Origin of the sequence: Pseudomonas sp. 57B-090624 (assembly GCF_003234055.1) — a bacterium.
In the GTDB taxonomy this organism is placed as follows: Bacteria; Pseudomonadota; Gammaproteobacteria; order Pseudomonadales; family Pseudomonadaceae; genus Metapseudomonas; species Metapseudomonas tohonis.
Window position 1 is genome coordinate 1 of record NZ_QKRU01000051.1, and the last position, 51,681, is coordinate 51,681.

At 67.5% G+C, this 51,681-nt stretch carries 39 protein-coding genes, 1 pseudogene and 1 riboswitch; of the genes and pseudogenes, 22 read left to right on the top strand and 18 right to left on the bottom strand.

Features of this window, described 5'->3' with window-relative positions:
• Both DMX10_RS22090 and DMX10_RS22095 read right to left on the bottom strand, forming a co-directional pair.
• The coding region (locus tag DMX10_RS22090; protein ID WP_158545619.1) for an alcohol dehydrogenase catalytic domain-containing protein at positions 1–362 on the bottom strand (362 nt) is incomplete at its 3' end.
• Positions 363–365: 3 nt separating this feature from the next.
• Positions 366–809 (bottom strand): PaaI family thioesterase, encoded by a 444-nt coding sequence (locus tag DMX10_RS22095; protein ID WP_111263092.1) that lies wholly within the window; start codon positions 807–809, stop codon positions 366–368.
• Between the two features lie 237 nt (positions 810–1,046).
• A riboswitch (cobalamin riboswitch) is annotated at positions 1,047–1,251 on the top strand.
• Positions 1,252–1,358: 107 nt separating this feature from the next.
• Here DMX10_RS22095 and DMX10_RS22100 point away from each other — a divergent pair.
• The 10 genes from DMX10_RS22100 to DMX10_RS22145 all read left to right on the top strand — a co-directional run bounded on the left by DMX10_RS22100 (position 1,359) and on the right by DMX10_RS22145 (position 14,486).
• Complete coding sequence (locus DMX10_RS22100) at positions 1,359–3,497, top strand: TonB-dependent siderophore receptor (protein WP_111263093.1); 2,139 nt, start codon at positions 1,359–1,361, stop codon at positions 3,495–3,497.
• A gap of 22 nt (positions 3,498–3,519) precedes the next feature.
• Complete coding sequence (locus DMX10_RS22105; RefSeq protein WP_111263094.1) at positions 3,520–4,293, top strand: ABC transporter ATP-binding protein; 774 nt, start codon at positions 3,520–3,522, stop codon at positions 4,291–4,293.
• Positions 4,290–5,255, top strand: coding sequence for an ABC transporter substrate-binding protein (locus tag DMX10_RS22110; RefSeq protein ID WP_111263095.1), 966 nt, complete (start codon positions 4,290–4,292; stop codon positions 5,253–5,255). Before DMX10_RS22105 ends, DMX10_RS22110 begins: the two co-directional genes overlap by 4 nt.
• Complete coding sequence (locus DMX10_RS22115; protein ID WP_111263096.1) at positions 5,252–6,274, top strand: iron ABC transporter permease; 1,023 nt, start codon at positions 5,252–5,254, stop codon at positions 6,272–6,274. The genes DMX10_RS22110 and DMX10_RS22115 overlap by 4 nt, the downstream gene beginning before the upstream one ends.
• 442 nt (positions 6,275–6,716) lie before the next feature.
• A complete protein-coding gene (locus DMX10_RS22120; RefSeq protein WP_111263097.1) occupies positions 6,717–7,148 on the top strand; it encodes a carboxymuconolactone decarboxylase family protein in 432 nt (143 codons plus the stop codon).
• Positions 7,148–8,026, top strand: coding sequence for an RNA polymerase sigma factor SigJ (sigJ, locus tag DMX10_RS22125; protein ID WP_111263098.1), 879 nt, complete (start codon positions 7,148–7,150; stop codon positions 8,024–8,026). The genes DMX10_RS22120 and sigJ overlap by 1 nt, the downstream gene beginning before the upstream one ends.
• A 189-nt stretch (positions 8,027–8,215) precedes the next feature.
• Positions 8,216–9,871, top strand: a complete 1,656-nt coding sequence (locus tag DMX10_RS22130; RefSeq protein WP_111263099.1) for a VRR-NUC domain-containing protein — start codon at positions 8,216–8,218, stop codon at positions 9,869–9,871.
• Complete coding sequence (locus DMX10_RS22135) at positions 9,841–12,129, top strand: ATP-dependent DNA helicase (RefSeq protein WP_111263100.1); 2,289 nt, start codon at positions 9,841–9,843, stop codon at positions 12,127–12,129. Before DMX10_RS22130 ends, DMX10_RS22135 begins: the two co-directional genes overlap by 31 nt.
• A 188-nt stretch (positions 12,130–12,317) precedes the next feature.
• Entirely contained in the window at positions 12,318–13,739 is a 1,422-nt protein-coding gene (locus DMX10_RS22140) for a bifunctional diguanylate cyclase/phosphodiesterase (protein WP_111263101.1), read from the top strand.
• A 108-nt stretch (positions 13,740–13,847) separates the two neighbouring features.
• Positions 13,848–14,486: a cell wall hydrolase gene (locus tag DMX10_RS22145; RefSeq protein ID WP_111263102.1), complete on the top strand. Its 639-nt coding sequence runs from the start codon at positions 13,848–13,850 to the stop codon at positions 14,484–14,486.
• A gap of 7 nt (positions 14,487–14,493) precedes the next feature.
• On the opposite strand, the gene DMX10_RS22150 is transcribed toward DMX10_RS22145, so the two are convergent.
• Together DMX10_RS22150 and DMX10_RS22155 are read right to left on the bottom strand one after the other, a co-directional pair.
• Positions 14,494–14,988, bottom strand: coding sequence for a DinB family protein (locus DMX10_RS22150; protein ID WP_111263103.1), 495 nt, complete (start codon positions 14,986–14,988; stop codon positions 14,494–14,496).
• Positions 14,989–15,032: 44 nt separating this feature from the next.
• Entirely contained in the window at positions 15,033–15,587 is a 555-nt protein-coding gene (locus DMX10_RS22155; RefSeq protein ID WP_111263104.1) for a TetR/AcrR family transcriptional regulator, read from the bottom strand.
• Between the two features lie 373 nt (positions 15,588–15,960).
• Between DMX10_RS22155 and DMX10_RS22160 the strand changes: the two genes are divergently transcribed.
• The 3 genes from DMX10_RS22160 to DMX10_RS22170 all read left to right on the top strand — a co-directional run bounded on the left by DMX10_RS22160 (position 15,961) and on the right by DMX10_RS22170 (position 19,247).
• Positions 15,961–16,860 carry an MASE2 domain-containing protein gene (locus tag DMX10_RS22160; RefSeq protein WP_111263105.1) on the top strand — a complete coding sequence of 300 codons (900 nt, stop codon included), beginning with the start codon at positions 15,961–15,963 and terminating at the stop codon, positions 16,858–16,860.
• Positions 16,861–16,994: 134 nt separating this feature from the next.
• Positions 16,995–18,620 (top strand): methyl-accepting chemotaxis protein, encoded by a 1,626-nt coding sequence (locus DMX10_RS22165; protein WP_111263106.1) that lies wholly within the window; start codon positions 16,995–16,997, stop codon positions 18,618–18,620.
• A gap of 126 nt (positions 18,621–18,746) precedes the next feature.
• Positions 18,747–19,247, top strand: coding sequence for a DUF3916 domain-containing protein (locus tag DMX10_RS22170; protein WP_111263107.1), 501 nt, complete (start codon positions 18,747–18,749; stop codon positions 19,245–19,247).
• Between the two features lie 19 nt (positions 19,248–19,266).
• Here DMX10_RS22170 and DMX10_RS22175 read toward each other — a convergent pair whose 3' ends face one another.
• Positions 19,267–20,307: an AraC family transcriptional regulator gene (locus tag DMX10_RS22175; protein WP_111263108.1), complete on the bottom strand. Its 1,041-nt coding sequence runs from the start codon at positions 20,305–20,307 to the stop codon at positions 19,267–19,269.
• 248 nt (positions 20,308–20,555) lie between these two features.
• Here DMX10_RS22175 and DMX10_RS22180 point away from each other — a divergent pair, with 248 nt between their 5' ends.
• A complete protein-coding gene (locus tag DMX10_RS22180) occupies positions 20,556–21,506 on the top strand; it encodes a transporter (protein ID WP_111263109.1) in 951 nt (316 codons plus the stop codon).
• Positions 21,507–21,692: 186 nt separating this feature from the next.
• Here DMX10_RS22180 and DMX10_RS22185 read toward each other — a convergent pair whose 3' ends face one another.
• From DMX10_RS22185 to DMX10_RS22210, 6 genes are all read right to left on the bottom strand, one after another.
• Positions 21,693–22,901 (bottom strand): DSD1 family PLP-dependent enzyme, encoded by a 1,209-nt coding sequence (locus DMX10_RS22185; RefSeq protein ID WP_178082995.1) that lies wholly within the window; start codon positions 22,899–22,901, stop codon positions 21,693–21,695.
• A gap of 81 nt (positions 22,902–22,982) precedes the next feature.
• Entirely contained in the window at positions 22,983–24,314 is a 1,332-nt protein-coding gene (locus DMX10_RS22190) for a D-arabinono-1,4-lactone oxidase (RefSeq protein WP_178082996.1), read from the bottom strand.
• Positions 24,315–24,390: 76 nt separating this feature from the next.
• Entirely contained in the window at positions 24,391–24,759 is a 369-nt protein-coding gene (locus tag DMX10_RS22195; RefSeq protein WP_111263112.1) for a cytochrome c5 family protein, read from the bottom strand.
• 157 nt (positions 24,760–24,916) lie between these two features.
• The gene (locus DMX10_RS22200) at positions 24,917–25,408 is read right to left on the bottom strand and encodes a GNAT family N-acetyltransferase (protein WP_111263113.1); all 492 of its coding nucleotides are present in this window, start codon (positions 25,406–25,408) and stop codon (positions 24,917–24,919) included.
• A 315-nt stretch (positions 25,409–25,723) separates the two neighbouring features.
• Positions 25,724–26,245, bottom strand: a complete 522-nt coding sequence (locus DMX10_RS22205; RefSeq protein WP_111263114.1) for a BRO family protein — start codon at positions 26,243–26,245, stop codon at positions 25,724–25,726.
• Between the two features lie 488 nt (positions 26,246–26,733).
• The gene (locus DMX10_RS22210; protein ID WP_111263115.1) at positions 26,734–27,420 is read right to left on the bottom strand and encodes an endonuclease; all 687 of its coding nucleotides are present in this window, start codon (positions 27,418–27,420) and stop codon (positions 26,734–26,736) included.
• A 316-nt stretch (positions 27,421–27,736) separates the two neighbouring features.
• Between DMX10_RS22210 and DMX10_RS22215 the strand changes: the two genes are divergently transcribed.
• A complete protein-coding gene (locus DMX10_RS22215) occupies positions 27,737–28,093 on the top strand; it encodes a transcriptional regulator (protein ID WP_111263116.1) in 357 nt (118 codons plus the stop codon).
• Here the strand turns inward: DMX10_RS22215 and DMX10_RS22220 are convergent.
• Positions 28,068–28,946 (bottom strand): DMT family transporter, encoded by an 879-nt coding sequence (locus DMX10_RS22220; RefSeq protein WP_111263117.1) that lies wholly within the window; start codon positions 28,944–28,946, stop codon positions 28,068–28,070. The genes DMX10_RS22215 and DMX10_RS22220 overlap by 26 nt on opposite strands.
• A 150-nt stretch (positions 28,947–29,096) precedes the next feature.
• Between DMX10_RS22220 and DMX10_RS22225 the strand changes: the two genes are divergently transcribed.
• A complete protein-coding gene (locus DMX10_RS22225) occupies positions 29,097–29,333 on the top strand; it encodes a DUF3820 family protein (protein WP_111263118.1) in 237 nt (78 codons plus the stop codon).
• 253 nt (positions 29,334–29,586) lie between these two features.
• Positions 29,587–33,561: a trifunctional transcriptional regulator/proline dehydrogenase/L-glutamate gamma-semialdehyde dehydrogenase gene (putA, locus tag DMX10_RS22230; protein ID WP_111263119.1), complete on the top strand. Its 3,975-nt coding sequence runs from the start codon at positions 29,587–29,589 to the stop codon at positions 33,559–33,561.
• Between the two features lie 506 nt (positions 33,562–34,067).
• On the opposite strand, the gene DMX10_RS22235 is transcribed toward putA, so the two are convergent.
• The 3 genes from DMX10_RS22235 to DMX10_RS22245 form a co-directional block, all read right to left on the bottom strand.
• Positions 34,068–34,586 (bottom strand): ankyrin repeat domain-containing protein, encoded by a 519-nt coding sequence (locus DMX10_RS22235; protein ID WP_111263120.1) that lies wholly within the window; start codon positions 34,584–34,586, stop codon positions 34,068–34,070.
• Between the two features lie 156 nt (positions 34,587–34,742).
• Positions 34,743–35,039 carry an antibiotic biosynthesis monooxygenase family protein gene (locus tag DMX10_RS22240; RefSeq protein ID WP_111263121.1) on the bottom strand — a complete coding sequence of 99 codons (297 nt, stop codon included), beginning with the start codon at positions 35,037–35,039 and terminating at the stop codon, positions 34,743–34,745.
• A gap of 267 nt (positions 35,040–35,306) precedes the next feature.
• Positions 35,307–36,194, bottom strand: coding sequence for a LysR family transcriptional regulator (locus DMX10_RS22245; RefSeq protein ID WP_111263122.1), 888 nt, complete (start codon positions 36,192–36,194; stop codon positions 35,307–35,309).
• A gap of 182 nt (positions 36,195–36,376) precedes the next feature.
• Here DMX10_RS22245 and DMX10_RS22250 point away from each other — a divergent pair, with 182 nt between their 5' ends.
• Positions 36,377–37,612: an MFS transporter gene (locus tag DMX10_RS22250; RefSeq protein WP_236204961.1), complete on the top strand. Its 1,236-nt coding sequence runs from the start codon at positions 36,377–36,379 to the stop codon at positions 37,610–37,612.
• A 60-nt stretch (positions 37,613–37,672) separates the two neighbouring features.
• On the opposite strand, the gene DMX10_RS22255 is transcribed toward DMX10_RS22250, so the two are convergent.
• On the bottom strand, positions 37,673–38,314 hold the full coding sequence (locus tag DMX10_RS22255; RefSeq protein WP_111263124.1) for a hypothetical protein: 642 nt from the start codon (positions 38,312–38,314) through the stop codon (positions 37,673–37,675).
• A gap of 351 nt (positions 38,315–38,665) precedes the next feature.
• Between DMX10_RS22255 and DMX10_RS22260 the strand changes: the two genes are divergently transcribed.
• Positions 38,666–41,341: a patatin-like phospholipase family protein gene (locus DMX10_RS22260; protein WP_111263125.1), complete on the top strand. Its 2,676-nt coding sequence runs from the start codon at positions 38,666–38,668 to the stop codon at positions 41,339–41,341.
• Positions 41,342–41,356: 15 nt separating this feature from the next.
• Here the strand turns inward: DMX10_RS22260 and DMX10_RS22265 are convergent, their stop codons facing one another.
• Entirely contained in the window at positions 41,357–41,974 is a 618-nt protein-coding gene (locus tag DMX10_RS22265) for a hypothetical protein (protein ID WP_111263126.1), read from the bottom strand.
• Positions 41,975–42,025: 51 nt separating this feature from the next.
• On the bottom strand, positions 42,026–45,493 hold the full coding sequence (locus tag DMX10_RS22270; RefSeq protein WP_111263127.1) for a response regulator: 3,468 nt from the start codon (positions 45,491–45,493) through the stop codon (positions 42,026–42,028).
• A gap of 310 nt (positions 45,494–45,803) precedes the next feature.
• Between DMX10_RS22270 and DMX10_RS22275 the strand changes: the two genes are divergently transcribed.
• The 3 genes and pseudogenes from DMX10_RS22275 to DMX10_RS22285 all read left to right on the top strand — a co-directional run.
• Positions 45,804–47,945 (top strand): type I secretion system permease/ATPase, encoded by a 2,142-nt coding sequence (locus DMX10_RS22275; protein ID WP_111263129.1) that lies wholly within the window; start codon positions 45,804–45,806, stop codon positions 47,943–47,945.
• A 3-nt stretch (positions 47,946–47,948) separates the two neighbouring features.
• A complete protein-coding gene (locus tag DMX10_RS22280) occupies positions 47,949–49,364 on the top strand; it encodes an HlyD family type I secretion periplasmic adaptor subunit (RefSeq protein ID WP_111263128.1) in 1,416 nt (471 codons plus the stop codon).
• 52 nt (positions 49,365–49,416) lie between these two features.
• A pseudogene (locus DMX10_RS22285) lies at positions 49,417–51,681 on the top strand (hypothetical protein); the annotation flags it as partial.

Consider the following 51,681-nt stretch of genomic DNA (forward strand, 5'->3'; position numbering starts at 1 on the left):
CCCCAGTGCCCGCCCGCCGGCACGCCATAGGCCGCATGCCGGGCGACGCCCGTGCAGGCCGTACTGCGCCCGGCCAGGCATTGGCGGCAGGTGCCGCAGGCGATCTTCCAGGGCACCGAGACCAGGTCGCCGCGCTTGACCGTGCCCACCTGCGCGCCCACGTCCAGCACCTCGGCCACGCATTCGTGGCCCAGGGCGAAGGGCGGCTTGAACGGTGTCAGCCCGGCGATCAGGCGCCGGTCGAGGTCGCAGGAGGCCGAGGCGATGGGCCGCACCAGCGCCGCCAGCGGCGAATCCAGCACCGGTGACGGCGCCTCCTCCCAGGCCAGGCGCCCCGCGCCCTTGACGATGAGTTCGCGCATGGCTCAGTCCCTCACGCTGAAGGTGGTGGTGGCGCGGGCACAGAGCGTGCCGGCGGCATCGCGGATATGGGCATCGCAGAACGCCAGGCTGCGGGTGCGCTCCACCACCCAGCCCTCCACGCTGTACACCTCGCCGGCCTTGAGCGGGCGCAGGTACTTCACGCCCAGGTCCACCGTCGAATACCGCGTATCGCCGGGCAGCGTGGTGAACAGCGCCAGGCCCGCGGCACCGTCCAGGCAGGTGGCGGCGAAACCGCCGTGTACGGTGTTCGCCGGGTTGAGGTGACGTACATCCGGCCGCGCCTCGATGAAGATACGCCCGGGCTCGACGCCCACCGCCTTCATCGCCATGGTCTCGCCGATGGAGGGCGCGGGCAGCTTGCCGTCGATCACCGCCTGGAGGATCTGCAGGCCGGAAGGGATGGATCTGTTCGGGGTATCGGTCATCTCGAGGCTCCTGGCTCTGCCGGGGTCGGCGAGCGGTTTCGGGGGGATGGCGGGCGGCCCTGCGAGGGAATCGCCCTGCAGCCCGTGGACGGACGATACGTGAGCGCAGAATCTCAAATCAACATTGTTGACATGACAAGAAGGAAGGCATTCCGGCAACGTCGCTACGGCTCTGGGAAGGGGGATTGCGCCATCCCGCGCACGATTTCAACGTTGACGCCCGAGCGCGCGGATGGTCATATGCGCGCCGTTCCAGGTGTCCCACGCCGTCGTGCGTGGGGTTAAACGGGAAGCCGGTGCGTCCATCAGGACCAGTCCGGCGCTGCCCCCGCAACGGTAAGCGAGCGCTGCATCCGATACGCCACTGTGCCCATGGCATGGGAAGGCGGATGCGACGTGATCCTCGCAAGCCCGGAGACCGGCCTGGAGCATCGATAGGCAAACCCGCGGTGGGCGGGCACGGGCCGGTTTCTCGCACGGGTGCACGCGCCCGCGCGCGCCTTTGCATTCCCTCCGGGCTCCATTCATTCCTGACGTGATAGGAACGACATGACCCGTACCTTCAGCTCCAACGCTCCGGCGAGCGCCGCCCTCGGCCTGCTCGCGCTGTCCATTTCCCTCGCCCTGCACGCCGAAGACGGCACCCTGGCGCTACCGGCCACCGCCGTCACCGACCAGGCGGACGACACGACCATCCGCCTCGACACGCCCGTGCCCGCCGGCTCGCGCCTGGGCCTCTCCGCCCTGGAAACCCCGGCCAGCACCAGCGCCATCAGCGGCGACGAAGTGCGCGCACGCAACAACGCCACCGTGCAGGACGCCGTGACCCGCAGCCCCGGCATCACCCACATCGGCACCCCCGGCAACGGCGGCACCGCCCTCTCGGCCCGGGGCTTCACCGGCCACGCCTCGGTGATGCAGCTGTACGACGGCACGCGCTTCTACACCGGCATGGGCACCACCACCTTCCCCACCGACCCGTGGATGGTCGAACGCATCGACGTGATCCGTGGCCCGGCCTCGGTGCTCTACGGCGAAGGCGCCACGGGCGCGGTGATCAACGTGGTGCCGAAGAAGCCCTTCGACGGCGAGATCCGCAACCGCCTGCGCCTGGGCTACGGCTCCGACGACCGCCAGCAGATGGCCCTGGACAGCGGCGGCTCGCTCACCGACACCCTCAGCTACCGCCTCAACCTCAACCGCGAAACCAGCCACGGCTGGATCGACCGGGGCGACTCGAAGAACCTCGGCCTCAGCGCCGCCCTGCGCTGGCAGGCCAGCGACGACCTGGCCTTCACCCTGGCCCATGACCAGGGCGACCTCACGCCGATGAACTACTTCGGCACGCCGCTGATCGACGGCCACCTACGCGACAGCCTGAAGGAGAAGAACTACAACCTGCACAACGCCGAGCAGCACTACAACGACCAGTGGACCCGGCTCGTCACCGACTGGACGCCCGGCGAAGGCTTCAGCGCCAGCAACCAGCTCTACCACATCAAGAGCCGCCGCTACTGGCGCAACGCCGAGGCCTACACCTGGGACGCCGGCCGGGGCCAGCTGGAGCGCGCCGAGAACCTGCGCATCAAGCACGAGCAGGAGCAGATCGGCGACCGCCAGACCTTCACCTTCGACCACTCGTTGTTCGGCCTCGACAGCCGCACCCTGGTCGGCGGCGAGTTCAACCGCATCCGCTTCGACCTGCTGAACAACTCGCCCTACACCGACATCGGCGGCGACTACGTCGACCCCTGGAACCCCGCGCCCGGCTACTACCAGAGCGCCTCGGCCTACCGCCCGCACTCGCGCAGCGAAACCCGCACCGCCGCGCTGTTCGCCGAGAACCGCACCCAGCTCGGCGAGCGCTGGTCCGTGGTCACCGGCCTGCGCCGCGACCAGAACCACGTCGACCGCACCGACCTGCGTGCCAACAGCCGCAGCGACCGCAGCATCCAGGGCGGCAACTGGCGCGCCGGCCTGGTGTTCGCCGCCACCCCGCAGCTGTCCTTCTATGGCCAGTACTCCACCAGCGAGGACGGCGTCAGCAACCTCATCACCCTCAGCCCCACCCAGCAACAGATGGACCTGACCGAGTCGAAGCAGACCGAGTTCGGCCTCAAGCAACAGTTCTGGGACGGGCGCGGCGAATGGACCCTGGCCGCCTACCACATCGTCAAGAAGAAGCTGCTCTCTCGTGAATCGGTGACCCGCCCCACCCAGCAGATCGGCCAGCAGTCTTCCGACGGCCTGGAGGCGACCCTGGAACTGGCCCTGGAGCAGGGCTGGCACGTCTCGGCCAACGCCTCGCTGCTGCGCGCCGAATACGACGACTTCAACGAATCCGTCGGCGGCCAGCTCGTCTCCCGGTCCGGCAACCGCCCCACCGACGTGCCACGGCGCACCGCCAACCTCTGGGTCAGCAAGGCACTCGGCCATGACCTGGACGCCGGCATCGGCGCGCGCTACGTCGATGCCCGCTATGCCGACGCCGCCAACACCGTGAAGGTGCCCGGCTACACCGTGCTCGACGCCAACCTCGGCTGGCAGGTGCTGCCGGACACGCGCCTGGGGCTGGAGCTGAACAACCTGCTCGACCGCCGCTACGCCGTCACCCAGCAGAACGGCGGCCAGCAATGGCTGCTGGGCCAGCCCCGTTCCTTCTTCGTCACCGCCGACTACAGCTTCTGATCCGGCGAAAGGAGTGCCCGGCATGCCCTCACTGAACATCAGCGACCTCGCCTGGGCACCCGACGCTCGCCCCCGTTGGCTTCTGCAGGGCATCGACCTGCAGGTGCGCGAGGGCGAGTTCGTCGGCCTCATCGGCCCCAACGGCAGCGGCAAGACCAGCCTGCTGCGCTGCGCCTACCGCGCCGAGCGCCCGGCCGCCGGCTGGGTGGCGCTGGATGGCGAGGACCTCTGGCGACGCACCCCGCGCTGGAGCGCGCAACGCATCGCCGTGGTGCTGCAGGAATTCCCCCAGGACTTCGGCCTCGCCGTGGCCGAGGTGGTCGCCATGGGCCGTTCGCCGCACAAGGGCCTGTTCGATGGCGACGATGCCGAAGACGCCGCGTTGGTCGCCGAGGCGCTGGCCACCGTGGGCATGGGCGGCTTCCACGCGCACCCCTTCGCCCGCCTCTCCGGCGGCGAGAAGCAGCGCGTGCTGCTGGCCCGCGCCCTGGTCCAGCGCCCCGGCCTGCTGCTGCTCGACGAGCCCACCAACCACCTCGACCCGCGCTACCAGCTGGAGCTGCTGCACCAGCTGCGGCGCCTGCGCCTGAGCACCCTGGCCAGCTTCCACGACCTCAACCTGGCGGCGGCCTTCTGCGACCGCCTCTACGTCCTCGACCAAGGCCGCGTGGTGGCCAGCGGGACGCCCACCGACGTGCTCACCGCCGAGCTGCTGCAACAGGTGTTCGGCGTGCACGCGCTGGTGGACCGCCACCCCCTCGCCGACCACCCGCGCATCACCTGGATCAGCCCATGAAGCCTTCATCGATCGCCCTGCTCGCCCTGCTCCTGGCCCCCCTCGCCCAGGCCACCGACTACCCGCTGCGCGTCACCAGCTGCGACCGCCAGGTGGTGTTCGAGCGCGCGCCGCAGCGGGCGGTGAGCCAGGACATCAACCTCACCGGCATGATGGTCGCCCTCGGCCTGCAATCGCGCATGGTCGGCTACAGCGGCATCAGCGGCTGGAAGACCCCGGACGCCCGGCTGATGGCCGCCCTGGGCGACCTGCCGGAGCTGGCGCGCAAATACCCCTCCATCGAAACGCTGCTCAACGTCGATGCCGACTTCTTCTTCGCCGGCTGGAACTACGGCATGCGCGTGGGCGGCGAGGTCACCCCGGCCACCCTCGCGCCCCTGGGCATCCCGGTGTACGAGCTGAGCGAATCCTGTGCCCACGTGATGCCGCGCGAGGCGGCGAGCCTGGAAGACCTCTACCGCGACCTCGACAACCTCGGCCGCATCTTCGACGTCGAGGCCCGCGCCAACGCCCTGGTCGCCGCCCTGCGCACGCGCCAGGCCGAGGTGGCCAGGCGCCTGGCCAACGGTGGCGAGGCGCCCCGGGTGTTCCTCTACGACAGCGGCGAGGACCGCCCCTTCACCTCTGGCCGCCTGGGCATGCCCCAAGCGATCATCACCGCCGCCGGCGGCCACAACCTGATGGACGACCTCGCCGCCAGCTGGACCCAGGTCAACTGGGAAACCGTGGTCGAGCGCGACCCGCAGGTGATCCTGATCGTCGACTACGGCGAACGCAGCTGGCAGCAGAAGCGCGACTTCCTCCTCGCCCACCCGGCCCTGCAATCGGTCGAGGCGATCCGCGAGCAGCGCTTCCTGGTCCTGCCCTACCTCGCCGTCACCCCCTCGGTGGAGAACATCGAGGCCATCGAGACCCTGGCCGCCGGCCTGCACCCCGAACGCTTCGCCGGGAAGGCGCCATGAGCCCGGTGCGCACGCCCGGCGCCTACCGCCTGCTGCTGCTCGGCCTCGTCGTGGCGCTGGTGCTCTCCTGCATCGCCGCCCTGGGCTTCGGCCCGGCCGCGGTGCCCCAGGCACATGTCTGGGGCATCCTCGCCGAGCGCCTGGGCATGAGCGCTGCGGGCGACTGGAGCCGGGGCCAGGAACACATCGTCTGGCTGATCCGCGCACCCCGGGTGCTGCTCGGGGCGCTGGTCGGTGCCGGCCTGGCCCTGGTGGGTGGCGCACTGCAGGCGGCCACGCGCAATCCGCTGGCCGACCCGCACCTGCTCGGGGTCAGCTCCGGCGCGGCCCTGGGCGCGGTGCTGGTGCTGCTCTACCTGGGCGAATTCATCGGTGTGCTCAGCCTGCCCCTGGCCGCCTTCGTCGGCGCACTGGGCAGCATGCTACTGGTGCTGGCCATCGCCAGCCGCCACGGCCGCCTGGAAAGCGATCGCCTGCTGCTGGCGGGTGTCGCCGTGTCCTTCCTGTGCATGGCGCTGGTCAACCTGCTGCTGTTCCTCGGCGACCACCATGCCGCCAGCTCGGTGGTGTTCTGGATGCTCGGCGGGCTCGGTGCCGCACGCTGGGAGCTGCTCTGGCCGCCGGCACTGTGCCTGGTGCTGGGCCTGGTCGCCCTGCTCGCCCAGGCCCGGGGGCTGAACGCCCTGATGGCCGGCGAGCAGACCGCCATCAGCCTGGGCTTCAGCGCCCGCCGGGTACGCCTGCAGGTGTTCCTCTGCGCCTCGCTGCTCACCGGCGTGCTGGTGGCCCTGAGCGGCGCCATCGGCTTCGTCGGCCTGATGCTGCCGCACCTGGCGCGCCGCCTGGTGGGCGCCGAACACCGTCGCCTGCTGCCGGTGGCCGCCCTGCTCGGCGCGCTGTTCCTGGTCTGGGTCGACGTCGCCGCCCGCACCCTGGTCGCCCCCGAGGACCTGCCCATCGGCATCGCCACCGCCGCCATCGGCGGGCTGTTCTTCGTGGGCCTGCTGCGCCGGCGTTGAAGGGACGTCATCAGCCCCGCCGATGACTCCGCCCGATGGGTTTCGCTCCGCTCTACCCATCCTACGAGGTGCCGCCTGGCGTACCGAAAAGCTGAGGCGCACCTCGTCCCTGTAGGGGCGTTGTCGGCTGCTCCAGCGTTCTTCGCCCAGCACCTCACCACGTGGTGCGCACGGACCTTCCTAGGATGGGTCGGGCGGCGTTCCGCGAGCGAAGCGAAACCCATGCGGTAGAGGTGGCAGAAGTCCATAGATGCCCGGAAACCACCGTACTTGAGGATTTGCTTTAAACCCCAATAACCAACGCAGACAGAACCCATCCATTCGCCCGCAGGGCTGTCCCCCCTCCCCCGCAAAAATTATTTTCCCCACCACGTCACAACCCCACAGGCTGATCCGTCGAGTCATCAAAGGGGCCACTCCGGCCCCCTGACGGAGACGAAGAATGAGCGATACCCGCGCCGTGCGTTACGAACAGGAAATCCCCCAGGTGCTGGCCGTGCTGGGCAGCGTCCATGCCGAGCTGGACAAGCTCGGCCTGCCCCGCGCCCTGGTGCATCTGGTCCACCTGCGTGCCTCGCAACTCAACGGCTGCGCCTTCTGCGTGCGCATGCACACCCGCGAGGCCCGCGAAGGCGGCGAGACCAGCGAGCGCCTGGACCGCCTGGTGGTGTGGCGCCATTCGGGGGATTTCAGCGCCGCCGAGAAGGCCGCCCTGGCCTGGACCGAGGCGCTGACCCGCATCGACGACGAGCGCGACTACGCCGCCCTGCGCCAGGCATTGCGCGAACGCTTCGACGAAACGCAGATCAGCGCATTGACCACCCAGGTGGCGATGATCAACCTGTGGAACCGTATCCAGGTGTCGAAGCATTGATGCAGACCCGAGCCCACCTCGAACTCTTCCAGCAGCACCGCCCGCGCCTGCTCGGCCTCGCCTATCGCATCCTCGGCTCGCGCGCCGACGCCGAGGATGCGTTGCAGGACTGCTGGCTGAAGTGGCAGGAGGCCGATCTTGCCGGCCTCGACAACCCGGCCGCCTGGCTGACCACCCTGTGCACACGCCGCTGCATCGACCTGCTGCGCTCGGCCCGGCGCACGCGGGTGGACTACGTCGGTTCCTGGCTGCCGGAGCCCATCCACGGCCTGGCGGAAGACGGCCCCGACGAGGGCATGGTCCTGGCCGCCTCGCTGCAGACCGCCTTCCTGCTGGTGCTGGAGCGCCTGTCGCCGAAGGAACGTGCCGCCTACCTGCTGCACGACATCTTCGAGCGTCCCTATGCCGAGGTGGCCGGCATCCTCGCCGTGCAGGAGTCCGCCTGCCGCAAGCTGGTGTCACGGGCGCGCACCAATGTCGAGGACGCGCGGGTGCGCCACGTCACCCCGGTGGAACGCCAGGAACAGTTGCTGGCGGCCTTTCGCGATGCCATCGAGGGCGGCAACAGCAGCGCCCTGGCCGGCCTGCTGGGCGCCGAGGTGGAGCTGCGCGCCGATGGCGGCGGCAAGGTGCCCACCCTCCGCGAGACCCTGCATGGACGCGAGGCGGTGCTGGGCTTCATCGAGCAGTCCCTGCGCCTGTACTGGGGCGAGTACCGATGGCAGGAGACGGAGATCAACGGCAGCCGTGGCGTCATCCTCCGCCACGGCGACGCCATCGCCGCCAGCGTCTCCTTCGGCTACGACGAGAGCGGCGCGTTGCAGCAGATCTTCATCATGCGCAACCCGGACAAGCTGGCGGGGCTGCCTGTGCGCTGAGGCTAAGCCCGGTGGCCTCTGCAGGGGCGACTTCAGTCGCCCAGCGGTGCGCAGCACCGCCCTGCCGGAGGAGGGGCGCGAGCAGAGCTCGCTCCTACAGAGGATGCCCTTCCACTGATCGAAATCCCCTTGGGCGGCAGGGGTCGATAGCTGTATAAATAGCCAGCCATTCGCCCAAGCCGTTCCGCCATGCCCAGCGCCCTCGACGACCCCTTCTACTACCTGAACAACTTCCAGGCCGTGCTCGACTGGATCGGCGCCCGCTATGACGACCTGCTGGACGACGAGGAGCGCGGCTTCATCGCGGCCTTCGCCGGCCTGCCCAAGGCCTCCCGCGCGCTGCTGGTGCGCATGGTGATGCGCAAGGGCACGCTGTTTCGCGAAAGCAAGCTGGATTACGCCGAGATCGGCCCCACCCGCGAAGCCATTGAGCCGCTGGTGGCGCTGGGCTGGGTGGACCCGGCACCGCAGCTGACGCTTGCGCAACTCTTCGCCCTGCTGCGCAAGCCGGAGATCGCCGCCTGCTTTGCCACGCACCTGGGCCGCGCGGCCCTGCGCAAGGCCGACCAGCTCGCCCTGCTGCAACCCCTATACCCCGAGGCGCAGCCCCTGGACGCCTGGTGCCCGGAGCTGGAGGAGCGCGTCCATGCCTTGCAGCTCATGGCCCTGTGCGACCGGCTGCGGCTGATGTTCTTCGGCAACCTGGCCCAGGACTGGTCCGAGTTCGTCCTCGCCGACCTGGGCATCTACCAGTACGAGAAGGTGGAGCTGGACGCCGCCTCGCGTGGCTTCCGCCACCGCGCCGACATCGAGCTGTACCTGCATCTCTACCAGTGCCGCGAGCGCTTCGAAGCCGGCGAGGAGCCCGCCGAGGTGCTGGCGAGCATTCCGCCGGCCAACGACAACCCCTGGCTGCAGGGACGCCGCGCGCGCCTGCTGTTCCAGCTCGGCCAGCATTGCGAGCGCCAGGGTGAACTGGACCTGGCGCTGGAGATCTATGCCGGGTGCAGCGACCCCGGCGCGCGTATCCGCCGCATCCGCGTGCTGGAGAAGCTCGCCGCCTTCGACGACGCCCATCGCCTCGCCCTGGAGCTGGCGGCCGGCGTGCACAGTGACGAGGAGCAGCAGCACCTCACACGCATCCTGCCGCGCCTGCGACGCAGGCTGGGCCTGCCGAAGCAGCCACCGCGCGCGCCCACGCCGGTGACGCGCCTGGACCTGCGGCTGCCCCGGGGCGAAGACTTCGTCTCGGTGGAGCACAGCGTCGCCCGGCACCTGGCGGACGAGCCGGGGCCGGTGCACTACGTCGAGAACACCCTGGTCAACTCGCTGTTCGGCCTGCTCTGCTGGGAGGCGATCTTCCTGCCGGTGCCGGGCGCCTTCTTCCACCCCTTCCACGCCGCCCCGGCGGACCTGCTCGCCGCCGACTTCCAGGCGCGCCGCAGCGAGGCCTTCGCCGCCTGCCTGGCGCAGCTGGACAGCGATGCCTGGCAGGCCACCATCCGCCGCAACCACGCCGCCAAGTACGGCCTGCAGTCGCCCTTCGTCTACTGGGGCGTGCTCGACGAGGCGCTGCTGGAGCAGGCGCTGGCGTGCCTGCCCGCCGCGCACCTGAAGCTGTGGTTCCAGCGCCTGCTGGCCGACATCAAGACCAACCGCGCCGGGCTGCCGGACCTGATCCGCTTCTGGCCCCGGGAACGCCGCTACCAGATGATCGAGGTGAAGGGCCCCGGCGACCGCCTGCAGGACAACCAGCTGCGCTGGCTGGACTTCTGCGCCGAGCACCAGATGCCGGTCACCGTCTGCTACGTGCAATGGGCCGAAACCGAGGCCGCCATCGCGTGAGCTACCAGGTGGCGGTGCGTGCGCTCTGCGAATTCACCGCCAAGTGCGGCGACCTGGACCTGCGCTTCACCCCCGCCCCAACAGCCCTGGAAGGCATGGCCGGCCACGCCCTGGTGGCGGCGCGCCGGGGCGAGGGCTACCAGAGCGAGGTGGCGCTGGCGGGCGAGTTCCGCACCCTCAAGGTGCGCGGCCGCGCCGACGGCTACGACCCCGCGCGCAACCGCCTGGAAGAGGTGAAGACCCATCGCGGCGACCTGGCCCGCCAGCCGGCCAACCACCGCCAGCTGCACTGGGCCCAGGTGCGCGTCTACGGCTGGCTGCTGTGCCAGGAGCGGGGCCTGGACGAGGTGGAACTGGCCCTGGTGTATTTCGATGTCGCCAGCCAGAAGGAAACCCTGTTCACCGAGCGCGCCAGCGCCGCCGAGCTGCGCGCCTTCTTCGAGGCGCAGTGCCTGGCCTTCATCGCCTGGGCCGAGGCGGAGCTGGCCCACCAGGGCGTGCGCAACCTGGCGCTCCAGGCGTTGCGCTTCCCCCACGCGGCGTTCCGCAGCGGCCAGCGGGAACTGGCCGAGGCGGTGTACAAGGCCGCCAGCACCGGCTGCTGCCTGCTGGCCCAGGCCCCCACCGGCATCGGCAAGACCCTGGCCACCCTGTTCCCCCAGCTCAAGGCCCTGGGCGGCGAGCGCCTGGAGCGCATCTTCTTCCTCGCCGCCAAGACACCGGGGCGCCAGTTGGCCCTGCACAGCCTGGCGACCCTGCGCGACAGCGTCGACGAGCTGCCCCTGCGGGTGCTCGAGCTCACCGCCCGCGACAAGGCCTGCGAGCACCCCGGCAGCGCCTGCCACGGCGAGGCCTGCCCCCTGGCGCGGGGCTTCTACGACCGCCTGCCGGCCGCGCGCGCGGCCGCCGCCGAACGCCGCTGGCTGGACCGCGTGGCCCTGCGCGAGGTGGCCCTGGCCCATGACGTCTGCCCCTACTACCTGGGCCAGGAGATGGCGCGCTGGAGCGACCTGGTGGTGGGCGACTACAACTACTACTTCGACCTCGGTGCCCTGCTCTTCGGCCTCACCCAGGCCAACCAGTGGCGCGTCGGCGTGCTGGTGGACGAAGCCCACAACCTGGTGGAGCGGGCCCGCGCCATGTACTCCGCCGAGCTGCGCCAAGGCGCGCTGAAGGCCCTGTGCAAGAGCGTGCCGGCACCGCTGAAGAAGCCCCTGGAGCGGGTGCAGCGCAGCTGGAACGAGCTGAACAAGGCCCAGGTGGTGGATTACCAGGCCTACGACGAGCCGCCGCAGAAGCTGCTCGGCGCCCTGCAGAGCGCAGTCACCGCCATCACCGACCACCTCGCCGAACAGCCCGGCGCACCGCTGGACCCCGAGCTGATGGCGTTCTATTTCGACGCCATGCATTTCGGCCGCATGGCCGAGCTGTTCGACCGCCATTCGCTGTTCGACCTGAGCAAATACCAGGCGGGCAAGAGCAGCCGCTCCACCCTGTGCCTGCGCAACCTGGTGCCGGCGCCCTTCCTCGGCCCGCGCCTGGCCGGCAGCCGCTCCACAGTGCTGTTCTCCGCCACCCTCAACCCGCGCCGCTACTACGCCGACCTGCTGGGGGTGCCGGCCAGCACGCCCTGGCTGGAGGTGCAGTCGCCCTTCGCCGCCGAGCAGTTGCAGGTGCGCGTGGCGCGGCGCCTGTCCACCCGCTACCAGCACCGCATGCAATCCCTGGAACCCATCGTCGAGCGCATGGCCGACCAGTTCCATCAGCGCCCGGGCAACTACCTGGCCTTCTTCAGCAGCTACCAGTACCTGGAGCAGGTGGCGGCGCTGTTCGCCGAACGCCACCCCTTCATCCCCGCCTGGAGCCAGTCGCGGAGCATGGACGAGGGCGCGCGCACGGCCTTTCTCGAACGCTTCGCCGAGGGCGGCCGCGGCATCGGCTTCGCGGTGCTCGGCGGGGCCTTCGGCGAAGGCATCGACCTGCCGGGCGAGCGCCTGATCGGTGCGTTCATCGCCACCCTCGGCCTGCCCCAGGTGAACCCGGTGAACGAGCAGTTGAAGCAGCGCATGGCCGCGATCTTCCAGGCCGGCTACGACTACACCTACCTCTACCCCGGGCTGCAGAAGGTGGTGCAGGCCGCCGGGCGGGTGATCCGCACCCAGGGCGACCGCGGCGTGGTGCACCTGATGGACGACCGCTTCGCCCAACCGGAGATCCGCCGCCTGCTGCCGGCCTGGTGGCAGGTGGAAATGGACTGAACAGGGCTGCCCCCTGCCCCGGCTCGGCCTCGCGCCGCAGCGGGCACAGGCAAAAACGACCTGAATCCCATGGGCCTCCGCCCTGCCGCTGCGCCTGGGAAAACCGCCTTCTATAATCCTTCCCAGCCTGCAGGGATCGCCGCGTGGAACGGACGGCCCGGCTGAACACGGGCGCACGGGAACCCCGAATGAACGCGACAACTCGCTTGTGGAAGCGCCTAAGGCAGCTGTGGCATGCCGCCGACCTGGTGTCGGTGGCCCAGCGCCGCGAGCGCCGCATGCGCCTGCTGGCGAGCAGCGTGATGCTGGTGCTGGGCCTGATCTGGGCGGTGGTCTTCAGCCTGCGCGGGCTCTGGGCCATCGTCGCGATGGATGCGGTGCTGATCACCTCGGGCCTGGCGGTCTTCCACCTCACGGTGTGCAACAAGGCGCGCAGCGCCAACCTCCTGCTCTTCAGCGTGCTGATCGTCACCATCGCCGGCACCGCCATCGTGCTCGACGCGCCCAACGCCGCGGCCCCCCGCGCCACCCACCTCTACCTGCTGCCGCTCACCCTCGCCGCGCTGATGGCCTTCCGCGACGAAGGCCTGTGGCTGCGCTATGGCGTCGCGCTGCTGTGCCTGGTGACCTTCACCTGCCTGGCCTCCAGCAACTGGACACCGCTCCCCGGCCACAACCTGCCGGACGAGGTGCGCACCCCCGGCTCCTGGGCCCAGGCCGGCGCGGCGATGGCGATGTTCTTCGCCCTGCTGCATGTCCTGCAGACCGACGCCGCCGAGCGCTCGGTGCTGGAGCGCGAGCTGCAGGCGGCCCTGCGCGAGCGGCAGTTCGAGCTGCACTACCAGCCGCAGCTCGACGTCGCCGGGCGGGTGATCGGTGCCGAGGTGCTGATCCGCTGGCGCCACCCGCAGCGCGGCCTGCTGCCACCCGGTGAGTTCATCGACCACGCCGAGCGCAGCGGGCTGATCATCCCCATCGGCAAGTGGGTGCTGGAGCAGGCCTGCGCCCAACTGCGCAGCTGGGCGGACGACCCCGTCCACAAGGACCTGTGCCTGGCGGTCAACATCAGCCAGAAGCAGTTCCGCCAGGCCAGCTTCGTGCCCGAGGTGCTGGAGATGCTCAGGCGCCACGGCATGGACGCCAGCCGCCTGGAGCTGGAGCTGACCGAGACCATGCTGGTCCAGGACCTGGAAGACCTGACGCGCAAGATGTCGCAGCTGGTGGAGCACGGCGTGTCCTTCTCGCTCGACGACTTCGGCACCGGCTTCTCGTCCCTCAGTCACCTCAAGCGCCTGCCGCTGGGCAAGCTGAAGATCGACCGCTCCTTCATCTGCGACCTGCTCACCGACGCCAACAGCGAGGCCATCGTCTGCAGCGTCATCGCCCTGGGCCAGAGCATGGGCCTGACGGTGATCGCCGAGGGCGTCGAGACCGAGGCGCAGATGCAGTGCCTGCTGGAGCGAGGCTGCCAGCAGTTCCAGGGCTACCTGCTGAGCAAGCCGCTGCCGCTTGCCGCATTCATGGCCTTCACCCAGCAGAACGTCGAACGCCAGGAACGGGTGATCGGCAACGCCTTCGACGGGGTGGGAGTCGCCGCCACCAGGGAATGATCCAGCGCAGCCGCAGTCTATGCCTCGTGCGGGGCGAGCCAGGTGCATCCCGCTGGCAGCCGCCCGGCCCGGGGCGGTCCCGGAAGCTCGGCGTAGGCGAGGTCGATCATGCGCTGGATATCAGGAATGCTCTGCGTGGCCGCGCTGCTCGTCGGCGGCCCCGCCCACGCCGGGGAAACCCGGGAGAAGGCCCAGGCGGCGGAAGGCAAGGCCCAGGTGCTGGAAGAGAAGGCCGCCGGCCAGGCGCCGGTGCCAGCCGACACCCCGCCGATCACCCGCAGCGAAGCCCGCGCCGTGGACCCGGACGGCGAGGCGCCGCTGGACGACCCCATCACCTGCCTCGCCCGCTCCATCTACTGGGAGGCCAAGGGCGCCCCGGCGCAGGACATGGAGTCGGTGGCCAACGTGGTGATGAACCGTCTCGGCAACGAGCAGTTCCCCAAGACCGTCTGCGCGGTGGTCAAGCAAGGCTCGGAAAGCCGCAGCTGCCAGTTCTCCTGGTGGTGCGATGGTCGCCCCGACGAAGCCGTGGAGGACGACCGCTTCACCCTCGCCCGGGAGATCGCCCGCAAGGCGCTGAACGGCCAGCTGCGGGACCGCACCGACGGCGCGCTGTACTTCCACGACCGCAACGTCTCGCCCTCCTGGGCGAAGACCTTCACCCGCACGGCACAGACCCAGCGCCTGCTGTTCTACAAGCCGCGCCCCGAAGAGCCGTTGGCCGGCGCCCAGGACAGCGCGCCCTAGCACAGCGTCAGGGCGTCTCCCGGCGCGCGGGCTCGGTGGCATGCACGAACACCGTGTAGGTGTCCGCCGGGTGCGCCACGCCGGCCAGGTCCAGGGCGTGGGCGATGTTGCCACGGTGGTAGGTGCCGTGGTTCAGCACGTGGAAGAACATCTCCTCGCGGCTCAGCCGGCCCATGCGCCCATCGGTGAAGCGGAAGCCGATCTCCTGCGCGGCATCGGCAGCGGCCAGCCGGGCGACCGCCTCGGCGTACCACTGGCCGGACGCGAGCAGGCGGCGCCTGAGCGTCGGGTAGTCGGGCACCGCATCGCTGTTGGTGGCCGCGTGGGGCTCGGCCGCCCCGGTCAGGCGCGCGCGGAACAGGTCCTCGACAATCACCATGTGGTTGAGCTGCTGCAGGGTGAAGGCCAGCGACTCGGGAAACCGCGCGGCGTCGATCAGGCCGATGGCCTCCAGGGCGCGGCGGTCCGCCCAGCACTTGTATTGAAAGGCCCTGGCCAGCATGGCGGTTCCTCGTGTTCGGAAAGGGGGTGCAGACGAGGCCGCTGCTAGCGCTCGGGCTCCTCGCCCGGCAGCAGTTGGGCGATGTCCTCGTGGAAGGTCCGCCACTCGCCTTCGGAGATGTCCATGATGCTGAACGAGCGCAGGAAGAACGCGCCCGTCGCAGCCAGGAAGGCCAGGCGCACGCGCTTGCCGCGTTCGGTCTCGAAGGCCTCGCCCAGCAGCAGGGAACGGTACCAGTCGTTGGCCTGTGTCTTCAGGCTTTCGTGGCTGAACATCGCCGTGAGGATCGCTGCGGCGCGCCGGCTCAACTCCTCGTCGGGTATGGCGATGATGCCGATCTGCGCGATCAGGTGGTCGAGCATGCCGGCATCGGGCGCCAGGCGCGAACGCACCGAAAGCTCGTAGTCGGTCTTCCAGCGATTGACCATCGCCTCGATCAGCCCGTCCTTGGTGCCGAAGCAGGACTGCACGCCGCCTTTGCTGATCCCGGCGGCCTTGGCCACTTCGCCGATGCTCAACGCAGAAATGCCCTGTTCCATGACAACCGAGATGGCGGCGTCCAACACCAGGTTCCTGTCGATCACGGGACGTTTACTCATCACGGTTCTCTGAATTAGAATACGATCGTATTTTTATTTGCACCCCCTCACCGGGGCTCGCACCGAGGTTCACCCAGCGCATCCTGGGTGCTGTCCAGGCAGGCGCGGAAACGCTGCCCGACCCGGACGCACCCCTGCCTACCAACCGAAATCGCTGCGCGGTCTCCTGGGACTGCGCAGGCCAATTCCTTCGGGGCATACATCACAATTTTACTGCCAATCCGCGGGGCGGCTTATGGCTATCGATCGTAATTCGGCGGCAGGGATCAGTTTTGCCAACCGCATTTACAAACCGCGAGCCATCGGTTGCGCACTGAGCTTCATCTATGTCGCGACCACCACCTACCCGGGCACCTGACCGCTCTGGGGGTTGATGGGGCTGAACGGTTTCATCTGGCCCTACCTCGCCTACCGCATCGCCATCGCCTCGCCCGCGCCCTACCAGGCCGAACTGCGCAACCTCCAGCTCGATTGCGCCTTCGCCGGGGGGTGGGTCGTGGCCATGCATTTCAGCGCGCTGCCATCGCTGCTGTTGCTGTCGATGGTCGCGATGAACTGCGTCACGGCCAAGGGCATCCACCTCCTCTGCAAGGGTCTCGCGGCTGCGGCTGCGGGCATTTTCCTGGCCGGGGCGTGCATGGGTTTCGAGGTCACCTGGGAAACGCCGGCCCGGGTCATCTGGGCATGCCTACCCATGCTGGTCATCTATCCCTTCGTGGTCGGTTGGGCGAGCTACAGCCTGGCGAAGCAACTGCTGAGGCAGCAGAAGGCGTTGTCCATCGTCGCCGGCTTCGACGAGCGCATGCTCACGCCCCATGACCGCTGGCTCTACCAGCTGGCGCAGGTCTTCCTGCGCTGCCGGTGCGGCTCCGGCCAGGCCACCGTCGCGCACATCCGCATCGACGACTTCGAGGCACTCGGGCAGCGGCACGGCGCGCTGGTGACCCACGCCCTGAGCGTCCGCCTGGGACACCTGATCGTCGCCGGACTGCGCAGCACCGACCTCGTCTGCATGCGGCGCCCCGGCGAATTCCTGGTGCTCCTGCAGCAGGCGCGGACCCTCGGCGCGCAGGCATTGACCAGCCGCATCGAAGAGGCCTTCGTGCATTGCTTCACCAGCGGCAAGGGATTGCCCGAGGCACGCATCCGCGTCGGGCTCGCCGAATTCAGCCACGACCTGCGCAGCGAGAACGAATGGTTGCGCCAGGCCCAGCGGCACTCGACCCCGCTCGAGACCGATCAGCCACACCCCGCCGGCCACTCCGGCGCCTAGCAGGCCGGCCCGTTGCCGGCGCCAGCCCATGGACCGCCGGCAAGGCGCGGCGGCAACGAACACCCACCGTGCACGGCCGACGTCCGCACGGGGCCCCTGGCTTTTCACAACCACCAACTGTCATTTGAAGGAGTATTCAGTTGAGGAACCTCAAGATCGGAAAACGGGCCGGACTCATCTTCGCGCTGCTGGCCCTGATGGTGCTGGCGATGGGCGGCATCAACCTCTACGAGACCGGCAGGATGGATGCGGCCTCGACCGAGGTCCGCGGCACCTGGCTGCCGGGCGTCGTCGCCCTGAGCGAGCTGGGGGCGGCGATCGGCGACACCCGCGCCCTGACCCTGCGCAGCATCATCGTCGACGAGCCGGCCGTACGGCAGCACACGATGGCCAGGATCAAGGCGAACCTGCAGGCATTGCCCAAGCAGTTCGAAGCCTACGAAGGCGCCATCGCCCAGGCGGAGAATCGCAAGCTCTACGATCACTTCGTCAGCACCTACGAAACCTACCGCGGCCTGCAGCAACAGATACTCGATGCGGTGGACGCCGGCCGGATCGACGACGCCGACAGGCTCGCCAACGGTCCGCTGGCCGAATACGCCGGCACCATGACCAGGGCGCTGGACGAACTGATCCGCTTCAACTCCGAAAATGCCTTCGCCGCGGCACAGCTCAGCGACGAAGCGGCGGATGAAGCCCGGGTCGTGGCCGTCGTCGCCTTGAGCGCCATCCTCCTCATCACCGTCGGCGCCGCCACCTTGCTGACCCGCAGCATCATCCTGCCCCTGGGCGAGGCCGTGGCCATCGCCGAGCGGGTCGCCAGCGGCGACCTCAGCCGGGACATCAGCGTGGTCGGCAAGGACGAGCCGGCATTGCTGCTGGCCGCCCTCAAGGGCATGCAGGCCAACCTGAGGGCGACCATCCAGCAGATCGGCAGCTCCTCCGACCAGTTGGCCTCGGCTTCCGAGGAGCTGCATGCCGTGACGGAGGATTCCAACCGTGGGCTGCACCAGCAGAACGCCGAGATCGAGCAGGCCGCCACCGCCGTGAACGAAATGACCGCCGCCGTGGAAGAGGTCGCGCGTAACGCCGCGAGCACCGCAGCCGCCTCGAAGGAAAGCGACGACGAGGGGCGCCGTGGCTTCGCCCAGGTCAACGAGGCCATCGCCTCCATCCGCACCCTGGCCGGCCAGGTGACCCAGGCCTCGGTCCAGGCTTCCGAACTGGCGAACCAGACCCGCGACATCAGCACGGTACTCGACGTGATCCGGGGCATCGCCGCCCAGACCAACCTGCTGGCGCTCAATGCCGCCATCGAGGCGGCACGCGCCGGCGAGGCCGGGCGCGGCTTCGCCGTCGTCGCCGACGAGGTGCGCTCGCTGGCCCAACGCACCCAGAGCTCCACGGAGGAGATCGAGGTGATGATCGACAACATCCAGACCGGCACCCAGGGAACCGTCGGCGCCCTGCTGGCCGGCGCGGAGCAGGCCGAGCAGACGCTCAGGTCGGCCGCCAGCGCCGGTGCCGCACTGGAGCGGATCACCGCATCGATCTCGCAGATCAACGAACGCAACCTGATCATCGCCAGTGCGTCCGAAGAACAGGCCCAGGTCGCCCGCGAGGTGGATCGCAACCTGATGAACATCCGCGACCTGTCCATGCAGACCGCCGCCGGCGCCAACCAGACCAGCGCCTCCAGCCAGGAGCTGTCGCGCCTGGCCATCGAGCTGAGCACGATGGTGACCCGCTTCCGCGTGTGACAGCCGCGCCAGGGCCCGCCGCCTTGGCGGGCCCTTTTCCCACCCGGGCGCCTCCCCTATCATCCGCCGGCTCCCGCTCTCGCAGGGCGCCCCTTCCCGCCACGCCACCTGCCGCCGAGGCCCTCCTTGCGACATTTCACCCTGAGCGACAAGAAACTCCGTGGCGTCCACCGCCGCCTTCGGGCCCTGGAGCGGTGGGCGGCGGGCTTCCACGGCCAGTTCCATCCACGCGGCCCGGACATGACGCGCTACCAGAACTGGAAGATCCCGGTGCCAAACACCCTGGTCCAGGGGCCGCAGGCGCGCATCGAACACCAGGCCTTTTGCGCCCAGCAGATGCTGGAGGCCGCCGCCCATCTGTCCCGCGCAGCGGATCGCAGCCAGGGCTATTACCGGGTCGCCTGCATCCTGGTCTGGCCCTGGTTGCACCAGAGCGAGGTGGCGGTGTTCCACGACCGCGACTATTACCTCGGCTTTCTCGGGCAGGGGAACGGGCTCGCACCCGAGCGCCTGAGCGACAGGCTCGCGCTGAGGGTGCCCGCCCATTTCATCGAGCACGGACATGACGTGACCCAGGCCGACGACGAGCTGCCCGTCCAGTGGTGGTGCATCGGCGAGCCCGCGTAGACGCCGCTCGCCCGGCCCATCACTGCGCGGCCATCACCTCGTCGCGGCAGGCGGAGGGGCTCTGCCCGGTCCAGCGCTTGAAGGCCCGGCGGAAGCCGCGCACATCGCTGTAGCCGAGCGCTTCGGCGATGCGCTCGATGGGCAGGTCCGGGTTGCCCAGCAGGCTCATCGCGCGCGCCCGGCGCACCTGCTCCTGCAAGGCGTCGAAGGTGATGCCGTGCTCGGTGAGGCGACGGCGCAGGGTGCGGCTGCTCATGTTGAGATCGCGGGCGACCTTGTCGATCTGGCTGCCATGGGCCAGGTCACGGCTGATGGCGCGCTCCACCGTCTGCAGCAGGTCCATCTTCTGCTGCACCTGCGCGCATTCGAGCTCCAGCAGGTTGAGCGCCTGGCGCAGGGCGACGGGCTGGTGGCTGGGCAGCTGCATGTCCAGCCAGTGGCTGGCGATCACCATGCGGTTGTGCAGGCAGCCGAAATGCAGGTTGGGGCCCAGCAGGCGCTGGTATTCGACGAGGTAGCTGGGCGCGGCATGGGTGAACTCGAAGCGCAGGGGCTGGAATTCGGCGTCGACCAAGGCGCGGTTGTAGACCATCAGGCTGGCGAAGAACTCCTCCACCGCGAACACCTGGACGTCGGCATGGGGCAGCCGGCATTCCACCTCGACGACGCTCTCCTTCGCCCCCTCGTGCAGGGTGTAGACGGCCATGCCGCCGGTGGTGTGCTGGAAGCGTCGCCCGACATCGAAGGCATCGCGCAGGGTCTTGCACAACGACAGCACGTGGCCCAGCAGGCCGAGGGTGCCGAGCACGTTGCGGTGCCCGACCCACAGCCCCAGGCCTCCGTCCGGGAAAGCCGCGAGGGCGCGCTGGATCAGGGTCACCGCCTGGCGGTAGGAGATGCGCTGGGCGGGGTCCTGCAACTCCTCCGGGGTGAAGCCGAGCCCACGGCACAGGCGCTCGCTGCTGACGCCCTTGTCGTTCGCCACCTCCGTGAGGGTCTGCAGGAGGAAGGGCGAAACCAGGGCGAGGTCGAGCTGGGGATCGAGGGTGGCGGTAGTCATGGCAGGCAGTTCCCGAACCGAGGCGCCTGAGGTTCTTGTTCTGCGGCCAGGACGCGCGGCGGCGCCATCATAACGCGTTAGCGGGTGCACCAAGAGCGGGTGTAACAGAATATTGCTAGCTGTCCCCGAAAAGCCCCCTGCCTGTCCGGCAATGCCCTGCATCGCGCGGCCTTGAGCGCTTATTTCTATGGGCCGGCGCGGAACCCCGGTTCCGCACCGTCCGCCAACAATAAGAAATGAGCTCAATCATGAACCCGATCCGCGTTCCCCAGCTGCCCTCGCTGGCAGCCTCACTCGTCGTCGCGACGTCCCTCACCCTGCCCGCCCAGGCCACCGAGAACGGTGTCGACAACATCGGCCCCGGCACCGATGGCTTCTTCGTCCTGCCGCTGGAGGTGAACAGCCTTCCGGACCACATGTTCGCCTTCAACCTCTACTACAACCACTACGAGTCGAAGAAGCTGGACATCAGCTCCCTGGGCGGCAAGGTGCCGGAGGTGAAGATCACCTCCGACGCGATCATCCCGCGCCTGGACTACCTCAGCCCGCTGCGCCTGCTGGGCGGCCGGGTCGGTGGCTACGTGGCGCAGCCCTACATGCGCCAGCAGGTGGCGCTGTTCGGCCAGCAGAGCCGCCGCGAAGCCCAGGGCGACACCACCATCGCACCGCTGATCCTCTGGGACATGGGCAAGGACCTGACCCTGGGCGCCGCCCTGGAGATCACCCTGCCCACCGGCAGCTACGACGCCGCGCGGCCGGCCAACACCGGCAACAACTTCGTCACCTACAAGCCGCTGCTCTCGGCCACCTGGCAGCCCAGCGAGCGCACCGAGCTGTCGGTCAAGGCCACCTACAGCTTCAACAAGGAAAACCCGGACACCGACTACCAGTCCGGCCGGCTGTTCCACTTCGACTACTCCACCAGCTACCGGGTGACCGACAGCCTGCGCCTGGGCCTGAACGGCTACTACGTGAAGCAGACCACCGACGACAGGCAGTTCGGCCGCACGGTGACCTTCATGGGCGAGGACGTGGACGACGGCGTGCGCGGGCAGGTCTTCGCCATCGGCCCGGCGGTGCACCTGACCTTCCTCCAGTACGCCAGCGTGGAGATGCGCTGGGCCAAGGAATTCGCCGTGGAGAACCGCCCGGAAGGCGAGATGTTCTGGGCCAAGCTGAATCTGCCGTTCAGCCTCTGACAGGCAGACACGAAAACCCCGGGCCAATGCCCGGGGTTTTCCGTTTGCAGTGCCGGGCGATCCAGCCCATTGCGGCACCGCCCCGTAGGTTGGGCTGAGGTACGACGCCCAGCACAGCGCAGCCGGGTCATCGCACCGTTGGGCCTCGCTGCGCTCGGCGCCAACCTACCGCGATGTGCCATCCACTCAGCTGTACACCGGCCAGGTGTCGACGATGCGCCCGTCACGCACGGCCAGCAGGTCACCGAACTGCAGGAGGATGGATTCGGACTGGGTCGGCCGCAGGAACACCTGGTCATCCACGGACAGGCCGACGGCGTGGGAGCCGTTGATCATTTCCTGGTTGGAGCTGCGTCCGTAGAGGCCGTTGAACTGCAGGCCCGTGGGCGATTCCGGTTCGGCCATCCAGTTGCCGCCGTAGATGAAGAAGGTCTCGCGCTGGTTCGGGTCCCACCAGGAGAACAACGCCGACTTGCCGTCCAGCGCCGGGATGCGCACCGCACCGGTGCTCTTGAGCACCGGCGTGGCGATATAGGCCGCCGGCTGGTGCTCCTCCAGGGACGGCAGGTCGTAGTGGGTGGGCTTGAGCAGCGCGGAACCCACCGAGACCTCGCTGCTGGTGCGCTCGCGCTCATGCATACGGTAGCTGGGGCTGCCGGCGGTGTTCAGGGTCAGGTCCGGGCGCCACAGCGTGGGGTGTTGGGTGCGGGTGTAGTCGACAAAGCCGTCGTACAGCGTCATCACCTTGGCGAACAGCGCCTCGGGCGAGCCGAGGATGCCGGGCACGCCCATGCCGACGAAGGGGTCGTAGCCCATGAAGCCGGCGAACTCCAGGTGCTGCGGGTTGGCGCCGATCAGGTCGAGCATCCGCCCGAGGCCGGCCGTGTCCTGCACGCCGCCCCGGTGCAGCCCGACATCCAGCTCGATGTTGATGCGCATACGCGTGTTCAGCCCCTTGGCCAGTGCCAGGTACTGCGCCAGCCGCTCGGGGGTGTCGAGCAGCCATTGCAGCTGGGTCGTCGGGTCGAAGGCGCCGCGATGGCTTTCGTAGAACAGTTGCGCCGAGCGCACCGGCATCGGCTTGCCGAGCAGCAGGTCGGAATCGGGGAAGCGCTCGGCGTCGTGATTGAGGAAGGGCTGGTGGAACGACATCATCCGCCGGGTGCCCGCGCGCCTGGCGATGTAATCGAGCAGTTGCGGCGATGGCAGCGACTTCTCCACCAGGCGCAAGGCCTTGCCGGCACGGCGCACCGACTGCATCACCACGTCGATGTTGTGGTCCAGCCGGTCGAGGTCGATCAGCATCACCGGGTGCATCGGCCCCCGCTCCTTGAGCTCGCGGTTCAGCCGCGCGAAGTAATCGCTGTAGGGAGCGCCCTTGTCGGCCGGGCGCATCCAGGCACCGACACCGGCGAGCAGCACGCCGGCACCGGCGGTACCGACGAGGAATTTGCGACGGTTCATGGTTTCTCCTTGTTATCCGGCCACGCCGAGGATCGAGGACAGGTGCGCATTGAGGAACTTGCCGCTCGGGTCCAGCGCCTGGCGCACCTCGGTGAACTCCTTCCAGCGCGGGTAGAGCGGCTGCAGGGTGCGCGCATTCAGCGTGTGCAGCTTGCCCCAGTGCGGCCGGCCGGCGTACTTCCAGAAGATCGGTTCGACGGCGGCGAAGAAGTTGTGGTGGTCCATGCTGTAGTGCTGGTGCACGGAGATGGAGCAGCTGTCGCGGCCCTCGAACATGCTCAGGGGGATGTCGTCGGCCTTCACGTAGCGGTACTCGATGGGGAACCAGGTGCGCAGGTCCTTGTCGCGGATCAGCGCGAGGATCTCCCGCAGGCAGGCCGGGCCATGCTCGGCGGGCACCGAGTACTCCATCTCGTTGAAGCGCACGTTGCGCACGTTGGCGTAGATCTCGTAGGAGTCGCCGACCCGGTCATCGAAGCTGGCGATATGGCGCAGGCTGTTGAGCAGCGCGCGGCGCGCGGCGGGGAAGTCGCTGCCGTACTTGTCGAGGTTCTCGATGATCTTCACGAACTCGTTGCCCCCCTCCTCCGCCGGGTCCAGCGGCGGCGTGGCCGGGTCGGTGGTCTCGTTGAGGGCGATGGACAGCGCGTAGTCGGAATGGGTGATCACCAGCATTTCCCAGTGCTGGTTGTCGCGGGTGAGGTTGCCCACGTCCTCCAATAGCTCCTCATAGCTGGCAATCCATTGCGTCTCGCGCAGGCGATAGGCCTCGCGGTTCTGCAGGCGCACCCGCGTCGCCACGCCCAGGGCGCCCAGGGACACCCGCGCGGCATTGAACACCTCGGGGTGGCGCTGGGCATCGCAGTCCAGCACTTCGCCGCTGGCGGTCACCAGTTGCAGGCCGGCGACCTGTGAGGAATAGGAGCCGAATCCGGTGCCGGTGCCGTGGGTCGAGGTGGCGATGGCCCCGGCCAGGGTCTGGTAGTCGATGTCGGCCATGTTCGGCAGCGCCTGGCCGACCGCCTGCAGCGCCGGCCCCATGAGGGACATCGGCGTGCCGGCGGCGAACTCCGCCTGCAGGGTGGCCGGGTCGTGGCTCAGCAGACCATTGAAATAGGCGAGCGACACCAGGGTGCCGTCGGTGGGTACCAGGGCGCTGAAGGAGTGGGCCGAGCCCACCGGGCGGACCTTGCCTTCGGCCTGGCGGATGACCTGGACCAGCTCGTCCAGGCTCTGCGGGGCGAGGCGTGCCTGGGGCAGGCAACTCTGCCCGCCGGACCAGTTGCGCCAGGGGATCAGGCGGGGCGCGCGGGCCAGCTCCGCCAGCGCGGGGGTGCAGGCCAGTGCGGTGAAGGCGCCGGCGACGCCGGCCCTTTGCAGCAGCTGGCGTCGGGTGAGGTTCATAGCCATGGAGGACGCCTTATTCGAGGTGCTGACCGGACATGAAGGAAATCAGCGCCAGGAACTGGTCTTCCGAGCACTGCATGCACATGCCCATCGGCGGCATGCCCTTGAAGCCGTTGATGCTGTGGTCCAGCAGGCTGTCGGTGCCCTGGGCGACACGCGGCGCCCAGGCGGCGGCGTCACCGCTCTGCGGCGCCCCGGAGGCGGGGTTGGCGTGGCACAGCTTGCAACTGGTGTCGTAGACCTTGGCCAGGGCCGGGTCGGCCGGTACCAGGGTGGCGGCGTTCTGCGGCGCGGCCGGCTTGGCCTCCTCGCCACAGCCGCCGAGCAGCCCGGCCAGGGCCAGCAGGGCGGCGGGAATCAGCAGGTTCGCGGGTTTTGGCATCGCACTCCCCTCTTCTACCGTGCCAGGCGGCACGGCTGCTTGTCGTGGTGGGTAGAGGGCAACGTTAAGCCAGGCGCCCCCGGCCGCTGAGGGCAATGGCGGACAGCCAGGGGGCTTTAACGGGACATCACGCGATGTGAAAACAGACAACCCCGGCTCAGCCGATGGCCTTGGCCATCTCGCTGGTGGCGGCCCAGCCCAGCGCCTCGTACACCGGCCTGCCGACCTGGGTCGCATGCAGCACGGCGAAGCCCAGGCCACGACGGTTGAACTCGGCCTCCGCCAGCTTCATCAGCGCCGAGGCCAGGCCCCGGCGCCGGTAGTCAGGCTCGACGAACACGTTGAGCACGTAGCCACGCTGGCCCACCTCCGGATGGGAAGGATGCGGCGGCCATTCGATGCTCATCAGGCCGATGGCCGCCGCGACGCGCGCCTCGTCCATCAGCGCGAAACCGTAGTAGCGCCCATCGGCCAGGCGCTCGCGCAGCCAGGGGCGGAAGTGCTCGGTCATCACCCTAAGCCGCGCCGGGTCGCCTCCCGCCTCGAGGAACATCGCCTCGCGGTGCACGCAAACCCGCTCCAGGTCGTCCGGTACCAGCCGCCGCACCTGCAGGCCAGGAAATTCGATACCGCCGGGAATCCCGTCCATTGCACCACCCTCTTCATCGATGACCGATGCTAGGGCGCAGGGCGCGGCGGCCGATAGGCACAGATCGCTGGGAAAAACGGCATACAGCGCCGGGCTGCCCTGTAGGTCGACTGCAGTCGCCCTGGGGTTACCCGGCCATTCGCAACCGGGTGCCGGCGGAAGGTCTTTCGCGGCTGAGGCCGCTCCACAAAGGGTGCCTCCACTGCCGCCTCGTGGGAGCGAATTCATTCGCGATGCTCTGTTCCAGAGGCATTCGCGGTTGATGCGCTGCACAACCTGCAGAGGCGAATGGAATCGCCCCTGCATCAACGGCCTCTACACACGCTCTCCACAGCCACGACACGGCCTTTTCTTCCAGCTCGGCCCATCGTCCAGCTCGGGATCGTCCAGCGCAGCGATGAACGTCGGCAGGTCGCGCCGGGCGATCCAGACTTCACCCTGCCACTTCACCACGCCGACGCGTTGTTCTGCCCAGCTCATGAATGCGCGTTGCGGGCTGGCATCCGGCTCGCGGTGGGCGCAGTAAAGGGTGGGCAGCACCTCGTCGCTCATCCACTTGGCCAGGCTGCGGTGCTCCGGATGCCAGAAGCGGTACAGCGCCTTGAACACGCCGGAATCGCTGATCACCTCCACCTCCTCGCGAAAGCCGCTGGCGTACTCCAATACCACGGCACGCTTCTGCTCCGGGTCCATGCGGCTGGGCAATCGATAGGGGCGTCTTGCCGAAATCAGCAGCGCGAAATCGTGGGCCACGAACCAGGGCTGGTGATCGATCATCACGGCGCGCAGCTGGCGGTTATGGCGTGGGAAGACGATGGGGATATATGCGTCGTGCATGGTGGTTCTCCTGTTAGTGCAGAGCGGCCACCACCTTCATCGCCAAATGAAGGTGGCAGATCACGCGGGGTTGGCGAACCGGCTAACAGGACCCGGCAGACCCTAAGGTCTCCCCACGCGATCTGCCATGGAGCAGCACAGGAAACTGTGCACGCGCAGGGGCCTGCAAGAACACTTCACCGTTCTCGCAAACGCCATCAGGCGCTATCGCGCCTGTTAGTAACGGGTCGCCAAACCCGATCACGGGATTGACCGTGACCGGCGCAGGATAGGGATGGAGGGTCGAGAGGGCAAGCAGGCTTCTTGAGGAGGTGGCCGCGCGGGGTTGGCGAACCGGCTAACAGGACCCGGCAGACCCGAGGGTCTCCCCGCACGGCCGCTGGCGATGCTACCTCATCAGGCAAGCACAACCTGTAGGGGCGACTGAAGTCGCCCCTACATCGCGCAGATCAGGTTCGACACCGTCTTTCGCAGCAAATCCGCCTCCCTCACTTGCACGCCTTCAGGTTCACCGCCCCCACGAAATGATTGCCGTGCCCCATCACGCAGGCCACGCGCTGGTTGCGGTTCCGCTCCCAGGCTTCCACCGGGTACTGCTTGTTCCAGGCGGTGTAGAGCTGGCGGTCCTGCCTGGACAGGCGCAGGCCGTAGCGCTCGCTCATGTAGAAGTAGGTGCGCGCGATCATCCCGCGAATCTGCTGGCGCGGCATGGCCTTGCGCGCCTTGAAGTCCACCACCATCTGGCAGGCACCGTACTGGCGGGGCTTCTGCGGCAGCCAGCCGAAGCCGTAGTTGCTGCGGTCGCCGTTCACCTCGCCGATGCTCGGCACCAGGTTGTGCAGGTCGGCCTCGGCGCGGCGGAAGGCGGCGTCGTGCCTCGCGCAATTCTCGCGCCCGCCCTTCTGCCAGCACTGGCGCTGGTGGCCGATGACCCAGGCCGGGACGATGTGCTCCCACTCGATGCGCTTGGCACGCTGGGCATTGGTGCGGGGCACGTAGCCGCAGCTCTTGAGGTCGACCTTGTTGCCGCTGTAGCGGCAGCCGCAATAGAACTCGACGGGGTGTGAGGCGTAGAGCTTCCAGGCGACTTTCTTGGCTTCCTGGAAGGTGCGGGGGGCGGAGGCATGGGCGGTGCCGGCCAATAGCAGGCTCAGCAGCAGGACGAGACGGATCATTACTTCTGGGGTTCCCGGTACGGCTGTTTTCAAGGCTCTCACTGACAACGTTTGTTCATCGGAGTTTTGTTGCAAACGAAGCGGCGAAGCTGATAGATGTATAAATATACAGTATTTCAGGGAAGCGTCCTATGAACCTTTCAGCTCCGTTGGCCTTGCCAAAACCACTGTCACAAATCCCTGGGATCATCGTTTCCCAGGTCACCGGTCTCGGCTTTCCACCCCGCTTGCCGAAGCGGCCGGACACCCGCCCCCTGCGCCAGCCGGCTGGAAGCCGCATCAAGGCGCATGGCCCGCATTGAGGAGGAGAACAGGGATGGTCGACGTACTGCAGCTGAAATACACGGTCAATCGGATGGCCGTGGACACGGTGAGCGAAGCGGTCGCGGAACTGCGCCTGGAAGGGCTGGTGACCGACGGCAAGACGCCGTTCACACGGGTGCACTTCAACACCTGCCTGGCGGAGATCGAGGCGCTGTTCCAGCGCGCCGGCTACCACAAGCAGCTCGATGTGGTGGGTTACCAGGGGCTGGCCTATGCCCTCTTCGACCCGGCCCGCTGGGAGCCGGTGGAGGTGCTGCGCTGGCTCAAGGAGTACGTCGACAACGCCCAGGCCAGCCACACGCTGGCACGCAGCGTCGACGACTTCAGCGCCGCTGCGCGTAGGCCGTGAACAGGCCGCTGCCGACGATCACCAGGATGCCGACCAGGCCGATGGCATCCGGCGCGTGGCCGAACAGCACGAAGCCGAGCAGCCCGGCGAAGACGATCTGCCCGTAGCTGAACGGCGCCAGCAGGGCCGGTGACGCGTACCGGAAGGCCTGGGTGAGCAGCACGTGCCCGCCCATTCCGCAGGCTCCCAGCGCCAGCAAGAGCAGGCCGTGGGCCAGCGTGGTCGGTGCTTGCCAGAAGAACGGCACCAGGGTGCTCATGATCAGGGTGTTGGTGATGCCGGTGATGAAGTTGCTGGTGCCGGGGCTGTCGGTCTGGCTCAGGCGCCGGGTGAGCAACTGGTAGAAGCCGAAACACAGCGCCGAGGCCAGCGGCAGGAGGATCGCCGGGGTGAACAATGAGCTGCCCGGCCGCACGATCAGCATCACCCCGCCCAGGCCCAGCAGCACCGCCAGCCACTGCCCGCGGGTGACGCGCTCGCCGAGGAGGGGCACCGACAGCGCCGTCACCAGGAGCGGCGCCAGGAAGTTCACCGCCGTGGCTTCGGCCAGGGGGATGTAGCGCAAGCCGGTGGTGAAGAACAGGCTGGTGCCGATCAGGCACAGCGCCCGGCCGAGCTGCAGCAGCGGACGCTGGGTGCGCAATACGCGCAGGCCCTCTCGAGGCAGCAGGAAGCCCGCCATCAGCAGCGTGTGCACCAGGTAGCGCACCCACACCACCATGACGATCGGGTAGAACGCGGACAGGTATTTGGAGATCGCGTCATGGCTGGAGAACAGGAAAATCGCCAGGCACACCAGCAGGATGCCCTTCAGGGGCTCCTCTCGTCGCAGCGATGGGGGGTTGGTACTCATGGGGATTCCGGGGTGGTCCGCACCCGGTTTGGTAGCAGACTAATGATTAGGCGGCTCAAAAATATCGGCTTCGTGACTCAGGCTCAAGTGACAGCAGCCGGTTAGCAGGTATTCTTGCCCACTTCCCTCCTCCCGGCCGGCGCGAGACCGATGAAACCCGAAGACCTGCTGCTCCTGGTGACCCGTGAAATGCCCTACGGCAAGTACAAGGGCCGCCTGCTGGCCGACCTGCCCGGCCATTACCTCAACTGGTTCGCCCGTGAAGGCTTCCCGAAAGGTGAGATCGGCAGACTGCTCGCCCTGATGCAGGAGATCGACCACAACGGCCTCAAGCCCCTCCTCGACCCGCTCCGTCGTTCCGCCGGGCCCCGCAGAAATCCCGATTGACCCACAGGTGCAACCAGAAACGGTCTAGGCTAACGACTGGGCGCCGCAACCGCCCTCGAAACACCGGGTTGCACCTTTGCAGGGAAAGCCGCCAGCCCACTGGCACCAAGGCGGTGCGAGTAACGGACTGGTCGGAAACAGGTGATCGGAAATACCGGAAAACTTAGGTTGCACCTGGTTGCACCTCGCTTCACGCGCGGATACTCTTGGCGCCGCTAAGCCGTCGCGACCACGGCAGGAATGAGGATAAGAAATGGCAACCACCACCACCCTTGGCGTGAAACTCGATGAAGCGACCCGTGAGCGCCTCAAGGAAGCCGCACGCCAGATCGACCGCACGCCGCACTGGCTGATCAAGCAGGCCATCTACAGCTACCTGGAGACCCTGGAAAGCGGCAAGACCCTTCCCGAGCTCCAGGGCATCGCCGCGCGCCTGGCCGAGGGTGACCTGGAAGCGGTGGAAGCCCTGATCGACCCGATCCACCAGCCGTTCCTCGATTTCGCCGAAAGCATCCTGCCGCAGTCCGTGCTGCGTGCCGCCATCACCGGCGCCTACCGCCGCCCCGAGGAAGAGGTGGTGCCCATGCTGCTGGAGCAGGCACGCCTGCCCGCCGACATGGCCGAGGCCACCTACAAGCTCGCCTACGGCATCGCCGAGAAGCTGCGCAACCAGAAGAGCGCCAGCGGCCGCGCCGGCATCGTCCAGGGCCTGCTGCAGGAGTTCTCCCTCTCCTCCCAGGAAGGCGTGGCACTGATGTGCCTGGCCGAAGCCCTGCTGCGCATCCCCGACAAGGGCACCCGCGACGCCCTGATCCGCGACAAGATCAGCAACGGCAACTGGCAGCAGCACCTGGGCCAGAGCCCCTCGATGTTCGTCAACGCCGCCTCCTGGGGCCTGCTGATCACCGGCAAGCTGGTGTCGACCCACAACGAGGCCGGCCTCTCCAGTTCGCTGAACCGCATCATCGGCAAGTCCGGCGAGCCACTGATCCGCAAGGGCGTGGACATGGCCATGCGCCTGATGGGCGAGCAGTTCGTCACCGGCGAAACCATCGCCGAGGCCCTGGCCAACGCCAGCGCCTTCGAGACCAAGGGCTTCCGCTACTCCTACGACATGCTCGGTGAAGCCGCGCTGACCGAGGAAGACGCCCAGCGCTACCTGGCTTCCTACGAGCAGGCCATCCACTCCATCGGCAAGGCCTCCCACGGCCGCGGCATCTACGAGGGCCCGGGCATCTCCATCAAGCTCTCCGCCCTGCACCCGCGCTACAGCCGCGCCCAGTACGACCGGATGATGGACGAGCTGTACCCGCGCCTGCTGTCGCTGACCCTGCTGGCCAAGCAGTACGACATCGGCCTGAACATCGACGCCGAGGAAGCGGACCGCCTGGAAATCTCCCTCGACATGCTCGAGCGCCTCTGCTTCGAGCCGCAGCTCAAGGGCTGGAACGGCGTCGGCTTCGTCATCCAGGCCTACCAGAAGCGCTGCCCGTACGTGATCGACTACGTGATCGACCTGGCCCGCCGCAGCCGCCACCGCCTGATGATCCGCCTGGTCAAGGGCGCCTACTGGGACAGCGAGATCAAGCGCGCCCAGGTCGACGGCCTGGAAGGCTTCCCGGTCTACACCCGCAAGGTCTATACCGACGTGTCCTACATCGCCTGCGCGCGCAAGCTGCTGGCGGTGCCGGATGCCATCTACCCGCAGTTCGCCACCCACAACGCCCACACCCTCTCGGCCATCTACCACATCGCCGGGCAGAACTATTACCCGGGCCAGTACGAGTTCCAGTGCCTGCACGGCATGGGCGAGCCGCTGTACGAGCAGGTGGTGGGCAAGATCGCCGACGGCAAGCTGAACCGCCCCTGCCGCATCTACGCCCCGGTGGGCACCCACGAGACGCTGCTGGCCTACCTGGTCCGCCGCCTGCTGGAAAACGGCGCCAACACCAGCTTCGTCAACCGCATCGCCGACCAGACCATCTCCATCAAGCAACTGGTGGAAGACCCGGTCGTCAGCATCGAAGCCATGGCCGCCGCCGAAGGCGCCCTGGGCAAGCCGCACCCGCGCATCCCGCAGCCGCGTGACCTGTATGGCGCCGCCCGCGCCAACTCCAGCGGCATCGACATGTCCAACGAGCACCGCCTGGGCTCCCTGTCCAGTGCCCTGCTCAGCAGCGGCCACGCGGACTGGCGCGCCCGCCCGATGCTGGGCTGCCCGGTCTCCGAAGGCGAAAGCCTGCCGGTGACCAACCCGGCCGACCGCCGCGACATCGTCGGCCACGTGCAGAACGCCAGCCTGGAAGACGTCGGCAACGCCGTGCTCGCCTCGCTCAGCGCCGCGCCGATCTGGCAGGCCACCCCGCCGGTCGAACGCGCTGCCGCCCTGGATCGCGCCGCCGACCTGATGGAGGCCGAGATCCAGCCGCTGATGGGCCTGCTGTGCCGCGAGGCCGGCAAGACCTTCGCCAACGCCATCGCCGAAGTGCGCGAGGCCGTGGACTTCCTGCGCTACTACGCCGCCCAGGCGCGCCACGACTTCGCCAACGACAGCCACCGCCCCCTGGGCCCGGTGGTGTGCATCAGCCCGTGGAACTTCCCCCTGGCGATCTTCAGCGGCCAGGTGGCCGCCGCCCTGGCCGCCGGCAACACCGTGCTGGCCAAGCCCGCCGAGCAAACCCCGCTGATCGCCGCCCAGGCGGTGCGCATCCTGCTGCAAGCCGGCATCCCCGAAGGCGCCGTGCAGTTGCTGCCGGGTGAAGGCCATACCGTCGGTGCCGCGCTGGTCAGCGATGAGCGCGTCAAGGGCGTGATGTTCACCGGCTCCACCGAAGTCGCCGGCATCCTCGCCCGCAACGTCGCCGGCCGCCTGGACTCCCAGGGCCGCCCGATCCCGCTGATCGCCGAGACCGGCGGGCAGAACGCGATGATCGTCGACTCCTCCGCGCTGGTCGAACAGGTGGTGACCGACGTCGTCGCCTCGGCCTTCGACAGTGCCGGCCAGCGTTGCTCGGCCCTGCGCGTGCTGTGCATCCAGGAAGACGTGGCCGACCGCGCGCTGGAGATGCTCAAGGGCGCCATGTCCGAATGCCGCCTGGGCAACCCGGACAACTTCGCCATCGACATCGGCCCGGTCATCGACGCCGAAGCCAAGGCCGGCATCGACAAGCACATCGAGACGATGCGCAAGAAGGGCCGCCACGTGTTCCAGGTCGCCCGCACCGAAGGCGACGTGATGAGCCGCGGCACCTACGTGATGCCGACCCTGATCGAGCTGGAAAGCCTGGACGAGCTGGAGCGCGAAGTGTTCGGCCCGGTGCTGCACGTGCTGCGCTACAAGCGCCAGGACCTGGACCAGCTGCTGGACCAGATCAACGCCACCGGCTATGGCCTGACCCTCGGCGTGCACACCCGCATCGACGAGACCATCGCCAAGGTGGTGGACAAGGCCCATGCCGGCAACCTCTACGTCAACCGCAATATGGTCGGCGCCGTGGTCGGCGTGCAGCCCTTCGGTGGCGAAGGTCTCTCCGGCACCGGCCCGAAAGCCGGCGGCCCGCTGTACATGTACCGCCTGCTGGCCACCCGTCCGATGGATGCCGTGAGCCGCACCTTCAAGCGCATGGACGAACAGGCGGCCGACGCCCACCTGCGTACCAGCCTGGAGCAACGCCTGGGCAAGCCGCTGGATGCGCTTAAGGAATGGGCGGGCAAGGAAGGCAAGGCCGAGCTGGCCAGCCTTTGCGACAGCTTCGCCGAACTCTCCCAGAGCGGCCTGACCCGCACCCTCCCCGGCCCGACCGGCGAGCGCAACACCTACATGCTGCTGCCCCGCGCCAACGTGCTGGGCCTGGCCGACGACGAAGGCGACCTGCTGGTACAGCTGGCCGCCGCCCTGGCGGTCGGCAGCGCGGTGATCTGGCAGGACGGCGACCTCACCAAGGCCCTGCGCAGCAAGCTGCCCAAGGCGGTACAGGCGCGCATCCAGCTGGTCGCCGACTGGAAGGCCGACGGCGTGGAATTCGACGCCGTGCTGCACCACGGTGACTCGGACCAGCTGCGCGGCATCTGCCAACAGGTCGCCGCACGCAAGGGTCCGATCATCGGCGTCCAGGGCCTGTCCCAGGGCGAGACCGCAGTGCCGCTGGAGCGCCTGCTGATCGAGCGCGCCCTGAGCGTCAACACCGCAGCGGCCGGCGGCAACGCCAGCCTGATGACCATCGGCTGATGGCCGGCGGGCCCGGCGAACACCTGGCCCGCCACCCGTTCCAACCAGGGGCTCCGGCCCCTGGCGCCCGCCTCCTCAAGAGGGATGTGGGCACCCAAGGTTCCCGGTGATCCGCCTGGCGCCTTTTCCAACAGGCGGCTCGTCCCGCCACCCAAGGCCTTCGGGCAAAGGAGCAGCGCCACAAGCGCCGCTCCTTTTTCATTTCTGGTGTTTGGAAATCTGAGAGGAAGGCTTTCGCGGGTTGCACCCGCCCTACGGCCGCCCCCTTTCCACGCCCTGCCGCCGACAGCTTTTGTAGGGTGGATGACGCTCTTTTCATCCACCAGGCGGTGCTGCCTGGGAACTCGGAGCCCCGTAGGTAGGGCTGAGGTACGAAGCCCAACGCGACAGACCCGAAGCACGCAACGTTGGGCCTCGCTACGCTCGGCACCAACCTACGGGGATGCGGCGGGCACGGAGTCAATCCAATCGCGGATGAATCCGCTCCCACCGGGCCCCATCCGGGATCAATGCCGGGCGGACAGCCGCTCCAACGCCTGCGCCGCGCCCATCTGCCGGGCAGCGGACAGGGCGGTGGCGCCGCCGGCGTCGGTGGCGTCGATGCGGGCGCCATGGGCCAGCAGGCTGTCGATGATCTCGCCGCGGTTGAACATGGCCGCCATCATCAATGCCGTCTTGCCGCCGGGCGTCGCGCCTTCCACATCGGCGCCGTGGGCGAGCAGCAGCTCGACCATGGCCAGGTCGCCCTTGAAGGCGGCGCCGGCGAGCGGGGTCTGGCCGTTGTTGTTGCGCAGGTCCGGGTCGGCGCCGCGCTCCAGCAATACCCGCGCCGCCTCCTGGTGGCCGTGGTAGCTGGCCAGCATCAGCAGGCTGTCGCCCTTGTGGTTGCGCAGATCCGCCGGCAGGCCCCGGGCAAGCAGCGTGGCGAGGCCTTGCGCCTCTCCACTACGGGCCAGGTCGAACACCTTGTCGGCGAATTCCAGGGTGGCATCGTCCAGGGCGACCGCCGCGTTTTGCTCGCTCATTCAGGCTCTCCTCGAAGTGGCAGCTGGGCTGCGAAAATCAGTGGGGCCGATGATAGGGAAGCAGCCGGGGCGCGGCTCTTAGGGATTCTCTATGGGTGTGAAAGCCGCTGCGGATCGAGCGGGTACGCCTGCGCCATTGCAGCGCCGCGGCTGTCGCTAGGCGTGGTCGGTGAAATAGCGGGCTTCGAGCACCAGCGTCCCCTGCAGCACATCGGCCAGGCATTGCCCGCAGGTGCCATCGCAATAGTGCTCCAGCGCCGCCTGGTTGGCCCAGCAGCCCTGCAGCAGCCACAGGTCGGGGTCGTCGGGGGCGCGCAGCACCTCGTGGCTGATGCAGCCTTCGATGCGACGCGCCGGCTCGACCAGCGCCAGCAGGCGCTCGCCCAGCTCCTCCGAGCGCCCGTTGCGGGCGCGGAGGGATGCGAGGCTGGTAAAGGTTGGGGACAGGGTCATGGTCTGCTCTCCTCTTGCACGTGGCCCAGGACACAGGCCTCGATCAGCGGCGTGGCGAGGAACAGGGACGTCAGCACCAGCAGCCACAAGACCGTCGCCAGTGCTGCACGATCGGCCTTGCGCGGGTTGCTTGCATGCGGCTCTCGCATCGCCTTCGACCTCGGCATGCGGCGCCCGTAATGGGCGCCGATACAGGGAGAGACTACGGACAGGAAGGCTTTTCCGGTTAGACGATTCCTGCGCGATGCTTGCCTGATCCTGCGAATCTCACGCGGTCAGCATCCGGATGAAGGAGCGTGACAGCGGCGAGCGCTCGTCACTGCGGCGCACCAGCCACACCGCCGTGGTCGCCGACGGGTCGAGCAGCGTGCGATAGACCACGCCATCGAACTGCATGCGGGTGAAGGAGGCCGGCAGCACCGAGACGCCGAGCCCCGCCGCCACCAGGCCGATGATGGTCAGCGCGCTGTGGGACTCCTGGGTGATACGCGGGCTGAAGCCCATCTCATGGGTCAGGGCGATCAACTGGTCGTAGAGCCCGGTGCCGGCGGTACGCGGGAAATACACGAAGGGTTCGGCGGCCAGCGCCTGCAGATGCAGGCCCGCATCGAAGGCCGGGTCCGTCGCCAGCGGGTGGTCGGCGTGCAGCACCGCCACCAGCGGCTCGCGGAACAGCTCCACCGCCACCAGGGACTCGGGCAGCGGCAGCGGGCGGATCAGCCCCACCTGGATGCGCCCGTTGAGCAGCGCCTCGGCCACGTCGCGGCTGACCATCTCGTGCACCTCCAGCTGCACGTCCGGATGGGCGCGACGGAAACGGAAGATGGCCTCGGGGATGACCGAGGTGAAAGGCGCCGACGAAGTGAAGCCGACCTTCAGCTCACCCAGCTCGCCGCGCTGGGCCCGGCGCGCCACCTCGGTCGCCTGCCCCACCTGGGCCAGCACCTGGCGCGCCTCGACGAGGAACAGCCGCCCCGCCTCGGTCAGCGCCACGCGGCGGTTGGTGCGCTCGAACAGGCGCGCGCCCAGCTCCTCCTCAAGCGCCTGGATCTGCTGGCTCAGGGGTGGCTGGGAGATGCCCAGCAGCTCGGCGGCGCGGCCGAAATGCAGCTCTTCGGCGACGGCGATGAAATAGCGGAGATGACGGAGTTCCATAGCTGGAATGATATGTCCTGCCTATCAAATATGCCGAACAATATATTGGAAAGTATCAGTCCCGGCCGATAGGCTTTTCCCATATCCCGAACGAACCAGCCACTCCACCCCACCAGAGGGTGCGACGGCACACGCCTGCGCGACAGGCGCCGGGGCCCTGATATCGCCTGCCGAGGTCCATGATGAAAGCGTCCGCCCAGGACACCGCGCTGCCCAGCCATATCGCCAAAGGCACCCCCGCCTTCCTGCGCACCAGCCTCGCGCTGTTCTGCGGCGGCTTCGCCACCTTCGCCCTGCTCTACTGCGTGCAACCGATGATGCCGGTGCTGGCCCGGGCATTCGCCATCAGTGCCACGCAGAGCAGCATGGTCCTATCGGTTTCCACCCTCGCCCTGGCCTGCGGCCTGCTGCTGACCGGCTCGCTCTCCGACGCACTCGGGCGCAAGCGGGTGATGGTGGTCTCGCTGCTTTGCGCCGGGCTCTTCACCCTCGCCAGCGCGGCCATGCAGAGCTGGGAAATGGTGCTGGCCATGCGCGTGCTGGTGGGGCTGTCGCTGAGCGGGCTGACCGCCGTGGCCATGACCTACCTGAGCGAGGAGATCGACCCGCGCCATACTGGCCTCGCGGTCGGGCTGTACATCGGTGGCAACGCCATCGGCGGCATGAGCGGGCGACTGGTGGCAGGGGTGATGGTCGACTACGTCTCCTGGCACTGGACGCTCGCCACCATCGGCACGCTGGCACTGATCGCGGCCCTGGTGTTCTGGCGCGTGCTGCCCGAGTCACGGCACTTCCAGGCGCGCCCCATCACCGCGAAGAACCTCTTCGGCGGCTTCGCCCTGCATTTTCGCGATGCGCGCCTGCCGCTGCTGTTCCTCGAAGCCTTCCTGCTGATGGGCAGCCTGGTGACCTTCTTCAACTACATCGGTTTCCACCTGCTGGAGGCGCCCTACCAGCTCAGCCAGGCGGCCGTGGGCATGCTTTCCATCGTCTACCTGTCGGGCACCTACAGCTCGGCGATGGTCGGCTCGCTGGCGGATCGCGTCGGCCGGCAGAAGGTGCTCTGGGTGGTGATCCTGCTGATGCTGGCCGGCTTCGGCCTGACCCTGCTCGAGCCGCTGGCGCTGGTCCTGCTGGGCATGCTGCTGTTCACCTTCGGCTTCTTCGGCGCCCACTCGGTGGCCAGCAGCTGGGTCGGGCGCCGCGCCGTGCAGGCCAAGGGCCAGGCGGCCTCGCTGTACCAGACCTTCTACTACGCGGGCTCGGGGATCGCCGGCACCCTCGGCGGGCTGTTCTGGCACCGCGCCGGCTGGAGCGGCATCGGCCTGTTCATCAGCCTCATGCTCGGCCTGGCGCTGCTGATCGCCCTGCATCTGTCGCGCCAGCCACAGGGCGCGGCATGCACAGGCAAGCCGTAGGGGGAGTAAACCTGCGGAGCTTGTCCGTGGGCCCCCGCGAGCGCGGGAGCCCACTGAACATCAGCCCAGCTGCATGCCCAGCGACCTCAGCCGCGCGTCGGGGTCCTGGCTGACCGCAAGCCCCGCCCCCCCGGTCATCGCCCGCAGCGCAGCGGCGGGGTCTTCGGTCTTGTCGGCAGGGGCCTTGCCGTCATCCGGCAACGCCGCGTTGAAGGCGGCCATCTGCCGCCCGATCTCCTCGTCACTGGCACCGGCCTCCACGGCCCTCTGATAGAGGGCGACGCGTTGGCGGGTGACCTCATCGATACGCGCCTCGGCCTCGGCCGGGCTGATGGCGGTCAGGGGCTGGCCGGCGGAGAGGACGCGCCAGGGCGGGCCGGACGCGTCGACGGCCACGCCATCGCGGGTGGCCGCCTGCGCTTGCGGATCGCTGGCGGCGGAGGATTGCTGGCTGGCGGGGCTGTAGACCGCCTTGGGCGCCGCCTGGCTCGACGGATCGTCGGCGAGGCCAGGGTCACCTCCACCGACCTGGTCGAGAAGGCTCCTGGCCTCCTCGGAGATGGTCACCCTGTCCTGGTAGCGGGAAGCGTTGTCCTCCTGGACCTGGACGGACCTGTCGAGGGCGGAGATCGAGGGGTCTCTCATCGCGTTGGACTGCCTGATGTAGGAATACCAGTCGTTCACTCCTGCGTTGATCTTCATGGGGTTTCCTTTTGGCCGTGCCCGGCGAACCGCAGCCGGGGTTGGGGGGCTGGGGCTTGCAACTGCACCAAGCCGGCGTGTGCTGCCATACGGAATTTCAAGCACAGGGCCTGGGGAGCAATGGCCGTGCCAGCCACCGGCCACACAGGGTACCCGGCGACAAAAACCTTTGCCTTCAACGGCTTGCAAACCCACGCCAGCCGCGGCCTGCAGCCCTCGACGAGACTGCATGGGCCAGTGCTTGCCGGATGCGGCAGCCCCCTGCCACCCCGCTTGCCATGATGGCAATCGGCCCGACTCCTGCTTTACTTGGCGGACTTCGACGAGCGATGACGACCAGGGAGCGGCGCGATGGAAGACCAGTACAAGGCGGAACAGGACCGGATCACCTGGCGCCGCAAGGCCCTGGGCCTCGATAGCGGCAACGAGACACCGAGACGCCCCTGGGCCCTGGCCCTTTCCGGTGGCGGCATCCGCAGCGCCACCTTCTGCTTCGGCGTGCTCCAGGCCCTGGCCCGCGCGCCCATCGACCCCGGCGCCAATCGCCCATCGAAAGGCGACGAAGACGACCCGCGCGCACGCCTGCTGCCGCGGTTCGACTACCTCTCCACCGTCAGTGGTGGCGGCTACATGGGCTCGTTCTTCTCCAGCCTGTTCCAGCCCGAGCGGCTGCGACCGGTCAATGGCGACGAGCAGGAAAAGGCCCGCCAGGCCGCCCTCGACGCCTACCGGGTGATGCGCTACCAGCCGCCGGGGCGCATCCACTCCTCCGACAACTACCGGGACGCCCCGGTGGGCGCCGGCCCCACCGCCTGGCTGCGGGAGAACGGTCGCTACCTGACACCCACCGGTGCCGGCGACCTGATCTACGCCCTGGCGATGACCTGGCGCAACTGGCTCTCGGTGCAGTACGTGATCGGCATGCCGATGCTGCTGGTGCTGGCCCTGATCGCCCTCGCCCAGGGTGTCGTCTGCCACCTCTGGCCGACCTGCCCGCTCTGCGCCAGCCTGCTGCTGGTGCCCGGCGGGGTGGCGCTGCTCAGCGTGGCACCGCTGATGCTCGCCTACTGGCTGATCTACTCGCGCAAGAGCCAGGACGAGCCCCCGGCCCTGGCCAACTGGGCGACCCTGTGCGCCGTGGTGATCGTCATCGCCATGGCCATCCCCGCCCTCTACCTGCAACTGCACACGCCCGACACCACCAACCCGGTGGAAATCCTGCTGTGGCTGACCATCATCGTCACCGTGCTCGGGCTGCTCTGGTGCGCGGCGCTGGTCTTCACCCAGGACCACGGCTCGACCCCCGATGACGCCGGCCTCGACGCCAACAACGTGCGCAACTACCGGCTGCGGGTCACCCGCGCGCTGAGCCAGGCGATCACCTTCACCGGCGCGCTGCTGGCCCTGGTGCTGCTCCACCAACTGGCCCAGGAGCTCTACGTGGTGCTCGCCCGGGGCTACTGGCAGGCGTCCGCTCCCGCCGCGTTGCTGCCGGCGCTGGCCTGGATCGCCCGCCACCTGGCCCGTGCCAGTGACGACAAGCCGCTACCCAGCTGGCTCAGCAAGCTGCCGCTGGACGTCATCGCCCTGGTCGCCGGCATCGTCATGCTGGCCTGCATCGCCCTGCTCTGGGGCCTGCTGGTGCAATGGGTGGCCTGGAACGGCCAGGTGCCCGGCCCGGATGCCATGCCGCCCTTCGCCCTGCAGCGCCTCACCGGGCTCGCCGTCGTGGCTGCGCTGCTGGCCTGGGTCTCCGGGCAGTTCATCGGCTTCATCAACCTTTCCACCCTGCAGGCCTTCTACGCCGCCCGCCTGACCCGTGCCTACCTCGGCGCTTCCAACGGCCAGCGCTTCGACGTGCCCAGCCGGCAGAGCCGCAAGCGCATGAGCGTGGCGCAAACCCTGTCCCGCGACGACATCGCCCTGGACAGCTACTACCGCAACCGCACCGCCGGTCCGCTGCACCTGATCAACGTCACCATGAACCTCACGGTCGACCCCTCCGAGCAACTGGTGCAGCGCGACCGCAAGGGCAAGCCGCTGTGCGTGGCGCCCTACTGGTACGCCCCGGGCAACCCCGGCGCCGAGGCGGTGAGCTTCATCCTCGACGGCGAGCGCAAGGTGCGCATCGCGCCCAGCGGCAAGGGCGAGATCAACCAGCCGCTGTCCCTCGGCCAATGGGTGGCCACCTCCGGCGCCGCCTTCAGCACCGGCCTGGGCCGCGCCACCAGCCTGGGCACCTCCCTGGCCCTGGGCCTGGCCAACGTGCGCCTGGGCACCTGGTGGCAGAGCAACTTCCCGCCGCGCCAGGCCGGCCCGTCGAAGAACTCCGAGCGCCTGTCGCGCTGGCTGCCGGCGCAGACCTACCTGTTCTACGAACTCACCGCGCACTTCCACGGCCATCGCCGCGACAAGCTCTACCTCACCGACGGCGGCCACTTCGAGAACACCGCCACCTACGAACTGGTACGCCCAGAGCGCGACATCGAACTGATCGTCATGTGCGACTGCGGCTGCGACCCGGACTACCGCTTCGACGACCTGGCCAACCTCATCCGCCTGTCACGCATCGACCACGCCCTGGAGATCGAGGAAGACACCGACGTGCTCGACCACCCGCTGCTGTCGCAGGTGTTCGCCAGCCTCGAGGCTTTCCGCCAACCACCGACGCCCACCGATCGCCATTGCGCCATGCTGCTCAACGTCTTCAGCAGCGGCGAACGCGACGACGCCGAGGCTCCGCGCACCCTCACCAGCCGCATCCTCCTGCTCAAGCCGCGGTTGATCGAATCGCTGCCGGTGGACGTGTTCAACTACGCCCGCGCCAACCCGGTATTCCCCAACCAGAGCACCGCCGACCAGTTCTTCGACGAGGCCCAGTTCGAGAGCTACCGCCAGCTCGGCCTGTGCATCGGCCAGCAGCTGTTCGGCGACGGCCTCAACCACAACGCCATCGCCAACGCCCTGTGGAGCTACCTGGCCAAGCCGCCGCGCGGCGTGCGCCTGAACCGCAAGGCTGATGATTGACGGTAAGCGGAGTAGTCAGGCTGGCGGGAAGGCAATGACCGTCAGCTTCACCGAGCCATCGAAAGAGCCCGGTTGCCGGGCGCTGTGCATCTGCCAGTGGTTCGCATCGTTCTGCGACTGGGTTATCACGCCGACGAAGGGGGCGGTCGAGGTCGAGGGATTGCGGCTACCCACGAAGTCACCCCCCAACCGGCTCGGCCGCATGGTCTGGAAGTCGAAATAGCGGAGCGTTCCCCCGGCCAGTATCGCGTTCAGCCAATGGCACTTGTTCTCGCTGTCATGAGGAACGAAACCCGACGCCAGCACCGCGAAAACGGTCTTCTCCGGCTGGCCCCGCATCCACGCCTCGGCATCGGCGCGATCGAGGGCGTCACCCGAGTGAATGGCCTTTCGGCCGGTATTGACGGCGACATAGTCGGCGATCGCAATGGCCTGGGCCTTGGTATCGGGCCCCATGGTCGTCTGGCAGTCCCCGGTTTCCCGGGCCTGAGCGACATGGGAGGAAGAAATGCTCGAGTGCCCAACCGTCAGGTTGACGGCCCCGGCCGCGGTACAGGCTGCGCAATTTCGGACCGACTCGCCCCGGTACGGCTGCCAGCGCAACCCGGATACCGCGTTCACATGATCGACCATGATGACCTCCCTGCTTCAGCGTCAGCGCCCGATCGAGGTCGCTGAAAACACTCAGAAACGCTCCAGCTGCGGTAGCCAGACGCGGATCAGCGAGAACAGGCGCTCCAGGTCGATGGGCTTGGCCAGGTAGTCGCTGGCGCCGGCCTTCATGCACTGCTCCTGGTCATCCTTCATCGCCTTGGCGGTGACGGCGATGATCGGCAGCCTGGCCCAGCGCGGCTCCTGGCGGATGCGCCGGGTGGCCTCGTAGCCATCCATCACCGGCATCATCACGTCCATCAGCACCAGGTCGATGTCGGGGTTCTCCTCGAGCTTCTCGATGGCCTCCTGGCCGTTGCGCGCAGTCACCACCTGGGCGCCCTTCTCGTCCAGCGCGCTGATGAGGGCGAAGATGTTGCGCACGTCGTCGTCCACCACCAGCACCTTGCGCTTCTCGAACACCTTGTCGCGGTTGCGCGCGGTCTGCAGCATCCGCTGGCGTTCGCTGGAAAGCGATGACTCGACCTTGTGCAGGAACAGCGTGACCTCGTCCAGCAGGCGCTCGGGCGAGCGCGCGCCCTTGATGATGATCGAGCGCGAATGCTTGAGCAGGTCCTCCTCCTCGTCACGGGTGAGGTTGCGCGAGCTGTAGACGATCACCGGCGGGAAGGTGCCGAGGTCTTCGGCGGCCATGCGCTTGAGCAGCTCGTTGCCGTGCATGTCGGGCAGCTTGAGGTCGATGATCATGCAGTCGAACTGGGTTTCGCGCAGCCGCGCCAGGGCCTCCTCGCCCCGTTCGGCGGCGACCACCTGGATGTCCTCGTCGCCCACCAGGCGGGCGATGCCGTCGCGCTGCGAAGCGTCGCCCTCGACCACCAGCACACGCTTGACCTTCTGCGTGAGCTTGGCCTCCAGGCGCGAGAAGACGTCCACCAGCAGCTCACGGGTGGTGGGCTTCTGCGCATAGCCGATGGCGCCCAGGTGCAGCGCGGGCTCGGTGCGATCGTCGGTGGAGACGACGTGCACGGGAATGTGGCGGGTGTGCGGATCGTCCTTGAGCCGTTGCAGCACCGAGAGGCCGGAGTCGTCCGGCAGGCGCATGTCGAGAAGGATGGCATCCGGCCCGTGCGCGCCCGCCAGGCGCAGCCCCTCGCCGGCGCTCTGCGCCACCAGGCAGCGGTAGCCGAGCTCGTGGGCCAGGTCGTAGAGGATCTGCGCGAACTTGGGCTCGTCCTCGATCACCAGCACGCAACGCCCGTCCTGGTCGGCCAGGCCGCGGTCGTCGGGGAAGGCCGGCACCTCCGGCTTCTCCTCGTCCGGGGCCGGCGTCGGCTCGGGCAAGGGGGCCGGCTCGGCGGGCTCCGGGGTCGCCTCCTCGGCCTGGTAGCTCTCCGGCAACCAGAGGGTGAACAGGCTGCCCTGCCCCGGCTCGCTGCGCAGCTCGATGCTGCCACCGAGCATCTGCGCCAGGTTGCGCGAGATCGACAGCCCCAGGCCGGTGCCGCCGAAGCGCCGGTTGGTGGTGCCGTCGGCCTGGCGGAAGGCCTCGAAGATGAAGTTCTGCTGTTCCTGGCTGATGCCGATGCCGGTGTCGGCGACATCGAAGGCGATGCCGCCCTCCGCCGGGCGCACGCGCAGGCGCACGCTGCCCTCATGGGTGAACTTGAAGGCGTTGGAAAGCAGGTTCTTGAGGATCTGCTCCACCCGCTGGCTGTCGCTGAAGAACTGCCGGGGCGCGGCGGCGTCCACCTGCACCTCGAACGCCAGCTGCTTCTCCGTCGCCTGTGGCCGGAAGAGGTTCTCCAGGTTCTCCACCATGCGCGCCAGCTCGGTCTGTTCCGGGCGTATCTCCAGGCGCCCGGCCTCGACCTTGGCGATGTCGAGGATGTCGTTGATCAGCTTCAGCAGGTCGGTGCCGGAGGAGTAGATCAGCTCGGCGTATTTCACCTGCTGCCCGTCGAGGTTGCCCTTGCGGTTCTCCGCCAGCAGCTTGGAGAGGATCAGCGAACTGTTCAGCGGCGTGCGCAGCTCATGGGACATGTTGGCGAGGAACTCGGACTTGTAGCGGCTGGCCCGCTCCAGTTCCTCGGCCCGCTGCTCAAGCTCCTTGCGCGCCCGGTCGAGGGCATGGTTGCGCTCGTCCAGCGTGTCGCGCTGCTCCACCAGGCGCAGGGTCTTCTCGTTCAGCTGCTCGTTGGTCTGTTCCAGCTCGGCCTGCTGGGTCTCCAGGCTGGCCTGGGATTCGCGGATCAGCCGCGCCTGGTCCTCCAACTCCTCGTTGGCGGTGCGCAGCTCTTCCTGCTGCACCTGCAGCTCCTCATTGAGCTGCTGGGTCTCGGTAAGCACGTCGTGCAGGCGCTGGCGATAACGCGCAGCCTCGATGGAGGCCCCGAGGCTGCCGCCGATGGCATCGAGGAAAGCCTGGTCACGCTCATCCAGCGGCCGCAGGAAGCCCAGCTCGACGATGCCGTTGACGCTGCCTTCGGTGGCCGTGGGCGCGAGCATCACCGAGAGCGGATCGTCGCTGCCCAACCCGGAATTGACCTTGAGGTAGCCAGGGGCGAGACCCTCCAGTACGCGGGAGCGACGCTCCACCGCCACCTGGCCGACCATACCGGCGCCATCGGCGAAGGCCTGCTCGCGGGCCCGCTCCTCGGGGGAGAAGCCGTAGTCCGCCACGCGGCGCAGCTCACCGTTCTCCTGCCGCACGTAGAGCGCACCCACCACCATGCCCATGTATTGGGCGAGGAAATCCAGCACCGCCCGCCCGATGCTGGTGGAGGTCTGCTGGCCGATGATGGACTCGGCCAGGCGCGACTGCCCTTCACGCAGCCAGGCCTGCTGCTGCAGCTTCCGGTTGTCGGCGAGCTGGCGCTCCAGCGTGGCGCCGTAGGCGCGGGAAAGGCCCAGCAGCTCACGCCGCCCGACGAACGCCAGCAACCCGCTGAAACCGAGGCTGAACAGCAGGTAGGCGACGACGGTGAAGATGGCGGTGTTGGTGGCACGCTCGTTGCGATCGTGCCGCAGCTGCTGCTCGGCAGCGATGAAATCAGCGAAGGTCCGGCGGATGCCGTCCACCAACTGCTTGCCACGCTTCTCGCGGATGGCTGTGGTGATGTCCTGGTTGGCGCGGCGGCGCTCGATCATCTCCTGGGCGAAGGTGCCCCAGCGCTCCTGCATGGCCTGGATGCGACGCACCTTCTCCAGCTGGACGGCATTGTCCCCGACCAGCTCGGCCAGTTCCTCCATCCGCGACTCCAGGCGCGGCGTGGCCTCTTCGAAGGGGTCGAGGAACTCGTCTTCCCCGGCGATCAGGTAGCCGCGCAGGCTCGATTCACGATCCAGCGTGTAGCGGAAGCCTTCATTGGCCTTGGCCATGACCATGTCGGTGTGCTCGACCCAGCTCAGCACGTACAGCAGGTAACCGATCAGGGCGATGAACAGCGCGGCGCCGAGCACGCCAATGCCGATCGGCAGGGCCACATTGCGGGAGAGGATGCGGCGGAAACTTCTTTCGTCGATGCTGGCGGTAGCGTTCATCGGCTGTCCCTGGAATGGATGCGCAAGACCCGTAGACGGGCGCCCAACGCGTCGCCGATTCCCTGGTGACCGCTGGGCTGTGGTGCACAGCGCCGAGCGCTGCCTGAGGAAAATGTAGCTAGTTGTGCCCGTTTCGCCCGGGAAAGATGGCAGGACGCCGCCATCGGAGCGGTCAAACCCGGGCCTCCCGGACTTTCGCCACGCAGAATGAGAACCGCTCATCAACTGCCTGCTTTGCGGCTTGGCCGAGCATTGGCAGAATGACGCGCGCATTGCATGGCGCTATGCCACCACCAAGGACGGACTCCTGATGCAGGACAGCACCCCTAACGAGCCAGGGCAAGGGCTCGACGCGGGCCTCGCATGCCTGGTCATGCTTGCGCGTTTCCATAACGTCGCCGCTTCCCCCGAACAACTCGCCCACGAATTCGCCGAAGACGGCCACCCATTCGGCAAGGCCGAGCTGCTGCTCGCCGCCAAGAAGCTCGGCCTCAAGGCACGCCCCGCCCGCAGCACCATCGCCCGCCTGGAGCGCACGCCGCTGCCGGCGATCGCCTGTGACCGCGAGGGTGGCTTCTTCATCATCGCGCGGCTGGACGACGGCAAGGCGCTGATCCACGACCCGCGCGCCCAACGCCCCGAGGTGCTGGAGTTCGAGGCCCTGGCCGAGCGCTGGGGCGGCGAGCTGATCCTGATCCGCTCCGAGGCCTCCCTGGCCGGCGAACTGGCGAAGTTCGACTTCACCTGGTTCATCCCCGCCATCGTCAAGTACCGCAAGCTGCTGGGCGAAGTGCTGCTGGTGTCCTTCGTGCTGCAGATCTTCGCGCTGCTGACTCCGCTGTTCTTCCAGGTGGTGATGGACAAGGTGCTGGTGCACCGCGGCCTGTCGACCCTGGATGTGATCGCCATCGGCCTGCTCGGCATCATGCTGTTCGAGACGGCGCTGTCGGGCCTGCGCAGCTACGTGTTCGTCCACACCGCCAGCCGCATAGACGTGGAGCTGGGTTCACGGCTGTTCCGCCACCTGGTGACCCTGCCGCTGGCCTACTTCCAGGCGCGCCGGGTGGGCGACTCGGTGGCGCGGGTGCGTGAGCTGGAGAACATCCGCAGCTTCCTCACCGGCAACGCCATCACCCTGGTGCTGGACGTGCTGTTCTCGGTGGTGTTCATCGCCGTGATGTTCTTCTACAGCGGCTGGCTGACGCTGGTGGTGCTGCTGTCGCTGCCGCTGTACTTCCTCATTTCCCTGATCATCACCCCGGTGCTGCGCGCACGGATCAACGAGAGCTTCGCCCGCGGTGCGGAGAACCAGGCCTTCCTGGTGGAGACGGTCAATGGCATCGACACGCTCAAGGCGATGGCGGTGGAACCGCAGATCAACCGCAAGTGGGACAACCAGCTGGCCGGCTACGTGGCGGCGAGCTTCAAGACCCAGACCCTGTCGACCATCGCCAACGAGGGCGTGGGGCTGGTGGGCAAGCTGGTTACCGTGGCGACCCTGTGGCTGGGTGCGCGGCTGGTGATCGACGGCGACCTCAGCGTCGGCCAGCTAATCGCCTTCAACATGCTCGCCGGGCGGGTGTCGCAGCCGATCATGCGCCTGGCCCAGCTGTGGACCAACTTCCAGCAGACCGGCGTCTCGGTGCAGCGCCTGGGGGACATCCTCAACACCCGTACCGAACTGTCCCAGGCGGCGCGCAGTGCGTTGCCGCCGATCCGTGGCAACGTCGAGTTCGACCAGGTGCACTTCCGCTATCGCCCGGATGGTTCCGAGGTGCTGCGCGGGGTGAGCCTGAGCATCCAGGCCGGCGAGGTGATAGGCGTGGTCGGCCGCTCCGGCTCCGGCAAGAGTACCCTCACCCGCCTGCTGCAACGCCTCTACACGCCCGAGCGCGGGCGGGTGCTGGTGGACGGCATGGACCTGGCGCTGGCGGACGTGTCCTCGCTGCGCCGGCAGATAGGCGTGGTGCTGCAGGACAACATGCTGTTCGTCCGCAGCATCCGCGAGAACATCGCCCTCACCGACCCCGGCGCGCCCATCGAGGTGGTGATGCAGGCGGCCAAGCTGGCCGGTGCCCACGAGTTCATCCTCGAGCTGCTGCCCGAGGGCTATGACACGGTGGTGGGCGAGCACGGTGCCTCGCTCTCCGGCGGCCAACGCCAGCGCGTGGCCATCGCCCGGGCGCTGATCGGCAACCCGCGCATCCTCATCTTCGACGAGGCCACCAGTGCACTGGACTATGAGTCCGAACGCATCATCCAGCAGAACATGAAGGACATCTGCCGGGGCCGCACGGTGATCATCATCGCCCATCGCCTCTCTGCCGTTCGCGATGCCAACCGCATCGTGGTGATGGACCGCGGGCAGATCGTCGAGCAGGGCACCCACGCCGAACTGCTCACCCACCAGGCCGGGCATTACTCGCGCCTGCACCGACTGCAGCAGGGGTAAGCCATGGGCGCCAAACGCGAACTGATCAACCGCTACCGCACCGCCTGGCGTCACGCCTGGCGCCACCGCAAGGCCATGGACGCCCCGCAGCGCCTGAGCCACGAGGTGCAATTCCTCCCCGCCGCCCTGGCCCTGCAGGAGCAGCCGCCACACCCGGCACCGCGCTACATCCAGTGGGCGATCATCGCCTTCGCCGCGCTCGCGCTGGTCTGGGCCTGCGTCGGCGAGATCGACGTGGTGGCCACCGCCACCGGCAAGATCGTGCCCAGCGGCAAGACCAAGATCATCCAGCCCAGCGAGGTGGCGGTGGTCAAGGCGATCCACGTCTACGACGGGCAGAAGGTCAAGGCCGGCGACCTGCTGGTGGACCTCGACGCACAGATCACCGGCGCCGACGTCGACCGCCTGAAGAGCGACCTGCTCGCCGCCCAGGTGGACAGCGCCCGCGCCCGCGCCCTGCTCGATGCCATCCAGGACGGCGGCGAACCCACCTCCCTCGCCGCGCTGATCCCCGAGGCCAGCCCCGAGCAGCAACTGGCCGCCCAGCGCTGGCTGCAGGGCCAGTACCTGGAACTGCGCAGCACCCTCGACCAGGCCGACGCCGAGATCGACCAGCGCGTCGCCGAGATCCAGGCGGCCAAGGCCTGGGTGGCCAAGCTGGAGGAATCCCTGCCCATCACCCGCCAGCTCTCCGCCGACTACAAGCGCCTGCTGGACAAGGCCTATGTGGCCAAGCACGCCTACCTGGAGAAGGAACAGGCGCGCCTCGACCAGGAGCGCGAACTGGCCATCCAGCAGGCCCGTGTCATCGAACTCACCGCTGCCCGCAGCGCCGCCGAACGCCAGCGCAACACCGTGCTGGCCCAGACCCGCCGCGCCATGCTCGACCTGCAGCACGAATCCGAGCAACGCGCCGCCTCCCTCGCCCAGGAGCTGAAGAAGGCCGAACAGCGCGACCGCCTGATGCGCCTCACCGCCCCGGTGGACGGCACCGTGCAGCAACTGGCCATCCACACCAACGGCGGCGTGGTCACCGAAGCCCAGCCACTGATGGTCATCGTGCCCAGCGACCAGCCGGTGGAAGTGGAAGCGATGCTGGAGAACAAGGACATCGGCTTCGTCCACCCCGGCCAGGAAGTGGAGATCAAGGTCGAAACCTTCACCTTCACCAAATACGGCGTGGTGCACGGCACCGTGCAAAGTATCTCCAACGACGCCATCGACGACGAAAAGCGCGGCCTGGTCTACAGCACCCGCATCCTGCTCAAGGAAAACAGCATCCAGGTCGGCGACAACCGCATCGAACTCTCCCCCGGCATGGCCGTGCGGGCGGAGGTGAAGACGGACAAGCGAAAGGTGATCGATTATTTCCTGAGTCCGTTGAAGGAATATCAGGATGAGAGTTTGGGGGAGCGGTAACACCACTCTTCCACTTCAAAATTCAATACTCAATAAAGACAAGGAACGTACGATGTCTAATGAAGAACAACCCCGCGACCACGTAGTTATCAGCACAGATGGCCTGCGTGTTTATGATACGGGCGGGTATGAGGCTGAAATAGGACTGGATGGATCCGTTGTATTCAAAGACAAACACGGAAACATCTTCGAACCGAGCTTCGACGGTTCATCAGTTACCTATGTCTCTGGAAATTCCACCATAAAGGTAGAGACGGACGGAACTGTAACGCTTCATACAGAACGAGGACCAGGCGAGACAACTATCGTCTCCAAAATAGGGGCTGACGGGAAGACCAGCATAGAGAGAGCCACTATCTCTGGGACCCCGCTGTCTCTTGGTAAAAGAGTCATGTTTGTAAGCGTTGGTGTGAAACTGGAGTGGACGCCACAAGATGGATGGTCACTCGATGGCGAACTCCAGATATTTGGCATGACACTGCCTGAGATCGCTGACACCGCTTACGCTGCGGTTGAAAACTCTGGTGTTGGTCAGCTTTTGGGAAGCCGTGATGAATATACGGACGCATTCGTCAATGGTGAAACTACCGACTCCTACATCGTATGGGTGCGGAAAAGAAATCAGGCCCAAGTCAAAGCAGAAACCAACCAGCGCTTCAACGAAGCAAACGCCTTCGTCGAACGCCGCTATGACCCCCTCAGTCTCGATCTGGACGGCGACGGCATTGAAACCGTCGGCGCCAATACCGGCATCACCTTCGACTTCGATGGCGATGGCCTGAAGACCGGTACCGGCTGGGTCAAGGGCGACGACGGCTTCCTCGTGCTGGACCGTAATGGCAACGGCCAGATCGACAATGGCGGCGAGCTGTTCGGCGTCGACACCGTCAAGGCCAACGGCCAGAAGGCCAGCAATGGCTTCGATGCGCTAAAGGATTTCGACAGCAACGGCGATGGCGTCTTCGATGCCCGGGACACCCAGTTCGCCAATGTGAAGATCTGGCAGGACGCCAACCAGGACGGCATCGCCCAGGCGGGCGAACTCAAGACCTTGGCCGAGCACAATATCGTCGCCATCAACCTGGATTCGACGGTGAGCAGCTACAACTCCAACGGCAACCTGATCAGCGCCGTCGGCAGCTTCGTCCGTGGCGATGGCAGCGAAGGCACCGTCAACGCCAACCAAAGCCTGGCCGCCAATCTGGACCTGGCCAGCAACCCCTTCTATCGCGAATTCACCGACCACATCGCCCTTGACGACACGGCCAAGGCCCTGCCGGACATGAAAGGCTCCGGCGCGGTGCGTGACCTGCGCGAAGCCTCGATGCTCAACGCCGAGCTCAAGACCCTGCTGACCACTTACTCCCAGGCGCAGACCCGCGAAGAACAGATGGGCCTGCTGGATCAGCTGATCGCCGAATGGGCCAAGAGCGCCGACTACCAGACCTTCGATAAGCGCATCGATGCGCTGGATGACGGCACCACCGATGTACGCTTCCAGTACTCCTGGGAAGCCAGCGGCACTCAACCGACCGAAGCGCAGCAGAACACCCGGAAGCTTCTTGAGCGTGTGAAAGCGCTGGAAGTGTTCAATGCGCAGAACATCCTAGAGTTCGGCAAGGTGAAAGCTGGGGCAAACAGTCTGACGTTGTCAATTAGCATTGGTGCTGGCAGCAGCAATAGCACTTACAACACTGCCCAAGGCAACGTAGTAATCAACGAAAAACAACTATCACTGAATGCTGGACAAGCCAGCTTATTGAATCAGGCTTACGAAAGCCTCAAGCAGTCCATCTACGATGGGCTATTACTGCAGACTCGCCTAAAAACATATGTAGATGCAATTAATCTAAATATCACGAATGCCGGGATGGAGCCTGATTACAATCAGATGCACACGCTATTCGCAACTATAGCGAGTGAAAATCCACTCAAGGCTATTAGCGACGCATTAGAATTCTCCCAAGCTTGGAAAGACAAAAAATCAGCCGACTCTTTAAAGCTCTCTTTCATTCCTGCAATAGTAGATCAGTTATCCGCAGTGGAGATTAATGAGTTTCGCGACCAGATAGCCGAGCTTAGCTCTCAGCATATTCAACTGGGCAGCGACTCCAACGACGCGCTGATAGGTACGGCTAACAACAACTATATATTGGGGCTGAGTGGCAACGACTCCATCTTCGGCGGCTTCGGTAACGACATCATCATCGGCGGCAAGGGCAATGACACCCTCAACGGCTATGACGGTGCTGATACCTATGTCTTCAACCTGGGCGATGGCCAGGACACCCTGGCCGAGACTTTCTACTACACGGCT

Excerpts from the sequence above, each read along its gene's own strand:
- DMX10_RS22250 (WP_236204961.1), top strand. The coding sequence starts at position 36,377 with ATGAAAGCGTCCGCCCAGGACACCGCGCTGCCCAGCCATATCGCCAAA.
- DMX10_RS22160 (WP_111263105.1), top strand. The coding sequence starts at position 15,961 with ATGGGGCTGAACGGTTTCATCTGGCCCTACCTCGCCTACCGCATCGCC.
- DMX10_RS22200 (WP_111263113.1), bottom strand. The coding sequence starts at position 25,408 with ATGGACGGGATTCCCGGCGGTATCGAATTTCCTGGCCTGCAGGTGCGG.
- DMX10_RS22245 (WP_111263122.1), bottom strand. The coding sequence starts at position 36,194 with ATGGAACTCCGTCATCTCCGCTATTTCATCGCCGTCGCCGAAGAGCTG.
- putA (WP_111263119.1), top strand. The coding sequence starts at position 29,587 with ATGGCAACCACCACCACCCTTGGCGTGAAACTCGATGAAGCGACCCGT.
- DMX10_RS22260 (WP_111263125.1), top strand. The coding sequence starts at position 38,666 with ATGGAAGACCAGTACAAGGCGGAACAGGACCGGATCACCTGGCGCCGC.
- DMX10_RS22140 (WP_111263101.1), top strand. The coding sequence starts at position 12,318 with ATGAACGCGACAACTCGCTTGTGGAAGCGCCTAAGGCAGCTGTGGCAT.
- DMX10_RS22150 (WP_111263103.1), bottom strand. The coding sequence starts at position 14,988 with ATGCTGGCCAGGGCCTTTCAATACAAGTGCTGGGCGGACCGCCGCGCC.
- DMX10_RS22265 (WP_111263126.1), bottom strand. The coding sequence starts at position 41,974 with ATGGTCGATCATGTGAACGCGGTATCCGGGTTGCGCTGGCAGCCGTAC.
- DMX10_RS22220 (WP_111263117.1), bottom strand. The coding sequence starts at position 28,946 with ATGAGTACCAACCCCCCATCGCTGCGACGAGAGGAGCCCCTGAAGGGC.
- DMX10_RS22255 (WP_111263124.1), bottom strand. The coding sequence starts at position 38,314 with ATGAAGATCAACGCAGGAGTGAACGACTGGTATTCCTACATCAGGCAG.
- DMX10_RS22095 (WP_111263092.1), bottom strand. The coding sequence starts at position 809 with ATGACCGATACCCCGAACAGATCCATCCCTTCCGGCCTGCAGATCCTC.
- DMX10_RS22115 (WP_111263096.1), top strand. The coding sequence starts at position 5,252 with ATGAGCCCGGTGCGCACGCCCGGCGCCTACCGCCTGCTGCTGCTCGGC.
- DMX10_RS22205 (WP_111263114.1), bottom strand. The coding sequence starts at position 26,245 with ATGCACGACGCATATATCCCCATCGTCTTCCCACGCCATAACCGCCAG.
- DMX10_RS22280 (WP_111263128.1), top strand. The coding sequence starts at position 47,949 with ATGGGCGCCAAACGCGAACTGATCAACCGCTACCGCACCGCCTGGCGT.
- DMX10_RS22195 (WP_111263112.1), bottom strand. The coding sequence starts at position 24,759 with ATGCCAAAACCCGCGAACCTGCTGATTCCCGCCGCCCTGCTGGCCCTG.
- DMX10_RS22175 (WP_111263108.1), bottom strand. The coding sequence starts at position 20,307 with ATGACTACCGCCACCCTCGATCCCCAGCTCGACCTCGCCCTGGTTTCG.
- DMX10_RS22240 (WP_111263121.1), bottom strand. The coding sequence starts at position 35,039 with ATGACCCTGTCCCCAACCTTTACCAGCCTCGCATCCCTCCGCGCCCGC.
- DMX10_RS22185 (WP_178082995.1), bottom strand. The coding sequence starts at position 22,901 with ATGCGCCCGGCCGACAAGGGCGCTCCCTACAGCGATTACTTCGCGCGG.
- DMX10_RS22130 (WP_111263099.1), top strand. The coding sequence starts at position 8,216 with ATGCCCAGCGCCCTCGACGACCCCTTCTACTACCTGAACAACTTCCAG.
- DMX10_RS22275 (WP_111263129.1), top strand. The coding sequence starts at position 45,804 with ATGCAGGACAGCACCCCTAACGAGCCAGGGCAAGGGCTCGACGCGGGC.
- DMX10_RS22225 (WP_111263118.1), top strand. The coding sequence starts at position 29,097 with ATGAAACCCGAAGACCTGCTGCTCCTGGTGACCCGTGAAATGCCCTAC.
- DMX10_RS22100 (WP_111263093.1), top strand. The coding sequence starts at position 1,359 with ATGACCCGTACCTTCAGCTCCAACGCTCCGGCGAGCGCCGCCCTCGGC.
- DMX10_RS22235 (WP_111263120.1), bottom strand. The coding sequence starts at position 34,586 with ATGAGCGAGCAAAACGCGGCGGTCGCCCTGGACGATGCCACCCTGGAA.
- DMX10_RS22210 (WP_111263115.1), bottom strand. The coding sequence starts at position 27,420 with ATGATCCGTCTCGTCCTGCTGCTGAGCCTGCTATTGGCCGGCACCGCC.
- sigJ (WP_111263098.1), top strand. The coding sequence starts at position 7,148 with ATGCAGACCCGAGCCCACCTCGAACTCTTCCAGCAGCACCGCCCGCGC.
- DMX10_RS22270 (WP_111263127.1), bottom strand. The coding sequence starts at position 45,493 with ATGAACGCTACCGCCAGCATCGACGAAAGAAGTTTCCGCCGCATCCTC.
- DMX10_RS22155 (WP_111263104.1), bottom strand. The coding sequence starts at position 15,587 with ATGAGTAAACGTCCCGTGATCGACAGGAACCTGGTGTTGGACGCCGCC.
- DMX10_RS22145 (WP_111263102.1), top strand. The coding sequence starts at position 13,848 with ATGCGCTGGATATCAGGAATGCTCTGCGTGGCCGCGCTGCTCGTCGGC.
- DMX10_RS22180 (WP_111263109.1), top strand. The coding sequence starts at position 20,556 with ATGAACCCGATCCGCGTTCCCCAGCTGCCCTCGCTGGCAGCCTCACTC.
- DMX10_RS22215 (WP_111263116.1), top strand. The coding sequence starts at position 27,737 with ATGGTCGACGTACTGCAGCTGAAATACACGGTCAATCGGATGGCCGTG.
- DMX10_RS22110 (WP_111263095.1), top strand. The coding sequence starts at position 4,290 with ATGAAGCCTTCATCGATCGCCCTGCTCGCCCTGCTCCTGGCCCCCCTC.
- DMX10_RS22135 (WP_111263100.1), top strand. The coding sequence starts at position 9,841 with ATGGGCCGAAACCGAGGCCGCCATCGCGTGAGCTACCAGGTGGCGGTG.
- DMX10_RS22105 (WP_111263094.1), top strand. The coding sequence starts at position 3,520 with ATGCCCTCACTGAACATCAGCGACCTCGCCTGGGCACCCGACGCTCGC.
- DMX10_RS22120 (WP_111263097.1), top strand. The coding sequence starts at position 6,717 with ATGAGCGATACCCGCGCCGTGCGTTACGAACAGGAAATCCCCCAGGTG.